Raw genomic sequence first — 57,671 nt, 5'->3', positions numbered from 1 at the left:
CCTGGCCGACGAAACGGGCTGGTCGGTAGCTGTTGACCCGGTCAACGACGCGGCAGTGGCCCAACTACTATCGCTGGTGGGCTTGATGCCTGCTGGTTTAAAGCCGACCGTACTGGTTCAGAATGCCGAGCAGGTCGGGTTGTATGTTCTCAAACTGCCCGACGTTGCCTTCGATCTGGTTGAGTTTGCCGAAAACCCACTTACGGTCGTGTACGATCAGGGAAAAAACATATCATTGCTGGTCTGGCAGCAGGAGCCAATGAGCGATACAGCTACTACAGGGGCTGGCGAAGTGGCGGTTCGGCGGGCCTTGAATACAGACATACAACGACTGATCGGTAGTTTTGGGCGGGGATTACTGACGTTACCCTTTGAATCACTGGCATTACCGCCCCAGGCCGAGTCGTTGATTACCGAACGCTTTGGAACGCTACCCGGCATGCCTAAACGTCCGCGTATAATGCGGCTAAAAGCCAATGGAGAGGTAAGTTTTATCAGAAAATAATTGATTGCCGCCAGGAATCGGTGATAGTAAACGGAAAGTGAACGGGTACCGAGCTGGCTGACGACTAGTAACTAACGAATGAATTTCAGCGAAACACTTCACAAACATCCGATTTTTGATACCATTGCGCAGCAGGCTAATGCGCTTGGGCTACGGGCCTACGTAATTGGCGGATTTGTGCGTGATCTGGTGATGAATCGACCTTCGAAAGACATCGATGTGGTGTGTATTGGAAGTGGTATTGCCCTGGCCGATGCCGTAGGAAAAGCCCTGGGAACGAATGTTTCGGTATTCCCGAACTTTGGGACGGCCATGTTGCGCGACTTGAAAGGGGAGCAGGAATGGGAGGTTGAGTTTGTCGGGGCCCGGAAAGAGTCGTACCGGAGCGATTCCCGCAAACCCATCGTGGAAGATGGTACGCTGGAAGACGATCAGAACCGCCGGGACTTTACAATCAACGCCATGGGAATCAGTCTCAATACGGCTGATTTTGGTGAACTGCTCGATCCGTTCGGTGGCCTGAAAGACATCAAACGAAAAACTATCCGTACTCCACTCAATCCTGATGTGACGTTTTCCGACGATCCTCTGCGGATGATGCGGGCCATCCGGTTTGCTTCCCAATTGAGCTTTGATATTGAACCGGATACGTTCGATGCCATTGTGCGAATGAATGAGCGAGTGAGTATTCTTTCCCGCGAACGCGTCACCGATGAGCTGAACAAAATTATACTGTCGCCTACGCCATCGTATGGCTTCAAACTGCTCTATCACGCCGGGATTCTGGAACGTATTTTTCCCGAGCTGGTAGCCCTGAAAGGGGTTGAAACGATTGAAGGCAAAGGGCATAAGGATAATTTTTACCATACCCTGCAAGTACTGGACAACATCGCGCATCGTTCCCAACCCAGGCCGACTCCAGCCGACCGGGAGAATGAGCTTTGGCTTCGCTGGGCGGCTTTGCTTCACGATATTGCCAAACCGGCAACCAAACGGTTCGACCCCAAAGCGGGCTGGACGTTTCACGGACACGAAGACCTGGGGGCCCGCTGGGTGCCCGGCATTTTCCGCACCATGAAACTGCCCCTCAACGAGCACATGCGGTTTGTTCAGAAGCTCGTGCGGCTACACCTTCGTCCTATTGCTCTTACCAAAGAGCAGATAACTGACTCGGCCCTGCGTCGGCTCCTGTTCGATGCCGGTGCCGATCTGGAAGGGCTAATGGCGTTGTGCCGGGCCGATATTACCTCGAAGAACTACGAGAAAGTGCAGAAGCACCTGCGGAATTTTGATAAGGTAGAACAGAAACTGCACGACCTTGAAGAACGGGATAAACTCCGTAATTTTCAGCCGGTTATTACGGGCGAGTTCATTATGGAAACATTTGGTCTCTCGCCCTCGAAAATCGTGGGCGACATCAAAACCGTTCTGCGGGAGGCTATACTGGATGGATTGATTCCCAATACTATCGAAGCCGCTTACCCATTTTTACTGGAAGAAGGCCGTAAACACGGTTTAACACCTAAAATAGTGAAGCATGCAGAGTGAATGTGAAGAACAACCCGTTACGCACGTTCTCCACGTTTACTTTATAGCCTTTGCTTAATTTACCTTATGGATAACAACAATACCAATTTTCGGCGCTTTTTTGGCGCAGCGCTCACCATTCTGGGAGTTGTCGTCGTTTTATTTGCGCTGGTCGCTTTTCTGTCAGAAGGGAAAGCTGTTTTGGGGCTGCATGTGTCGAAAGCCGAATCGGCTGCCCCCTTCATTGTCGGCATGATTTTTCTGGTCACTGGCGTAAATCTCGTCCGGGAGTCGTAACAGGTCACGGGTTAGTCGGGATAGTCGTGGCTAGCCGAGGATGTACCAAATCCCAAACCGTATTGTCGTCTGCCCACGCAACGTATTGAGTCTTTTTCTGTCTTTCATGCATTACCGCTCAAGTTAGGCTTTGTATGACAATCGAAAGCTCGCGTGCCGTTTGGGTTGATTATCTTCGGTCATTTATTACGCTTCTGGTTGTTGGACACCATGCGGCTTTGGCATACCCAACGTTTGCCTTTTTTGATCCTACTCATTACATCTATTCCACCGCTCCCGTTGTTGACAACGAGCGCTGGGTGATTATGGATCGATTGATTGGGTTCAACGATGTATTCTTTATGCCTCTGATGTTTTTTATCAGTGGACTGTTCGTATATCGAGGCCTTCGCCGGAAGGGGGTTAAGTGGTATCTGAAGGACCGATTCGTTCGGCTGGGTATTCCGTTTCTTGTGGCAGAGTTGCTGATTATTCCACTGGCGTATCTACCGTCTTATTATCTTTCTACGCAATCGACTGACTTAAGGGTGTTTATAGAGGATTACGTTTTTTGGCAGCAATGGCCTGTGGGGCCACCCTGGTTCATTTGGCAGCTATTGGCATTTGATTCAATAACAGCGCTGGTTTTCTGGCTTTTCCCGTCTTTTCTTTCGGCTATCGGAACCACCTTGATCCGCTATAGTCAGACTCCTTTTCGATTCGGGTTAACAATCTACATAAGTACTGCCATTGCCTTGATCCCACTGAGTTTATGGGTCGGGCAATTTACCTGGGTTGGCCAGTGGGGCCCATTTGATTTTCAGCTCAATCGACTGGTATTTTACCTGCTATTTTTTTGGATAGGGGTCGCCTTGGGCAGTACCGACTGGCAACCCCATTTGTTTAAGCAAGGCCGATTGTTCAGTGTCCATTGGGCTGTGTGGGTGGTGTTAAGTTTAGGTGCATACTGGCTGGTCATAGCCGTATCGACGACTGAGGAGAGCTGGGTAAAGCAGGGACAGATTACGGCTACGGAGGGCTACTTCCTGTATGATCTGGCCTTTGTTTCCAGTTGTTTGGCAAGTATGGCGGCTTGTCTGAGTGTTTTCCGGCAAGCTGTCCTGAAATCCAGCGTTGTCTGGACGAATCTATCTGGTAATGCCTATGGAATCTATATCCTGCATTACCCATTCGTAACAGGGCTACAATTTATTTTGTTAGGAAGCCCACTCCCGGTTCCGGTCAAATTCCTGATCGTCTTTTCAGGCGCCTTAGGGCTGAGTTGGGGTATCGTCAGTCTGTTTCGACGAAGCGCAGCAGTGGCTCAGATTGTATAAATACCATGCTGTTGTCACCTCGCTATAATTCGCTCTCTATCGGCCATAAAACGTTTTCAGAGAGGGCACAGACATCATTTTGATAGCTGGGCTGATACCAGCCATGGGTAAGGGTTGATGGGTTGCGGCAGACCATCCGGCTGAATTTGGAGGTACATAAGGTGTAAGTGGGTTGGCGAGCGTGATTTATAGGCATTAAAACCTGTGCGACCCATTTCAGCTAGTTTTTGGCCGCCTTGTACCCAATCGCCCGGACGAACATCGACCTGACTGTTGTGGGCATAATAAAACAGGCCATGCAGGATGGGGTCATACACCCAGATCCAATTGCCTCCCCGGTATTCGGAGCCAGGTTTCCATTGCGTTTCGATGCCGATAACAAGGCCGGATGTCACAGCCAGTATGTCGACCGGAGCACCCGTACGGTCGTCGATAACGTCCTGATTCCGATCAACGATGAAAATATCCTGGGCCGGATGGCTACCCCGAACGGTATAATCGAACAGATCGAAGCCTGTACCCCGATAGCCCTCCCCATGTTTACCGCCGATGGCGCTGGGAGAATAGCCCCGTATCGGAAAGTTGAAGTATAGGCCGGACCGACGCAGACTGTCTCGTTGTATGGAATCCTGCTGAAAACTTTCCTGACTATGAAACCGCTCCTGCAATCCATGCATGATCCGGCTGAACTGCATACGGGCTGAGTCGGGCGTTATGCTCTGTTCGCGGATTTGCGTATATAAGGTTTGGAACCGCTGACAATACGTATACAGGGATGGTTCGTCGGAATCACTGATTACCGTTTGCGACGAGGCCGCATTCAGACCCCCAATCAATAACGCTCCCACAATACCCAATACCCGCATGTACAGAGTTAGGTCAATCTTCACTACGCTAATGGTTCGATTAATTCGTCAAAATTACGCAAAGAAGCGGCATTGACGCATGAAATGGCAGGGAAACGAAAGGCTTTCTGAAAATAACGTTTTAACAGCGGAAAATCTGAAAATCATTTGGAAATAAATTTTATTGTCACGTTATTCGCCCAAATTTATAACAAACAATGCAAACAGGAACTGTAAAATTCTTTAATGAAACCAAAGGGTTTGGCTTCATTAAACCCGATGAAGGTGGCGAAGATATTTTTGTACATGCTACTGGCCTCATCGACCAAATCCGCGAAAACGACAAAGTGAAATTTAATGTCGAGCGTGGACGGAAAGGCTTAAACGCCGTTAATGTCGAAATAGCTTAATTGTAAGATATAAAGACAAGCCGTTGAAAAAAACATGCCTCAAGGCATGTTTTTTTTTGCCCTATCAGTTTCCAGCGCCATTTTTACGGGTTGAAATTTTCTGGTTATGGCCAAGTGTAGTCAGGCATAGTCAAGAAGTGTCAGGTTATGGTCAAGAGTGGTTATTACGATTACACCTGACTAAACTTGACCATTTTTGACTACACTTGACCATCTCCTGACAAGCTTCAACCACGCTTGACAACTTAGTATGACCCCAACTATTGACCAACGGGTAGCGGCCCGGCTCGGCCTGAATACCCGGTCGGTGGCTGCTACCATCGAATTACTCAACGGCGGAGCTACCGTCCCCTTTATTGCCCGATACCGCAAAGAAGCCACTGCCTCGCCCGATCGCGGCCCTCTTGATGAAGTGCAGATTGGACAAATTCGGGAAACGTATCAGAAATTGCTCGAACTCGACAAACGTCGGGAGGCTATTCTGAAAGCTATTGATGAGCAGGGTAAACTCACCCCCGAACTGCGTAAGAAAATTGAGGCTACCGATTCACTCGTTGACCTGGAAGATCTGTATTTGCCTTACAAACAAAAGCGGAAAACTCGGGCCGTACTGGCTATCGAACGTGGCCTGGAGCCACTGGCGAACGTGCTGATGGCGCAACGTGAATCGAATCTGGACCGGATTGCCCAGCGCTATTTATCGGACGCGGTACCAACTATCGATGATGCGCTACAGGGCGCACGCGACATTCTGGCCGAACGAATTAGCGAAGATGCTGATGCCCGGCAACGCATACGGAACCTATTCGACCGCGAAGCCATCATTCGGTCGGTGGTGAAAAAGGGTAAGGATGTGGAAGGGGTAAAATTTAAAGATTACTTCGATTTTGCCGAACCGCTCCGGCGTGTACCTTCCCATAGGCTACTGGCCCTGCGTAGGGGAGAGGCTGAAGGGTTTTTGAGTGTGAGTATAGGTCCCGACGAAGAAGCGGCTATCGAACGGCTCGAACGGCAGTTTGTCGCCGAACGGTCGGGAACACCAGCCTGTAAAGAGCAACTTTCGCTGGCCATACGTGACGGCTACAAACGGTTGCTCAAACCATCGCTTGAGACCGAATTTGCCAATAGTTCGAAAGAAAAGGCTGATGCGGAGGCCATCCGGATTTTTGCCGAAAACCTGCGCCAGCTATTGCTAAGTCCTCCACTCGGTCAGCAGCGGGTATTGGCCATTGATCCAGGCTATCGAACAGGCTGCAAAACGGTTTGTCTGGATGCTCAGGGGAATCTGCTGACCGATACAGTATTATACCTGGCTCAATCCGAAGCCCAGCGCCAGCAGGCTGCGCAGACCGTTCAGAAGTTAGTAGCTCAATACAAGATCGATGCGGTTGCTATTGGAAATGGGACAGCCGGCCGTGAAACGGAAGAATTTATCCAGAGCCTGAACCTGATCAAACAAGCAGGCGAACGCATTCCCATTTTCATGGTGAGCGAACAAGGGGCCTCCATCTATTCGGCTTCGGAAGTGGCCCGGAGCGAATTTCCAGACCAGGATGTCACGGTTCGTGGTGCTGTCAGTATCGGTCGTCGTCTGATGGACCCGCTGGCTGAACTCGTCAAGATCGACCCGAAATCTATTGGGGTAGGGCAGTATCAGCACGATGTGGATCAAACGGATTTAAAAACCAGTCTGGATACGGTGGTCGAAAGCTGCGTGAACCAGGTGGGAGTATCGCTCAATACGGCCAGTGCTTATCTGCTTCGGTATGTGTCGGGACTAGGGCCGCAACTAGCGAATAATATAGTTGCCTACCGGGCCGAACATGGGGCCTTCAGTTCACGCGATCAGTTGAAAAAAGTTGCCCGGCTTGGACCGAAAGTGTTTGAGCAGTGTGCCGGATTTTTGCGGATTGAAGGGGCTAAAAACCCGTTAGACAACAGCGCCGTTCACCCCGAGCGTTATGCCATTGTTGAACGCATGGCAACAGATGCGGGAAGTACGGTTACGGATTTGATCCGTCGGCCCGAGCTTCGCCAGCAGATCAAACCCGAGCGGTATGTGACCGATACAGCCGGGTTGCCAACGCTTCGCGATATTCTGGCGGAGTTGGCCAAACCCGGCCGCGACCCCCGTGAACAGTTGTCAGTATTTGAATATGACGCCCGCGTTCGGTCGGTCGATGATTTGCACGAAGGAATGGTGCTGCCTGGTGTCGTTACGAACATTACCGCCTTTGGCGCTTTTGTCGATATTGGTGTGAAGCAGGATGGTCTGGTACACGTTTCGCAGATGGCGAATCATTTTGTTTCGGACCCGAAAACGGTGGTGAAGGTGCACCAGAAAGTAAAAGTAAAGGTAATGGAAGTCGATAAAGCCCGTAAACGTATTGGATTATCGATGAAATTGTGATAGGTTGCATTGTTCCTATGTGCTTTTGCGTTACTTAAAGGCACTTATGATCCAAAATCCAACCCGTATGCAACAACGCTGGTTCCGGGCTATAATCGGTCCCGTTCTGCTGAGCGCCTGCCTGCTTTCCTTGCTTTCATCCTGCGAAGCCCTTCGTTCGTCGGGCCCATCGGTCAGTCGTCGGCCGTCATCCTCGAAACCTGTTGCCCGCCGTGCGCCAACAGGTAAAACGCCCGCACGCCCACCCGCTGTTCCGGCTAAACCTACAGGTAGAGTTGTCGATGCGCGAACGTATGAAAATCGGTACGTGCCCGAGGTGGTCAAGATTGCCCGGACTTATACGGGTACACCGTATCGATCGGGAGGCAACACGACCGACGGCATCGATTGCTCGGGGCTGGTCTTTGCCGTATTCAACACCGTTGGCTTGCGAATGCCCCGGATATCGTGGCAACAGTCGGAGGTAGGGCATGAAGTTGAAGTGGCCGAAATTCTGCCTGGCGATCTGATCTTCTTCGTTCCCGATAAGGGGCAGGCAGGATATGTATCGCATACGGGCATTGTGACGGAGGTAAATGGCGCGCAGGAAATCCGATTTATCCACGCGTCGTCCTCACGGGGGGTGCGCGAAGACAACCTTTTCAGTGATTACTTCAAAGGCCGTTTTGTGAAAGCCCTACGTCCGTTTTGAGCCAGCAAGCAGCCTTAAATTTTTATAACAAGTAGCCCCTGTCGAGAGCAAAAGCTTGTAGAAACTTCTCTGGGTATAGGTATTTGACCTCAATGGGGGTATTCTGTTGATGATTCAAACGAAGTTAACGGCAGTATCTGGTATAGCTCTAAAAAACGAAAACCGCTCCAGTGAGCGGTTTTTCTATAAAATGGGAGTGATGTCAGACGGTTGGCTGGGTGCTATTGATGAGTTCTTCCCAGTGAGCGCGATCTTTCTTTTTCAACTTCATCTCCAGGCTAAGGGCTTCGTTTCGAGTGGGGAACTGTTGCGTAAACTTCACTTCCCAGGGTTTTCCATCGGCTGTGGCCGGATTGGTTTTGGCATTATGCTGCCACAGTGTGATACGGAGGTCCTTGGTCTGACCAATGAAGTACTGGTCGGTGGTAGGGCTGTATATGATATAAACGGTATGCATACGGTTACTAGACTATTGTCAAAGCTACACATTTGATAACAGAAAACAAACATTAACCGTGTAGACGGGAAAGTATATTGAATGGAGTAAAAAAAATGGATGTGGGTGTTGGAGGAGTAGATTTTTTCATCATCTTTGCACCCACAAAACGGGGGATTAGCTCAGTTGGCTAGAGCGCTACAATGGCATTGTAGAGGCCATCGGTTCGAATCCGATATTCTCCACAAGGTTGTATAAATCTAAGATAAACGCCCACTACATTGCTGTAGTGGGCGTTTTGTGTTTAACTATTCCATAGCTTACTTGAAATTTTTCGCCAAAAAATGGAAAGACGCTGTTCTAAGGAATTGGAAGTTGTAGCTAAGGGTATATTGGTTAACTTGGAGGTATGAAAAAAGTAACCGGAATCGGCGGCATCTTCTTTAAATGCGATGATCCGCAGAAAATGAAAGACTGGTATGCTCAGAATCTGGGTTTACCTATGGACCAATATGGCACTATGTTCAAATGGCGCGATGCGGAAGACCCTGCTAAAGAAGGAACAACCGTTTGGGGCGCTTTTGATAAAAACACCACCTACTTTGAACCCTCCAAAAAGGAATTCATGATCAATTACCGCGTCGAAAATCTCGATGGACTGGTAGAGCAGCTTAAAAGCGAAGGGGTAACCATAGTGGATGAAATAGCCGTTTACGACTACGGCAAATTCGTCCATATCCTCGATCCCGAGGGCAATATCATTGAGCTTTGGGAGGATATAGGGTAGCAGGTTTACAGGTACCTAAGCCAGCCAAGCCGTTATAAATCGCTTACTGATTTTGATTGACCCAGGTGGTGCAGTTGCCCCCTGAGGAGGTTTTTTTAGTAAAGCCGTAATAAGTGGAGTATTTGAGTTGCCCTCCGCAGTTGGCCGCTACATTTACAATCAATCGTTGGTACTGGCTTACGAGACTGTCGGGCACAACAAAGGTGTTGGCAGCAATCATTTTTATTTTCTCGTCTTTAGACGTCCACCCCATGATTCGGCTGGTGTCTTTTAGCGCGTAAATATCCCAGGTAAAACTCAGCGGGGTATCGCCATAATTACCGGCTGTCAGTCGCAGGCCGTTGCCGGTATAGCATTCCGGGTCGGCAGTTACCTGCTGAGGCTGGCCACAGGGAGAGGTGGTCTGGTTGGTACAGCTTTCAGTAAGTCCGAAAAATGTGAGAAGACCCAGAGTAAGCAATAAGGACGTTTTCATAACAACGTTGATTAGGGTTTGCCTAAAGAGCAAGCTCACCGCTAAAAGGTTGGAATGGCAATAAAGCTACTTCATCGTTTAAACCGCACAAACACAAAAATCCCTGCTACTCGCACGAATAGCAGGGATTTCCAGAAGAAACAGAAACTATTTATTGACCAATCATTTCGGCATCGGCCAGGATGTAGTTCAGTTCATAAATATTGTCGGCGTTCAGTTTGAGGGTGCCTCGGAAGGTACGGCGCTCATCCGTTTTAAACTTCTTGTCCGATTTCTTGAATTTCAATGATACCACCGACTCGGGCCCAGCACCACCGCAGAAAAAGCAGGCGCTATAAGGGAAAGCCGAAAGCACATACACGTTCGTTTCCAGATCAACCGGCAGCACATAACCCGTCAGTTCGACCGTTTTGCCATTTAGCTTCTGGATGCTCTGGCCAAACGTTGGATAGAGCATATATACCGACTCTTCGGCATACCATTTCTTTTTGAAGGTAACATCGCGCAAGACTTCCCACGATAGCTTAACCGGCTCAGCAGCAACGGAAGCAACGGCTTTGGAGGAAGTTGGCTCGACGGGCAACTTAGCGGGCCGGAAAGCCGAGGCTACGAGCGATACGCATAGGAAAGCGATAACGATACGGTTCATGGCGTTGAAAGACTTTAACGATAGTAACTAATGGTAAAACTACAAAAAAGATTACTTTTATAAATCATTTTGACTTGATTACGCTGTCCAGTGGCCGATTTACTTCAAGATAACGCAAAAGACGGTTCGGTAATTCCCGTTCGTTTCACTCGTTTGTACATAACGATGTTTTTAATCCTGGCCGTTTTGCTGACTGTGGGGCAAGGGCTTTCGCAATGGCGTTTTGGCGTTATTGAGGATGAAATGGTGGTGGTTCGGCAAACGGCACTTCAGCGGCACCAGAGCCAGCAGATCGTGAAGCAGGTACTCCAGATAACCGACGCCAGCGAACAAGCCAGTTTTGAGGAGAATGTTGACGAACTACGGCAGTTATTTCCCGTTTTTGAACGATACCATCTGGAAACCCGTGAGGGCCGTGCGGGTGGCCGTGAAGTAAAAATGGTGTATTCTGATGCCATCAATCAACTTTATGCCGATATAAAGCCTCAGTTTGAAGCGTTTCAGCAAAGTGCGCATCGGATGATGAAGTTACAACATTTTGAAGAGGTGCGCCAGCCCGATGTGCAGGCTAATCTTCGGCTGATGCTGGCAAACGAAAAGCCATTTCTGGAGAAAATAGACCGGATCGTTGTGGTGTGTAACTCGCAACTGCGGGCCAAGCTGACCTTACTACGCACCATTGAGTTTTACTCTTATATTTTTACCCTGGTTACCTTAGTGGCCATTGGCTTACTAATTTTCAGACCGGCCACCCGAAAGCTAAAACAAACGTTTGACCAGTTGGTAGAAGCCGAAAGTCGAACTACGGCAGCTAATAAAAAATTAGTAAATGCTAATAAATCGCTAAAGGAAACCCGTCAGAAATTGTTTGAGGCTACCAAATTGCAATATCAGCAACAAATCGACGATCAGAAACTGAGGACATCGTACCTGATCGCCGGTCAGGAGGAGGAACGAAAACGACTTTCCCGCGAATTGCATGACGGACTAGGGCAAATGCTTACGGCTATTAAATTGCAGATCGAAGGACTGGAAGCGGCACTGGCCAGAATGATGGTAGGTGAACAGAATGGGGTAAGTCCATACGCTAAAAATCTGAAAACGTTAAAAAGCCTGGTGACTCAAACGATTCAGGAAACTCGTACCATTTCCAACAATTTGATGCCCAGTGTGTTAAGTGACTTTGGAATTGTGCCTGCCATTAAAATGTTGGCCGAACAGGATAGAAGTGAAACAATTGACGTTACATTTAAGACCAATCTGACGACAGATATGCCTCGTCTGGATAAGAATGTTGAGATCATGCTGTATCGGGTTACACAGGAGGCCGTCAGTAATGCAGTACGTCATGGCAAACCATCTCACGTACATATCGAACTAAAGGACCGTGGAAACTCTTTACAATTAGTAGTGAGTGACGATGGAAAGGGATTTGAGGTACCTTCTGTGAACCAGCCGAGTGGGTTGATGAAAACTGTGCACGAGGGGGAAAACACCCGAATGCCGAAATCTCGTCCACCGTCGCAGGGGCTACACAATATACTGGAACGCACTAAACTCGTCAACGGTAAACTTAAAATTAATTCAACACCCGGAAAAGGTACTAAACTACAGATTAGCATTCCCTACCAAACGCATTTTGCTCAACATGACACCTACTAAATTAATGCTGGTGGACGACCACTCAATCGTTCGTGATGGTATCCGACTGTTGTTGGAACAAGCCGAAGGTTTAGAAATTATCGACGAAGCGAACGATGGTGAAGAAACGCTCGATAAGCTGAAAGCAAACCAGCAAACTCCCGAAAAACTACCCGACCTGATTTTGATGGACATTTCGTTACCGGGTATGTCGGGTATTCAAACAGCACAGGTTATCAGTCGGTTATACAAAAATGTACGGGTACTGATGCTGTCTATGCATAACAATGAAGACTATATTCTGCGGTCGGTAGAAGCAGGAGCGTATGGTTATATTCTGAAAGATTCGTCGTCGGACGAAATGATCAAGGCAATCCGTACCATTGCCAGTGGCGAAAAATACTACAGCTCACCAGTCGCTTCGATTATACTAAGTGGCTACATGCAGCAGCTCAAAAAAGGCAGCAAGCAAAATCGGGCCGAACGCCAGTCGAAGCTTTCCAATAAGGAAAAAGAGATTCTACAGTTTCTGGTGGCTGGTATGAGCAGCCGTGAAATTGCTGAAAAACTGCAACTTAGTGTTCGGACGGTCGATAATCACCGAGCGAATATGATGCGTCGATTGCAGGTGCGAAATGCTGCTGAACTGGTCCGAATGGCCGTTGAAGATAAACTGATCTAATTTATTAAAGCGGTAGCATTGTGAACTCACCGCTTATTTTTTAGGTTTGCCCATCAAAACCGGCTCAATGCCGGTTTTAGATTCAATAACTACTATATTAATCAGGTAGAATTTGTCAACTAAAACCACCCTTTATTATGTCACTGCGTTTAGGCGATATTGCTCCCGACTTTGAGGCCGATACCACTCAGGGCCACATCCACTTTCATGAATGGCTTGGCAATGCATGGGGTATGCTGTTTTCGCACCCCGCCGATTTTACGCCTGTTTGTACCACCGAACTGGGCAAAACAGCATTGCTGAAAGATGAATTTGGTAAGCGTAACGTAAAGGTGATTGCTGTATCGGTCGACGACCTGGATTCGCATAACCGTTGGACGCCCGATATCAAAGACGTGACGGGAACGGAGGTTAATTTCCCAATCATTGCCGACCCTGATCGGAACGTAGCCACGCTCTACGACATGATTCACCCCAATGCCAGCGAGAAAGCAACAGTACGGTCGGTGTTTGTCATTGGGCCTGACAAGAAAATCAAGCTGACACTGACCTATCCAGCCTCTACTGGACGGAATTTTAATGAACTGCTTCGGGTCATCGACTCACTGCAACTGACTGCCGACTATCAGGTAGCTACCCCTGCTGACTGGAAAAACGGTGAGGATGTGATTGTGACTCCAGCCGTGCCAAACGACCAGCTGGAAGCCAAATTTCCGAAAGGGGTAACGTTTGTGAAGCCTTACCTTCGGACCACCCCACAGCCAAACGTGTAAGCGGACCATTCGAACACTTTAAAAACCTTATACCAAAACGGTCAGTTGCTGATTGGTAAAGAATCAAACAACTGAAACGTTATGGCTAAGCACAAGAATGAAAACCCTGAGCACACTGAAGGCCCTGTAGCAACGGCTATTGAGGAGCAAACCGCTAAACTGCCTTCTGATATTTTCTTATGGGCCTCGCTGGGTTCGATGGCTGTGTCGCTGGCCTTACAGGCAACGGGTGAGCGTCATAAGAGTTTGTTTGTTGGGCAGTGGGCGGCCCCTTTTTTGCTGCTAGGTTTATACAATAAGCTGGTAAAACTGGAAGGACATGATTAAGTCTTTGCCATTTTTTGTTAGAAAAGCTCGTTGCTACAGCAACGAGCTTTTCTGTTTTTCGTTAGGTTCAGGCAGAAAGGTGTAATTTCGATGTTTAAAGTAAAGCTAGTGGGGACTGTCAGTACGTTGGGCTTTTACAATACGTATGGAGTAAAGTGTCCATTGAATTAAACAATCGGATCGTTATTCGAATGAGAGTTCGTGTTTTATATAAGCTGATTTCAAAACGGTATGGGTTTTGGATCATTGCTTTCTGTATGGTTGTGGCAGGTATTTGGGTAGTTCGGGCAAGGCGGCCCAACGAAATGAACTGGCAATTTGTGCAGGCGTTTGGAATACGACTACCCATGCGTTTTACCGTTCATGGCATTGATGTGTCGCGGCATAATGACCGTATTAATTGGGCTAGCGTACAGAAGATGGAAGCGGAAGGCGTTCGCATTCAGTTTGTATTTATTAAAGCAACTGAAGGAGCTACCTTGTCTGATAAACATTTTAACAAAAATTGGCGGGAAGCGAAGAAGATTGCCTTGCACCGGGGAGCGTATCATTTCTACCATCCTACGCGTGATCCGATCAAACAGGCCAATAATTTTATTCGCCACGTCGAGCTTGAGCAGGGTGATTTTGCCCCTGTTGTTGATTTTGAAGTGATCAATGGTCAGACTGACGAAACCATTGTGAATGGACTAAGAACATGGCTCCAGACCGTTGAAGAGCATTATCAGGTTCGTCCGATAATTTATACCAATGGTAATCTGTATCGGCGGTACATTAAAGGGAATCTGGATGAATATCCGCTCTGGATAGCCGATTACTCGACGCAACACCTGCGGAGTTATGATGCCGATAAACTGTACCTCTGGCAACACAACCAGAATGGATGGGTAAAAGGCATTCGGGGCCAGGTCGATTTCAACGTGTTTGTCATGGACGAAGACCGGATGCGGGAAATTTGTCTATGACGAGAAGAGGATAGGTGCTTGTTAAGATTGCCAGATTTCCCAGGCTTTCTCGGCCTGTAGCTCCAGCATTCGTAACCCATTATGTACAGCAGCACCCTGTTCGAGGCCACGTTTCATAAATAAAGTCTCGGCCGGATTGTAGACTAGATCATACAGCAGATGCTGATGGGAAATTTGCGAATAGGGTAAAGCAGGGGCCTGATCAGTTTTAGGATACGTACCGATTGGTGACCCGTTGATCAGAAGATGATAAGCTGGTAAAACAGATTCTACTTCATCGTAGGTTAAGTAGCCGTCTGTTTTGGTACGAGACACAAATTGGTAAGGAATACCTAAATCTTGCAGGGCAACGGTCACCGCTTTGGAAGCTCCCCCTGTTCCCAGAACCAGGGCTTTCAAATCATCCGGTGAACGGCCAAGAGTCGTTAGCCAATCGGTTAATGATTGCCGAAAACCGTAGTAATCCGAATTATAACCTGTTTTTGTACCATCGGCTTCCAATTTAATGACATTGACGGCTCCAATTTTTTCGGCTGCTGCATCCAGTCGGTCCAGGTAAGGTAATACAGCCTGTTTGTGGGGAATTGTTACATTCAGCCCTCGAAGATTGGGCAACGTAAACAGTTTGGGTAAAGCCGTTACGTCTGGCATTTCGAACAAATCGTACTGACTGTTTGCAATGCCTTCACGACTAAATTTCTCCGAAAAATAGCGTTGCGAAAATGAGTGCGTCAGGGGAAAGCCAATAAGGCCGTAACGGTTCATAGTCTGGGGAAATGAGGATGCCAGGATTGCTATTGATCAGTCACAACAGAAAGTAAAGCATCCTCAGAATCGGAAGAAGCAATCTATTTAAGCCCGCGATACACGCTTTTTGAAAAATTCGATGATAATAGGTAAAATCGACAGGCCGACAATACCGAATACTACCAGTTCAAAATTTTTCTGAACGATCGGGAAGTTACCAAAAAAGTAACCCAGCAATGCAATACTCGTTACCCATAAAATTGCTCCGGCTATACAAAATCGAATGTAGGTACTGTAGTTCATGCTACCTGCTCCGGCTACAAAGGGGGCAATGGTGCGTACAATGGGGATAAACCGAGCAATGATTACTGTACGGCCACCGTACTTGGCATAAAACTTTTCGGTTTCGGCAATGTATTCTCGCTTAAAGAACAAAATCCGTTCCCTCGATTTAATCTGACTGCCCAGAAACTTTCCTACAAAATAATTGACGTTATCGCCTAGCAAGGCAGCTCCAATGAGCAAAGGGATAATCACCCATACACTCAGTTCGTTGGTAGGCCGGGCTGCTAATGCACCAGCCGCAAACAAGAGCGAATCGCCAGGGAGTAACGGCATAACGATCAGGCCAGTTTCCGTAAAAACAATCAGGAACAATATCGCATATAACAATACGCCATATTCGTTGGCCCACAGGTCGAGGTAACGATCCAGGTGAAGCAGGAAATCCAGTAACGACTTGATCAATTCCATAAAATAGGAGCGAGGAGCGAGGAGCGAGAAGAGTTGGTAAAGCGATATTTTCTTTACCAACTCTTCTCGCTCCTCGGACCGGACTGCTTAGTTCTTAGTTAAAAAATGCATAAACGTGTCACCCCGAAGACCTAACCGAATGGTTTCGAGAGGAATTACCTCATGGGGGGCAATATTGCCCAGATTGACATTGGCGCCCAATAATTTGACGAACCAGACCTGCTGTTCTTTCTGCGGAGCTTCCCACAAAATACTTTCGAACGGAATCTGCGTCAGAATTTCTTCAACCAGTCCCTGGCGAACCTCTCCACTTGAGCGGAACAAACCGACTGTACCGCCTTCACGGGCTTCGCCGATTACCTTCCAGGCACCTGCCTGTAGCTCAGCCTTCATCAACTGAATCCATTTGTAGGGAGGGATAATTTTAGCTTCATCCTTAGAGCCTACTTCCGACAGAACGGTGACTTGAGAGGCCAACTGACGTATGTACTCACATTTTTCGTCCTGGGTCATTTCGATGGAGCCATCCGATACCTCCGCGTATTCCATACCGTATTTGTCGAGAAGCTTACGGTATTCTTCGAATTGATTTCGAATGACAAAGGCTTCGAATAAGGTACCTCCAAAATAAACGGGTATGTTGGCCTCCTTGTAAATACTTAATTTTTCTTTCAGATTTGGCGTAACGAACGAGGTTGCCCAACCTAACTTCACAATATCGGCATAACCGGCAGAGGTCGATAAAAAATCCTCTACTTCTCGCAGGCTCAGCCCTTTATCCATGACCATAGTTAACCCACTCTGGCGGGGTTTGATCGTACGTTCAGGGATCTGCGTAAGCGTATAATTCATACAGGGTAATCGAGTAGGCGAATTGAAAATCGCCCAAAAGTAGTACAAGTCTTGGAAACCTCCCAAGAAAGTCCATAAATAATCGAATCAAATGGGCATATGGCTTAGTTAAGTGCTATTTTTGCCGGATATGGACAATTTATCAAATCCCCGACTGGATTTCCTCCACTCCCAGATCGGGTGTTCAATGAGTAATAGCCCATCTCCTTTCGGGCAGTGGTTGAATGGAACCCTTCGGGAAGTAGCTTACGGGCGTCTGGTAGCTGATTTTGAGATTCGTTCTGAAATGATCAATCCAGCTAAAGTGCTGCATGGGGGAGCGGCTGCCGCTATTCTGGATGACTTGGTTGGGGTGATGGTGTATGCTCTAGGACGTGAATATGCGTACACATCCGTCAATCTGACTGTTGATTTTCTGCACGCTGTCAGACTTGGAGAGGTAGTAACTGCAACGGCTGAAGTGGTTCGTGCCGGAAAAAATATCGTTCATTGTGAGGGGCGTATAGTGGCAACCGACGGGAAGATTGTTGCAAAATGCGCGACCAACCTGATTCAAACGTCGGTCAAATTGCCATAGTGAAGGACAGCCACTAGTCCATTTGTTGAAAATTTGCGTTACTATATGGTTACGATTGCCCTATTTGCCTGTCAAAGGGAAGAATTACTCAATGCTGATTAAAAGTAACAGACCGTATATCGGTAACCGCTATTACGTTAACAAAAGTACTCCATACGTCAGCCATGAAGTTTTCACTAAATTACCGTTCATATTTTGGGAGAAATTGAGGAATAAATAAGACAAATAAGGGAAAATGTAGTTTCTATCGGCAGGTGGGAAGTATTTGTTTTATAATCACCCGTTTATCACTATTATTGGTCACCGATAAAAAAGAAAAACATTTAAACACAATTGGGGCTAATTAGTAGTATTATAAGTCTGGACTTTATTCGAGTTTGGTTGCATAACAGATAGCGGAACGAGCTGTTCAAAATTTAGATTGATAGTGCCGACCAACTGAAAAAATATGTAATGGATGAATTGACTTTTGCAATTCAGTCTTAACATTGCAGAAAAAATAGAGATAGGGCCATTTTTAGGCTATATCGTCAAATGACTTGAGGAGCAAATTTGAGCGTTCGAATGAGCTTATAGACAAGATTTGGATCAGTGCTAGCAATATTTTATATATTATTTGAAGCATTGAGAAACATTTCGTCAAGAAATTAGTCATATGGAGGTACGGTGAGGCTATAGACGTTAGCTTTCTTATAGAAAGGTAAAAAAACGATGAAATCCACCACCACGTGGGTGTTACCGTTCCCTAAATTTCTATAGTCGTATTTGGAAGATTAAAAGTTTAATAAGAAACATTGCGTCAAATTAACTCAATAAATATGCGAACATTTATCCAACAACACCCTCTGCGGATGCTGGCTGGACTCGTGTTGCTAAGTTTTGCAATACCAACTGTTAGCCTTGCTCAACAGGCTACGACAAGTCCATCATCGACTACTTCCAGTGGAAGTTACGTGCGTGAGAATATCTATCGACTAGGAAAAGGAATTTACACTGACACCTTGCGTAGAAATGATTTCAAAGCACAGGCCAGTGATGTGGCTGAACTGGATGACTGCGATACGACGTTTCAAACGTTTATCCTGGTTAGGCGTTTATCGCCCTGGCGTGTAGGTTTATATGCTGGACCTAACTTTGCGTATTGTGGTACCTGGGAAAATACGTTCGGACCTACCAAACGTGACAATACGCTTTATAATGGTGCTGGATTTAATATTACAGCCAATGCTGATTATTTCCTCACCCCAGCTACCCGGCGTCTTCGCTTTGCGGTCGGAGCTGCCTTTGGGTACCAGAACTACATCACACGTAGTATTTACCGGGATTATTTGTACAGCCTGGCCGCAAGTCGTGGTTTTACGAACAATCAGGTAACGATCAACCAACGGGCTTCGGAGGATATGTTCCTGACCGTAGGGCCGGTTCTTACCTTTACTCTGGGACGGAGCCGCAAGAATCCAGATGCCACCTCTTTCATTGAGTTGGCTGCCCGTGGAGGTCTGTTCCGTACAGAAGCCGCTACCATTGCTGCCTATACCCCATCTACTTTGACATTACCAGCAGTTCCATCCTTCGTAGATGGAGGTGGCCTGATTCGGTCGGTAAATCCAAGCTCCCATTTGTATCACCTTGGAGCCCTTGGTTCGGCTGCCGTCTTCTTTCCGATTGGACGTAATAACTGGAATATCGGGGTTCAGGGTCAAGGCTTTATCACTCAGTTGAACTATTTGATTATCAACGGTATTGATGATCAATTGTATGAGTTCAAGCGGAAGCACGGTGGGTTTAGCGTTGGTTTGGCCGTTCGGAAAGGATTTGTGCAGAAGAAGCTTATTCCCAAAGCTCCTGTATCGTGCCCAACCTGCGAACAGGTACCTGAGCTAAATGTACGATTCAATGGCGCTTCGCTCAAAGGAGCTTCACTTGCTTATGTGGACAACACCAATGCTGCTCAGTCGGCTCCGGTTAACACAGCTGCTACGGCTCCGGTTATTAGCTGGCGTAGCACTACCCCCAATCCGAAGAACGAAACCTTCACGGCTCGTCTTTACTATCGCCCGGATTCAGTCGTAGCCGGCAACACCGATCAGGTTATTGCTCAGTTAGAAAACACGACCGACACGACGCTGACATTCCCCAGTGCTTATTTCTCGGGTGGACAGATGACCCCTGGCTTCTACTACGTAACCGTTCACAACAAGCAAACTGCTAAGTGTGGTACTTGTATGAGTGAAGTAGCCACCACCAGTTTTGCGAGTATAAAACCAGCCGTTGTTACACCAGAGTGTGAATACAACCACCGCCTTGAGCGTCTGGAAGTATTCTACCGGACCCCATACACCCGCGAAGTGGCTAATGTCTGTTACTGTAATGGTACCGTTACTTCGGTTGGAGACACCGTTACCCGTCTTCGCTATCGTGGTCTGAACCGTCTGCTGGCAACAGGTGCAGTTGATTTCGATACGAACACTGTAATTCTGAACCTGAACGAACTGCCAGGTGGTCTGGCTCAGCAACTGCAGGCTGAAAAAGCGAAAATCGAAAGCGGCAACGCGATTCGCTTCAAAGGCCGTCGGGTACGTCCGCAAGTTCAGTACTTCCGCGCTGTATTCACTGTTACGAAGAAGCCTTGCAATGGCCAGCCTGAGCAAACGGTGGGTAGCTTCAGCACCACGATCAGCGATAACAGCTACACAATCACTGATCTGAAGCCGCTGACCAATGAGCAAAAAACCAAGTTACTGGCTCCTCCAGCACCGAAGAAGCAGGTGCGTCGTCGGGGTGGTAACAGTGGACGCCGGTCAGATGTAATGTTCGGAGTTGAATAATTCGCTAATGCAATAAAAAAAACCGGGGGCCAACGCTCCCGGTTTTTTTTTGATTATAAATCGAAATCGCCATGCGTTATCTTTTAGCCATCTTATTGATTCATTGCGTAACCATGCTAAATGCACAACCAAATCCACCAGAAGCTGTCGCATCAGCCACAATGCAGACCTATTCATTTAGGCTGAGACCAGGTCAGGATCTCAAAAAAGAAGTGGAGGCCATTGTTCAACACCAACGAATTGAAGCCGGAGCTGTGATTACCTGTGTGGGAAGTCTTACCCGAGCGACACTCCGATTGGCCAATCAGGTAGAGCCTACAGTATGGCAGGGGCATTTTGAAATTGTTTCAATGGTGGGTACACTTTCAACAGGAGGGAGTCATATACATCTGTCCGTGTCGGACTCAACAGGCCGAACTATTGGAGGCCATTTACTGGAAGGCTGCACAATTTATACCACCGCCGAAATTGTTATTGGTGTAATGACTGATCTAACGTATGGACGGGAGGTCGATCCTACCTTCGGCTATCGTGAATTGGTTGTTCGGAAGAAACGAAGAAAATAATAGGTGGATACTGTATCATTCTAACTTACTAGTTATGCCTTACTCGTGTAGTAAGAAAAAAGTTGTCTGTTCACAATGCCCAGACAATTCAAAAATGTATTTTTTACTTAAAATTGTTCGTATTTAGATATTCTGAAAGAGGAGTAACAAGGCCAATACCGGGCGATCTGTAAAGGGAAACGAGTACCACTATTTAGCAACTATCTCATTTTTCGGGTAGGACTTTTTGGTAACTTTATTAGTGTATTACACTGAAATAGCTTGACACTAACCGTGTAGAGTTATGAAAGTGAGCAGTTTTATCAATCTCAAGAAAAAGTACAAAGCCAATGCCTTTCGGTGGCATGTGGTCGAACTGTACCGACTAGGGCTGATCAGTGAAGCCCAGATTTTGGCAGAATTAAAAATCTCGCGAAATTCCCTTCGCGTTTGGAATCGAGCCTACCAGCGTTATCGATTACGACGCTATTACCCCGAACCAAACTATTCAAGGCTGAAATTCCCTAAACTGCTGATGAAAAAGAAAACCGACGAAATCGCACTACTCAAACAGCAATTAGCCGACACCCAAAAACTGCTTCAACAGGAAAAACTTAAACGAGAAGCTTTGGAAACGGTGATTCAGATCGCCGAACAAGAATTGAAGATTCCGATCCGAAAAAAGTCTGGTCCCAAGCAGTGACTAAACTCAGTCTGGAACACCCTTTGGTGAGCGTACAGACTCTCTGCGGACTGTTTGGGAAGAGCCGTCAGGCTTGGTATGAAAGGCAGAAACAAAACGATAAATCCACCCTTCAGGAAGCCATGTTACTGGCTGAAGTTCGTCGCTTACGGGTGGATTTACCCTCGGTCGGGGTGGAAATATTGCATCATCAACTGGCGGGTTTTCGGGCCCAGCAGGATATTAAATTAGGGCGAGATAAATTTGCTAAACTACTGAGAGACAATGGGCTGCTAGTTAGGTGTAAGACTCGTCGGGCAAGAACTACCTGGTCTGATCATCCGTTTCGAAAGTACCCTAACTTAACAAAGGGAATGAAAGTAGATACCCCTAATCGCTTGTGGGTCAGCGATATTACCTATATTCCTCTACAGTATGGATTCGCTTACTTAAGCTTAATCACCGATGCTTATTCGCGAAAGATTGTAGGCTGGGCTTTGCATCGTTCTTTGCAAATGGACGGACCGCTGATGGCGTTAAAAATGGCTTTGAAAGAGAATAAAGTAGGTCGACACTTGATTCATCATTCTGACCGTGGTGTGCAATACTGTTGTCGAGAGTACATAGGTCTATTACGTCGTTATAAAGTGGTTATCAGCATGACTGAGCAGGGGGATCCCTATGAAAATGCGTTGGCCGAACAAGTGAATCGCACCATTAAGCAGGAGATGCTCTTGAACCGAAGCTTTGTCAATTATGAAGCGGCTGGAGAAGCGATCCAACGAGCCATTGAGAATTACAATCAGTTACTCCCTCACCGTAGTTGTAATTACCATACCCCTGAGCAGGCGCATCGGATGCAGGGAGTATTAAGCAAACAATAGCGCGTCAGCCAACAACAAGAAAAAAGGCGTAGGCAGGAGTCAGCAGTTTTTGCTTAAAACAAATCTTACCTTGACAAAATCAAGCCTAATTAGTAAATTGATGAGTCGTGCAACCCTATATTTAGCACTTGTTTTAGCCGCCTTATTACTACCGATTGTATGGATGATAGGCATACAGTTTATACCATTTTTGCGGATTGAATCATTGGTGCCAATTATAGGTGCTTTTGGATTGCTATGCGCAGGCCCTTTGCTGCTTCTCTATAGCTTGTATACTTATTTTGTAGATCTTCCTATCAAAGGGAAAAAAGTTTTAGCAATAGTAGGATTCATATCTGGCGTACTATGGCTGTCTTATCTCTTAAAAGCTTGTGTTGATGGTGAATTTGTTTAGAGGAGAAATCTAAATAAAGGGAGTTAAAGTATCTGACTAAAAATGAATAAAAACTGTCAAGCTATTTCAGTGTAATTCATTTAAATCGGGTAGTTATACGCTAAGGCCAATTGGTTTATTTTGATAGATTTGGCCTTCCTGAAATGACTCATCACTAGTTTATCTTATGAAACGATTTATTGCCCTTACGCTTCTAACAGGGGCTAGCCTAACAGCTACTGCCCAAATAAAAAACCAGTTAGCCAATACCGCTTGGCAAGGCTCTGTCGAGACCAGCAAAGTAGTAGAGGTAGTGCTTCAGTATGGTGCAGACACGATGAGAATGTATACCGTAGCAGATAAGCAGTTACTGGAAACGATGACCTATTCGATGAAAGGCGATTCACTTATTTGGCAAAAAGTAAGTGGGACTAGTCCCTGCGACACTCAAGCGATTGGGATTTATCAAGTAGTCATCAAAAACGCAGAGATGCAATTGAAACTGCTCAAAGATGATTGTCGATTGCGCTCGGGTTCGTTGCTGCCTAAGCCGTTCAAGAAAATAGCTTACAGTAGTAAGTAGGTGCTAATTCTAAGGGGAAATGACTGTATCTGGATGCGAGTAAGTGGTAGATGAATTTTGCACGAAACTTGGTTACCACCAGGATTGGCACAAGCATCAATATTAGTTTATTCTCTTTGCATAAAGATAGTTATAAAACCCGTCTGGCAATTATACAAAATACAAACGGTGGATTAATAGGCCACCGTTTGTATTTATTTACGTTATTGGTTCAACACCTTTAGGCTAATGGGCTGGCCTATGTGTTCGATGATTCGCTGGGCTACTCTGGGTGGAAATAGCTATTGGTTTTTCGAATTGCAACCATTTTTACTTTCATAGCCTAAATCCACGATTCAACCACGTCAATAGAAACCCCGTCTTACATTGTCAAAAAATCCTGTTGGCAAAATTTGGCTTGGGTCTTGACTCCGGTTTTCTCGCTCATACTTGTACTAACCAGGGTTTTCGGGCGAATTGTCCGACTAGGGTACTTATCTTTAAATCAATACTAATCTTGTAACGTTAAGCATAGCAAGGTGAGTATGGCAGGAATATGGTAGTTGTTTCGTTCGTGACTTGGCTAATACTGGACGTGCATGTGATTGAGCAGCATACCAACCCATGACCATTTCTGATATCCTCTATAGTTGTATAGGGTCGATTTACTCGTGAGAACAGAGTCTACCATAGGAAGAATTCGGAAATGACTATCTTTACGGAATGCATGAACGGTTCAGATATTGGCTTAAGCGCGTTGGCTGGCTGGGTTTTCTATTCTTTCTCATCAAAGGCCTTCTATGGCTCATTATTCCTTATCTGATAGCTAAGGGTATTCTCTCCAAATAAGTATCATTACACTTTTCTATTGATTTACCTTTGCCTATTTAAAAGTTAAATAAATAACTAATAGGTAAAAAATAGATTTACTCTGTAGTAGTTTATTGTACAATTAGGTATCGTTAGTGTGCCATATAATAACAGAAACAACCTTTTTACTGGTCTATTTTGTTAGTATGCGTACATTAAGTTCTAATCGACAATCGGAACGGATATCGGGCCATCTGCTACAGAAGCCATGTGCGATAGAAGAAGAAAGGAGAGCTGGCATTTGGTCCTGCACCTGGGGTTGATGGTACTAGGTCAGCTCCCATTAAGCGTATTCGCATCTCATATAATCGGTGGAGATGTGAGTATGAAACTGGTGGCGGGAACTCCCGGTTTATTTCATCTTCAATTAACTCAATATTGGGATGCTAACCAATCGGTGCCAGGAAACCAGGATGAATCGGTTACCTTACGGATTTATCGGAAACAAAACCCTATATTGATTGAAAAGGTAACCCTGCCTTTACAGGAAATTCTTCCGCTCACGTTTAATAATGTGGCCTGCGCTACGTTTCGTCAACTTAGTTTTTCTCAGGCCCAGTATTATACAACCCATCAATTTACCACTAGCCTGTATACGGATCCCGGCGGTTATTACATGGTTTGGGAGCGTTGTTGCCGTAACGACGCGTTGACTAATGTGAATACAGCCCTGCTGACCGGGGTGGCTATGGCTTTTTACCTGGAGTTTCCGCCTATGACCCGGTCAGGCGCAAGTTTTACGAACTCTTCGCCAGAGTTTAGATTTCCCAATGGCGATTATATCTGTATCAATAAACCATTTACCTTTGACGCAAGGGCTTCTGATGCCGATGGGGATCAACTTCGGTACTCATTAGTTACTCCCTTGAATGGCTATACAACCAGTACCGCGCCAAATAACTTTGATGATTCGCCTAAAGCCAGTTACCCAACAATAACCTGGGCACCTGGTTATAGTTTGTCCAATATTATTCCAGGTAACCCGGCGCTGACCATCAACGCATCAACGGGCCAATTGTCGCTGCGGGCTACGCAGGAAGGGCTATACCTGTTTACGGTGCAGTGTGAAGAGTTTCGACATGGAGAACGTATTGGAGTCGTCCGTCGGGATTTTCAGCTTCCGGTAATCGATTGCTCAAAAAATACACCACCAGCCGCCGTGGTTATGGCCAATGGGAAAGTAGCTTCCGATCTGGTTTGGTGTGGAAGTCAGCCACTGGTATTGTCTGTTGAGTCTAATCCGGCCTGGGCCTATCAATGGCAAAAAGATGGGAATAATATTCGGGGGGCAACGTCAGACACTCTACAGATACATGTGCCGGGCGTTTATACGGTGGTAAAGAGTCTGGCAAAGGCTTGTGCCAGCGATACCCTCTCTCAGGCTGTAAACATAACCTATGTAACAGCGCCGGCAGTTAAAATAGGAACCATTTCCCCTCAACCCTATTGTGTAGGCGACACGATCCGGCTGGAAGCTACGGGTCAATCAAATTATCAATACCAGTGGCAGCAGGATGGCAAAGAAATAAACGGGGCTAAGCAGGCCACAGTGCGCGTTTATCAGTCAGGTACCTACACCGTATTGGCTAAACCCACTGGAGCCGTTTGCGATGGAACGGATACAGTTCGTATTACGATCAACCCCAAGCCTGATGCCACCATCAAAGCCCCGAAACGGTCGTTTTGTGCTGACGATTCAATCGCACTGACCGTAAACCAGCAGACGGAATATCGATATAAGTGGCAGAAAAATGGGCTACAACTTTCTGATACGACAGCCGTTCTGACTGTTCAGCAACCAGGGGTTTTTCAGGTTACAGTAACCGCCCCAACAGGATGTACCGCGCTTTCGGCTCCGGTCAGCGTGAACAGATATGATCGGCCGAAGGTATTCTTTGATTCGATTCCACCCATCTGCGTCAATACCAGCGGCCTTATTACCCTACGAGGACAGCCTGCGGGGGGAGACTTCGATGGCCCTGGGGTTTCGGGGATTCATTTTGATCCGAAATCGGTTGGGGTAGGTTCATATCAGCTTACCTACACGGTCGTTTCGGATACGGTTTGCCAGACGCAGAAACGTCAGCAGGTAGAGGTAGTCGGCAGCCCAACTATATCGGGGCAGGAGCACTATTATTTGACTCGGGGAAGTGCTGTCCAGATGATAACTCAGGCCGACCAGCCGATCGAAACCTACCAATGGGAACCCCCTGTTTCTCTCGATCAGCCGACGGCTTCCAGCCCAATGGCTAGCCCTGCCGAAACAACGACCTATCAGCTAACAGCAACCAATGCAGCGGGATGTACGGCTATTTTTTCGGTTCTGGTAGACGTATCGACACCGCTTTATATTCCCACCGCTTTTTCGCCAAATGCTGATGGCAACAACGACGTATGGCTGCTTTCCAATATCAATTCGTTCCCGCAATGTGAGGTGTCTATTTTTAATCGATGGGGTGAACTGATTTTCTATTCAAAAGGGTATACACAGCCCTGGGATGGTACTTACAAACAGCAATTGGTGCAAACAGGTGTATATACTTATCAAATTAAAACCGGGAATGACCCATTTGCTCATATCTATCGGGGGCAACTGACCGTAATTCACTGAGCCGATACGCAATGACTACACTATAATTAATTTGCCAGTGTAATGGCTAAACTCTGTAAATCCTGGTTGATGGATCGTACGGACGATTGCAACTGGTTCAGCATATTAGCTCGGTTATGCAAGTCATCGGCCTGGTAATTTCCCCCCTCACCAAAATATAACTGTTCCTGCTCCGGAGACAGCGGACCGAGAACGTAGTTTTTCCAGCGTTCACGAATTGTGTAGTGTAGAGAAAACTGATGGGTATTACTAAATGATTTTTCATTCAAAATATACCAGATCATGGGCGGATACATGGATGATGAATCGGATTGTCGCCAGATGTCGGTCAAAAGGTTTCGCTGGTGGTGAAATGAAACGGTTCGGTTTGACGAAAAGGCGGCCAATCCGCCAAAACCAGCCCCTACGATCCCCCCGCTAATGCCAATAACTTTGCTGGTATTGTCGGAGGTAAGCAAGGTGGTGGCGACGGTAGTTGCGGCTCCAATGACAATTGACAGAATGGTTAATCGTCGGATGCGCTGGGTATCGCGTTGATCTAAATACGTAGCGATCTGATCGGCGCGTTCGCCTTCACAATCCAGCTCGGCCGCCAGACTGGCAATTTGTGTTGATGCCAACAAAAACCGATTGAGAATTTTTTGGCGTATACGGAGTAGGGTAACCTGGTTGTCGGCAATAGGGTGTTTCTCCAGTAAAATTAATTCCTGCAGAAGCGGCAAGACACCAATGGCATTGGCTAAAAGTAGATCGTGCTGTGAATAGCGTTGAGTCAGCAGTGTATCCGCTTGCAGAATGGTTTGAATAGTAGGCTTGGGCAAGTAGGCTGAATCATAGGCATACTGTATGGATGGTACGCAGTAACTAACCGTTGAGGCAGAAAGAGCATTAGGCCGGAATGAACGACAGGAAGCTAAGGTGAATAGGCTACACCAGCCAACAACCCATAAACAGATACGGAACGACATCAGAAAACGACAGGAAGAAGGTAGTCAACTCTAAAATAAATTAGCGTAGCGGGGCTGGATCTAGCCTGATCGACAGTCCGTTTCGGAGGGTGTTATGGACTTCCGCGATTTGGTCGGTATGCTGGATCAGCGCGTCGATTTCGGCGGCTGGGGCATCGGATTTGACACGGGCCTGGTACGTAAAATTAAATCCCGGTTCACCATCCGCACCAAATTCGCCCGACACAGTAACGTCGACGCCTTCGACAACGATGTTCCGTTTGCTGGCTTCCCGGTAAATATCATTGCAAAAGCAGGTAGCCAGCGAAAGCAGTAGCAGTTCGCCCCCGTTGATGGCGGAACCAAATCCCGATGCTTTGGTCGATATAGTCAATTCCTTCGTTGCGCCATTGGTTTGTACAATCACATCGTGCTGGTTGAATGCGCTATGTATACTGGCTGACATGTGCATGGTTCAAAACGTTTTATCAAAGGTTGAAGATGGCTTTGTTCGTAGGTTAGGGGGCGCTTTCCCGGAAAGAAATGGCATAGCTACCTGAAACTACGAACAATTCGCGTTTAGTTTCAAAAGATTTTGAGCGATCAGTTGCTTATCTGTCTGCGTTTTGGCCAAAGCCAGGGCCTGCTCAAAATTATGTCTGGCTTTGTGGGGGTCGATGTCTTTATAGAGTTCACCAAGTAGCGAGAAATAATACGGGTTGCCTGTCAGTTGAAGTTTTTCGGCTTCGCGGATGGCCTCCTCTTTACTGTTGGCTTTCGACAGCGCATAGGTACGGTTAAGGGCAGCAATAGGCGAGTAGGCAAGTTGCAGGAGTTTGTTATAAAGCTGTAGAATAGACTCCCATTTTTCCGTTGTGTCGGCTTTTAAGGTATGCCAGTACGCAATACTGGCTTCCAGATGATAAGGGGAAAGGGTATCTCCCCGCGAAGCCTGTTGAAGGTAATAGGCACCTTTGGCAATTAAGCTATAATCCCATTGCGTTTCGTCCTGATCCTGGTATAAGATCATCTCGCCCTGCGCATTCTTCCGGGCTGGGAACCTGGATGAATGAAAACACATCAACGCCAGTAAGGCATTGACAGGCGGAAGATCAGTACGCTTATTCTCCGTTAAGAGCTGAGTCAGCCGCATCGCTTCATGACAAAGGTCTTCCCGGAGTACCGACGACTGACTTTCAGAATAGTAGCCTTCGTTGAAAAGCAGATATAGCGTTGTCAGGACCGTTTGCAGTCGCTTTTCAATATCGGTCTCAGAAGGAAGTTCGATACGAACCTGTTCGAGCCGTAATTTTTCTTTGGCTCTAAACAGGCGTTTGTTGATGGTTTCTTTATTGGATAGGAACGCATTGGCGATTTCGTCAATTCCGAAACCGCAAAGAATGCGCAGGGCCAGGCCGATCTGGGATTCAACCGGGATAGACGGATGGCAGATGGCGAATAGCATCTGTAGTTGACTGTCCTGTATATTTTCGGCCGATAAATCCAGATCGGGTTGGTAACTCGGGTCGGCTGGAAACAAAGAACCCCCCTTTTCCTGAAAGGACTTCGTGCGGTTACGGTAGTTGGCCGCTTTGTGTTTGGCTACGGTATACAGCCAGGCGGTTGGATTTTCGGGAATACCTTTATACGTCCATGTGTTGAGGGCGGCCAGGAACGTATCGCTGGCGATGTCTTCAGCCGTTTCAATATGGCCAATACCGAAATGTTTACACAGAACCGTCGTTATTTTTCGGAATTCGGTTCGGAACAGATGGGGAATTACTTCCTGATGCATCGGATAGGGGTGTGGGTGGTTTATTTTCTCAACTAAAAATAGTTTGACGAACGTACGCCACCCACTACGCAACTGGACTTAACGACTGGCTACTCGTCGAACTTCGACACTATTACCCTCGCCCTGCAAAACGGGGCATCCTTTGGCAAATTCCACCGCTTCATCGACCGACTCGGCTCTGACGGTAATGAATCCGCCAATGGTTTCTTTGATGTCGCCAAAGGGACCATTGGTTACGATGTTGTTCGAGTGAACCACGCGAGCGTCGTCGAAAGGAAGCCCCGTACCCGAAACAAATTTGTTTTGAGCCGCTATACCTCCTATCCAGTCCATCGTTTGTTTCATCCAGATCTGCATCTGCTCGGGTGAGGCCAGCTTTTTTCCATCCTCATTGCGCATTACTAAAACATATTCTTCCATATGTGTTTGGTTTTACGGGTATAAAAAGGGTTAAACTACACCCATATGACAAATGAGAAATCAGAAATTGGACAGGCATGAACGGAAAATCAGGAAAAAGGGAGCCGATCAGGTTCGAGGTAGGTGCGTTTCGCCAGATCGGAATTGTAAATATCAATCTGGTAATGAGCACCAAGTAATGCTTTAAAATTGCTCTTAAGCCGGGGAAACTCGCCGATAAATTCATAAAATGTATCGGCCCTGGATTGGTTCATAAAGTGACTGACGACCCGTACGGCGGCTACTGTCAGTGTCTGGTTATATTTGTCCCGGGCTCCTAATGCATCCACGTATTGAATCAACGACTGGCAGATCGTATCTGCGGCCTTTTCGGTACCATACGTTTTGATGTATATCCAGGCTAGCCGTAAATGAGCTTCGTGGCTAAAGAGAGTGGGCGGTAAGGTACAGGCTTCCAACTGTTGTACAAAGGCGCTATCGCTGAGGTCAAAATGAGTTTCCATGTAAGAACGTATTGGTAAAGCCTAAACAACGGGGCACTTCTTCATAATCAATAGATTCCCTCTTGCTTTTTCGGTCGGGTTTTCCTTCTGGCCCACTTCCTGAAATCCGTGTTTCTGATAAAAACGGATGCCTTTTTCGTTGCTGGCCAGTACTTCCAGAATGATTTCGTTCAGGTTGCGTTTTTGCCGGATCGAATCAATGAAAGACATGCATTGTGTACCCAGGCGTTGCCCGACTACCTTTTGTAAAAAGTACATTTTGCTCAAAAACAACGCACTATGGGTAATGGTAAACTTAAAATAGCCTACAAGCTCATTGGCCGACTGGACTATATAAAACTCGGTATTCGGGTCGGCCATTTGGTTGGTAATAGCCGTCAAACTAAAGGATTGGTCAATATAGTTTGCGAATAATTCTTCATCTGACCAGGTGTGGGCAAAGGCCTGCGTATACGTTTCTTTGGCTAAAAAGCTCAACAACGCCACATCGTCAGCGTCTGCTTTATGAAATAGATGCATGATTAGAAAACAAAGTCTGTATAGTCTCTTTTTCAGACGCCTACAAAATATCCAGGTTGGTAAAATAAAACCAGTTTACGAATAAGGCAACCCCCCGGCGATTTAACTGGAGCGAATTTGTATCAGGACGGAGCTACTTTCAGAAACAATATGCGTGGCTATGGGTTAGAAAAGCAAGACATTGTCCGATACGAAAAACGAGGTTGTTATGGAAAATCAAGAGAAGGACGACATTATTCGGGCCAAACAGGCCATTTCGCCAGCAGGCTTAGCCAACCAGTCAATAGAGGGGACCAGTGGTCCGGGTAGTGAGATTGATCCCGAAGAATTAACCCCGGATGAACTGGAAGATGAGTACATGGATGGCGATAAACCAGCCGCTAACTTACGCATGAAACACCCCAATCGAAATCCCAATCCCAAACCAGATATTGACAAACCAGCATACAGCTAGGTCAGAAAGGGCAATTCGAAGAGCGAGTTGCCCTTTTTTTCGAAGGACCAGCCGCGTAAATCCATAACCAACGATTCGTTTCGTGCGTTATCTAGTATAGACCATTCATACCATTGAAGCATGGATAAGCAGAAGAAAATTATCATTGGCGCAGCAGTAGGGGCAGGGCTAATCATCCTCTTTTTTGTTGGACGATGGTGGAGCCATCGAAAGGCCGACCGCGAGCAGGCTGCGCGTGTTGAACAAAAGCGAATACAGGACGAAAAGACCGTCAAACAGGCCGCCCTATCCCTTCACCAGTTGTGCTTATATGCCGATTCGATTGGCATTGATACAAGCCGATACGGTACACCGAAAAAGCTTGATAAAGCCGAAATCGATGCTAACCTAACTCAGGTACTACTGGAAGCCCGGTATGGGAAAAAGCCCTCGCAACTGGCTTTCAATGGTTTGAAAGAAGCTGTCGACTCGAGCTGGGCAAAAAAGACTGAGGCTATCCAGGTCGGGTCGGTCAAAGCGTCGTTGCTGGCGTTTGAGCCGTATGCGAAGCTGGTTGGCCATTATAACCGATTGCGCAAACGAGTGAAGGGCAATCCGGCTGCATCGGATTCATTACGATTAATTCGACAGACACTTAATTTCTACCGATACGTCAATCGGTTCAATCCCGACCAATTTGTGGTCGTCAACATTCCAGCGGGCGAGCTAAACGTATTTGATCGGTCGGGAAAACGGCTGCTGCCCATGCAGGTCATCACCGGAAAGCCAGACCGCCGAACCCCGTGTATGACAACCTACATTCAGAATATTATCGCCTATCCCTACTGGAACGTACCACAGAATATTGCCCTGGAGGAGATTGTTCCGCATGTAAAGCGTGATGTTGCCTATTTGTACAACCAGAATTTTCAGGTACTGGACGAGCGCAACCGGGAAGTTGACCCCGAAGAAGTTGACTGGGATGGGATAACGGAAACCAATTTCCCCTATCGAATTCGGCAGGCTTCGGGGTGCGAGAACTCGCTGGGACTGTTGAAGTTCGACCTGGCTAACCCACTTGCGATCTATCTGCACGATACCAACAGCCGTGATTTGTTCAAGCTCACCAGCGACCGTTGGCGGAGTCATGGATGTGTGCGTGTACAAAAGCCTGTCGAACTCGCCAACCTGGTTTTAGGCGAACAAACGTTCGATAATGAGTTTATGAATAAATGCCTGATCGATCAGAAACCCCGCGTCCTGAAAATACCCAAGCCGTTTCCTGTGTTTATCACCTACAATATAGCCGATGTAGATGCAACAGGAAAGCTACGGTTCTACAAAGACATATATGGCTGGGCCAAATAAGCAGATTGAGCCAGATAGTCTGGGTTAGGAGCGTAAACAAACAGGCAGGACCCGCCTTTGACAGCCTGAATAATACCTTTCGAATCGGCGTAGGGGACGGCTGGGCAGCCCTGGCTGCGGCCTAAACGGCCCGTTTTGCGGATAATGTCTTCACAAACATAATCGGCTCCGTGAAGAACGATATTTCGGTTATATACATTGTCGTTAAAGCCCTTCTCCAGACCCTTCAGTTGCAACGACAGCCCATGTTTGCCCATGTAGGTGTTCAGGGTCTGGTAAAAGCCAAGACTCGACTGAAACGACGACTGTGTATTGGAGAATTGATTAGCCACCAGATCCCCGGAGTTTCGTCCGTGCGCAACGTAGGTATTGAAAAGCAGCTTTTTATTGAACAAATCGACCACATAGAGTCGTTTACGATTCGAGGGTTGGCTCAGATCAACAATGGTCAGCATGGATTTGGCTGTGTCTATTTTCTGCCAGCCGCGGAGAGCATATTCAAAAACGCTGCGTTGTAACCCAGTCTGGGCCAGATTAAGCTGGTCATAAATAGCAAGATGGCCGGTCGTATTCTTTTTAAATGTTGTGGCCGCTCCAGGGTTTACGGTTGCCTGATTGACGTTACGAGTGGGTTTGTATCCGGTGGTAGACAAATAAATTATGGCTAAACCTACCAGAAGCAAAAAAACATTCTTCATGCCGATAAATAAGTAATTGTTTATGGGTTTATGAGGATGCACAAACTTACAACAGCCTGACTACAGGTTTAATTCGCTCAAGATATTACTTTTTAGTTAAAAAATAACAAGTATGACTGCCTACGAACGCTCGGTTCGACAGGAATTGACCCGATGGCAACAAGCCATGCAAAAGCCTCCGTCTGCTTTTGGTAAGCTCTCAACGTCGTTGCAGCGCCGAATTAATCGTATCATTCCTGATCGTGTCCATGCCCTGATTACGGCTACTATTAAGCAGATGACACGAGCGGTTTTGTTTGGGGCTGGGTTCCTGAACCGTCCGCCTGTAGAAGGCCAAACCATCACCCAGCGTGATGCTGCCGTAGCCAAACGGATCGACTTTTATCGAAAAACCAGTGCCGCCGAGGGGGGCGTAACCGGAGCCGGTGGGTTTTGGCTCGGCCTGGCCGATTTCCCGATCCTGCTGGCGCTAAAAATGAAAATGTTATTTGAAATTGCCAGCCTGTATGGTTTTTCGGTGAGTGACTACCGCGAACGGGTCTTTATTCTTTATGTCTTTCAACTGGCCTTTTCGAGTCAGGAGCGTAGGCAGATGGTATATGAGTACCTGGCCAACTGGCCTGAACATAGTCGTCAGTTACCGGAAGATATCAATCAGTTTGACTGGCTAACTTTTCAACAGGAATACCGTGACTACATCGATCTCGCCAAAATGGCCCAACTAATTCCGGGTATCGGGGCTGCGGTAGGTATTGTAGTAAATTACCGGCTTGTCAATCAACTGGGTCGCACAGCAATGAATGCGTACCGAATGCGCCTGCTTGCGGGCGACACACTCGCCCTGCCGAAGGAGTAGCTCATTAATCAGGTTGCAGACGACCCACTCCCAGCGGACAGCCCTGACCGCTGAGGAACTGTTGGCTTTGGCAAATACACGAATGAATCGCCCTGTGGATTGGCTATGCCCTTTACCTGATGTGAGCCAATTAGCCCGTACGAGTTCTTCCTCCGGAGCTACCTTCACCTGAGTTGACTTCTGCCAATGTACGGAGGCAATAAAGTTGTCCAGCCTTTTTTGAGGGGAGATGATCGGATTACCTATGCTTTTAGATTCTCTAACTCCTCCGGGCTCAATTGCGCTAACACCTCCAGTGCATGTTCATACCCTTTCCGCACAATACTGTCGTACGAAGACCAGTTCATGATGCCGTACCGACTGACATTAGGGTTGAAATAGAGGTCTGTGTAGCGAACATTCTGGTTACGACGGGCGCTGCTATACAGCAAGGTGGCGTTGAGCATAATCGACATCAGCGACGGCAACCGATACTTCCGCTGCCGTTTAGGCCGGAATCGATCGCGGAGCAGCGCGGTAGGATTGGGTATCTGTTCGATATTTAGCTTGCGGGGTTTATCGATGCTAAGATCTACACCTATAACTTTTCCAACGCCAACGCGGCTCATCACATCCGCCGGAAAATTGTTGAACGTTCCACCATCGACCAGTAAGTCATCGCCTTCGATGATTGGGGGAAATACACCTGGAATGGCTGAGGTAGCCCGTAAGTATTTCTCCATGGGCCCTCGGGTATGCACTTCTTCGCGGGCCTGCGTGTAATTGCTCGATACCGTAAAGAACGTCAGCCAGCTATCTTCAATATAAGGGTTAGGATTGCCAGTAAAATCATGAATACAGGTCTGAATCATCTGCTCGATGCGTCGGCCACGGATGAGCGAAATAAATGGCAGTAGGTTATAATCTTTGGTGGGGTTAAACTGAGCGGCTTTTCGGAGGTGTTGCGTAGTAATCTCGATTGACTCGTCGAAGGAAAATGTTGCTGCGACAAGACCGCCAACGCTGGTTCCACCCAAAAAATCGACCGGAATGCCCCATTCCTGCAATGCCCGTAACACGCCAATATGCGCAAATCCCTTGGCCCCACCTCCAGCCAGTACAAAACCGATAGCGGTGCCACTCAGAATACGAGCCAGCCGGGCCATATCGCGGGCCAGACCCTTACGAATATGGTAATGGTTTTTGACCCTGGGACGTAACGACAGCCAGTTGGCAGTATGACGTGGGTGATCCGTATCGGCCGGATGCATTAAAATAAGTGTTTGTGGGGCACCGGTCTGGAATCCTGCATTCAGCAATTCCTGTTCAACATAGGTCAGATCAGGCTTTTGTCGGGCATCGGCCAGCAGCAGAATTTCATCGCCCTGCCGCAGGCATCGACGCGTCCATTCTGAAAGAGACTGACCTGGATAAATTGGATCGGTCACGTAAAGCATAAACTTGTATTGCGACTCCTGATCATCCAGCCACTGGGTGAGTTGCCGGTATGCATTGGGATGACTCTTATCGGTTTGGGCAAAATCAGGTTGGCCGAAATAGGCATTGACCTGATTGCTCGATGTGATAAAAGTTGATCCCTTCTGACTTAATAAGGGGTGCAGTTCCTCGATAAACTGACCCGCGCAACCTGTTGCCTGTTCGGGATCTTCGTGTAAAGCCAGAACGCAAATGTTGATCGGTTTTTTGGGTACCTCCCGTTCGCCCTGTGAGGTTCGGAGCCGATTGATGATGAGCTTCGTTACATTCATCGACACCGCCGGATAAGCCGCTATCACTTGTTCAAAAGCGTGTTTCGACAGTTTGACCAGCACACTATCCCGCAGGGCAATAATGGTGGCACCTCGAGGATCGCCGGTAAAAATGGCCATCTCACCAACTGTTTCGCCCCGGATAATCTCGCCGATTATCTGCTGACTGCCCTGGCTATCGGTCACGTAGGCCTGGAGTCGGCCACTGATCACAAAATAAAGTGAATCGCCGGTTTCATGTTGGCGGAACAGGATTTCTCCCCCACCAATCTCGACCCATTCCAGCAGTGGATCGATCAGGGTCAGCATGGTGGTATCGAAATCGCCAAAAATGCGATGTAAATTAGTCAGAAGCTGTTCTTTCTGATAGGTATTCACTTGAGGGTCAATCGTGAGTCTCATCGGCAATAATAACGTTGGTTAAGGAAATGACTCGTCAGGCCAGAACCAGCGTGGGCTGGTTCTCTACAAAATACATGCTCATGTCGGCCTTATTTTTAGTGGCAAAATCGCCCCGGTATTGACAGACGAACTGGTTCTGCACCCGGTCGAAGGTGGTGGCGGAGATATTGACCTGCCCCGGTTCGCTGGCCGATTCGAGCCGGGCGGCTGTATTGACCGTATCGCCCCAGATGTCGTAAGCGAATTTGGTCGACCCGACCACGCCAGCCACAACGGGTCCTGTATGAATTCCGATCCGAATCTGAAAAGCCAGTTTGCCCTCACGAGTCCGTTGTGCTTCTAGCTCCCGAATGAAATCCCGAATTTCGAGCGCGGCTGCCACAACATCATGCGCATGAGCGGGATGGGCGGCTGGCAAACCACCCGCGCACAGATAGGCGTCTCCAATGGTTTTTATCTTCTCAATACTGGGGTATTTTCCGATGATGTAGTCGAAATGCCGGAAGCAGTAATCAATTTCCTGTACGAGATCGGTTGGCGAAAGCTGCTCACTGATTTTGGTAAAATCACGAAAGTCAGTAAACATGATGGTTACCTCATCATGATGGCGCGTTCGGGTAATGCCTTTTATCTTCAGCTCATCCACTAATTCGCTGGGGAGGATATTTAAAAGTAGTTCATCGGAGCGTTGACGCGCTTTGTCGAGCTGGGTGTTCTTTTGGGTTAGTTGCTTATTGGCCCGTTGTTGGGTGGTAATGAGTCGCCAGAGCAGACCCGCCAGCAGCAGCAGCAGTACGGCCCCGATCAATAACCCATTGCGAACTGTCCGGGCCTGTTCGGCTTCGGCGGCTTTCAGGGCTTTTTCCTGCTCAAGAATTTTTATCTGATCCTGCTGATACCGTAGCTCCAGCTCGCGATGGGTGAGTACTGAATCTTTCTGGTTGATGAGCTGATTTTTCTGGCCGATCAGGGAGTTTTTACTGGTAAGGAGTTGCTCCTGTTTATTGATTTGCTGTTGGCGTTTGGTAAGCTGACTGTTTTGCCGACTTAACAGCTCCTGCTTTTGCTGCGCTTCGGTACTCAATTGGCTAACCACTTCCCGTGAGCTGGCCGCTTCTGCAGCATTGGTTCGGGCGGTTTCTTCGGCCTGCGATTTTTGGGTTTCGAGCCGATTGAGTTCCGCCATCAGGTCGACCGATCGGAGGAGTGCCTCGGCCCGTTTGCGAAATCGTCTTGCCTGTCCTTTATTCCCCAGAATGGTGTGTAGTTTCGAGATCTGAAGAGCTGCCAGACCACTAATTTTGGGAACTTTCAGCTTTTCGCCCAGTGTAAACGCCTGCTGCGCGTAAGTCATGGCACCAGTTGGATCGGCGTTCTCCACATCTTTAGCAATAAACAACAGGACTTCGGCTTTACGCGTGCTATCGGTTTGCCGGGCCAGTTCCCGCATCCAGTACGACGCTGTATGAGGAACATCCTGAGCCCGTATCGTTGAGGGTAGCCCGATCAATATCCACATAAAGGCAACACGAAATATTGGAAGCAGATGAGTCAGGAAGATGTGCCGGGTAAGCCCGGTTCTGGTCAGGTAGAGAAAAGAAGTTTCCATAAGCATTGTTGCCTCTATTTGGCTTATACAAATAAAGATTCATATATAAAGATTGGCTAACAATCCTGTAACATTCTTTACCACTCAGGTTTCACGACATAAAAAAAAGCCCTGAAAAGGGCTTAAACTGTGTGATAATTGGGTTATGTCAGACTTACTTTTTCTTAGCTGTCTGATAGCCCAGAAAGCCAGACGTTGCCGGGTCGTACCCTAATACCAGGCTGGTGATGTCGCTGATTAACCTCAATCCGGTAGTCGCATTCGTGAAATAAACAACGGCCTCTTTACGGCTACGGCTGCCGACTACATAACATTTAAACGCACCGTTGTCGCCCCAGTGCCAGAAATACACATCGTTGGGAGTGCGTTCCAGGCCGAAGCCAAGCCCCCAATACAAGCGGGTCGATAACGTATCGCCTGAGAACCGGGTAGGTAGTTGTGTTTGCTGGCTAAGCATCTGATCGATGGTAGCCGTCTTCAGACTCTTTGGTGTCAGGATGGCCTGAATGAATTTGGCGTAATCGTCGGCCGAGGTTTGTAGGGAATAGGCCATATTCGCCTGATCGGGTTTGTATTTTTCGCCAACATTTTCACCGCCATAATGAGGTAAGGCTACGTGTGAATCGAAAGCCGGTTTCCAGACGTAGCCACTATGGGTCATGGACAGAGGCTTAAGTACGTGTTCTTCCATAAACTCATTGATGGGTTTGCCCGTAATTTTTTCGACGACTTTTTGCAGGTACACAAACCCTTCGCCGGAATACCCGAATCGTTCGCCGGGCGTACGCAGCATGGCAAGCTCAGCGGAACGGCGGTTTTTACGCCAGTTCGGTAATCCACTTCGATGGCTGAGTACCAGGCGGGCCGTAATTTTTTTGTACCGTTCATCGGCAGCTACGTCCGAATAGGGCAAGTATTCATATAAAGGTTTGTCAAGGTCAAGCTTTCCCTGCTCCACCAGTTGCAGTACGGCGTAGGCGAAGGTAGGCTTGGTAAGCGAAGCCGCTTCGAAAATGGTTTCTGCTGTTACGGCCTGCGTTGAGTCGGAGCGGGTAAGTCCATACCCTTTGTGATACACCAGTTTATTCTGCCGAATAATAGCAATGGACATACCGGGTATACTGTCCCGTTTCATGAGTTGGGCTATGTAGGCGTCGAACTGAGCCGGATTTCGTTCTGGAGTTTTGGTTTGTCCACTTGCTACTACCGAAAGAAAGAGTAACAGAAGAGCGAACAGGTTTCGGGAGGGCGTAGTATAGCCTGGTATCATGTGTATATGAACGACGTTTACACAAAGATGCAATCCGTCTGAATGAGGTTGCACCCGGTAGTAACGGTTCTTAAAATGCATACGCTGTCTGCATCAATAAACTGATTTCGAAGGATTTATCGTGCGTGCTGGCGCCACCCAGTTGCCCAAAATTATAACTCCAGACGGGCTGTGCGGAAACCGTATACCGATCGGTCAGTTTATAGCGTACTCCGGCACCCAGCAGCCCAAGAAAGATAGGGCGAGGCTTGTCGAGCAGCCGTAGATACTGGGTCGATTCGCCCGTTCGCTTCACGACCACCCGCGACGTAATGGGTAAGTCGACCAGAAAACCCATCGAGAAAAAAGGAGCCAATCGGTTCGCTGACGAATAGTAATTCAACTGAATGGGAAACCGAATGACTCGCTTATGTATCGACACGGTGCCTTCGCCTGCTGTAGGCTGTCGTTCCTGCCGAATGGTAAGCTGCTGAAACCAGATGCCCGATGAGTAGGACCAGCCAGGGGCGTAATCCCGAATGACCGATACGCCAGCCGAAAAGCCAGTTGCCCAACGGCTACCGTTCAAATAAACAGGTTCTACGATCTGCCCATCGCTTTCCGGATAAAAATACCGGAATCTGTAAGTCGTGTGCGAGAAAGTGGGGGAGACTGTTGCCGAAACAGACAGTTTTCTCTGACCATAAGCCAGGGCGAAAGGAACAATCAGCAGGGAAAGTAAAAGGCATAACGTCCTGTCCATAATGAAACCGTCGGGTTCGGACTCGAAAGATACACCGACAACCGATTGCACGGGTTAACTTAGCCCCAAAATTACCAATCCCCATACACTCATGCTCTTTTTAGCCCTTAGCATCCTGCTTTCGGTGCTGCTGCTGCTGAACTTTCGGATATTTCCCCGCTATAAAGTCGACACGTTTCAGGCTATCGTGTTCAACTATCCGGTCTGTTTTCTGACAGGATGGCTTCTTTTGCCTGCCGGACAGTCGTTTACTATTGATTTTTCGCAGACCTGGACCTGGCTGGCCTTTGGTCTGGGTGTTGGCTTTATCCTGACATTCATGCTTTCGGGCGCGTCGACCCAGCGCATGGGCATTACGGCTACGTCGCTGGCCAATAACCTCTCGCTGGTCTTACCCGTATGTTTTAGTCTATTTGTGTTTAAAACGGGTGGTAAGGTGTTCGACAGCCTGAATTACCTGGGTCTGGTTTTGGCGGTAGTGGCGGTTGGATTAAGCACGTATAAGCCGGAAGCGGTAACCGACTCCTCTACAAAGCGAAGCCGATTGGGGGCAAACGTTCTGTTGCCGATCGGGGTATTCCTGTTTTATGGTGCTACGAACACCATGATTAACTACATGAATCTGCATTATATTCCCTCGACAGACAAGACCATTCAGGTAACCCTGACGATGGTGATTGGCGCGATTGTGGCTGGGATAGTGATGCTCCTGATTCGCCTGATACAGGGAAAAGAAACCATTCAGGTGCGAAACCTGATCGGAGCTTTTACGCTCGGCATTCCCAATTTTCTAAGTTTCTATACGCTCGTCATGGCTTTATCGGCTTTTGGTGGGAATGGAGCGTTTGTGTACCCGGTTTACAACATCGGCGTTATTCTGCTGGCTGCGCTCATGGCCGCGCTTTTTTTTAAAGAATCCTTATCGATTGCCAACAAAATGGGACTGGTTTTAGCGGTAATAGCCATCGGATTGATCTCGTGGCAGGAGTTGGCATCGCTCGTATAGAGCGGTATACGGAGGAGAGAAATTGGTAATACAACCCGGCGATTCGTTACGGGTGGCGGCCCAACGGATTGGCTATTTACCCAGCGTGGAGGTTAAATTCAGGAAATAAACGACTTTTGACCCAATAAACCCTTCGAAGCATGACATTGAAACTGATAGCCAGGTCGCTGACTGGATTGGCGGCTTTGGGAACCCTGCTCTTCATTGCACCCGGTTATTTGCCCGAGAAATCAACAACGGTTCAGGCACCTGCCCGGCCGAATATCATCTTTATCTTTTCGGACGATCATACGCATCAGGCCATTAGCGCGTACGGAAGTAAGCTGGCTAAAACGCCAAACATCGACCGGATAGCGAACGAAGGGGCTATTCTGCATACCAATATCGTTACCAATTCAATTTGTGGGCCCAGCCGGGCTACACTGCTCACGGGTCAGTTTAGCCATGTTAATGGCTACAAACTCAATGAGAAGGTATTCGATGTTCGGCAGTCGGTATTTCCTGAAGAGTTGCAGAAGAATGGGTATCAGACGGCCTGGGTCGGTAAGATGCACCTGGGGGCACTGCCGCATGGATTCGATTACCTGAACGTACTACCGGGGCATGGGCATTATTACAACTCCGACTTCGTGAATTCGAAAAATGAAACGGTTCGCTATCCGGGTTACGTGACCAATGTCATTACCAAACTGTCGCTCGACTGGCTCAAACAGCGGGACGAATCGAAACCGTTTTTTCTGGTTGTCGGTCACAAGGCAACGCACCGCGAATGGTTGCCCGATATTCCCGATCTGGGGGCATACGATAACCGGACATTCCCGATCCCACCGACTTTCTATGATGACTACAATGGGCGCTTGGCGGCTCAGGATCAGGATATGACCATCGACAAAACCATGCGGCTCAAAGAGGATCTGAAAGTGCACCTGGATTATGACAATAAAGGAGCCTTTAATGGCTATAATCGGTTTACACCCGAACAACGTAAGCCGTTTCAGGCCTACTATGATAAAATCAGTCAGGAGTTTGATGACAAGAAGCTGACCGGCAAGGCATTGGTGGAGTGGAAGTACCAGCGTTATCTGAAAGATTATTTGTCCGTTGCCAACTCATTGGACCGCAATATTGGCGAGTTGCTGGATTATCTGGATAAAACCGGACTGGCTAAAAATACGGTGGTCGTGTATGCATCCGATCAGGGTTTTTACATGGGCGAGCATGGCTGGTTCGACAAACGCTGGATTTATGAAGAGTCCCTGAAAACGCCTTTCGTCATCCGGTATCCGGGGGTGATCAAACCGCATACGCACATCCACCAACTGGTATCGAACATCGACTGGGCACCCACGATCCTCAACCTGACAGGCACCGCCATTCCGAGTTATATACAGGGCGAGTCGTTTTTGCCGTTGTTGAAAGGACAAAAGACCAATTGGCGCAAGGAAGCCTATTACCACTACTATGAGTTCCCGCAGCCGCACCACGTATCCCCACACTTTGGCATCCGTACTGAGCAATACACCCTGGCCCGGTTTTACGGACCAAAAGATTTCTGGGAACTGTACGACATTAAAAAAGACCCCCACAACCTGCATAATTTGTACGGCCAAAAAGGCTACGAAGCCATTATGGCCGATCTGAAAAAGAAACTTACGGAGCAGATAAAGAAGTATAAGGATGATGAGGCTCTTAAGCTGGTTGACAGTAAATCGTAAAATCACCTCACCGATACGTCGGACCGCCCTGCTTTCAGGGGTGGGGAGTAGCGGGTCACTTATTTCAGAGTTAGCGAATAAGAACAAGAAAGTGAAGCGCTTAGCCGTTCTCCTGTTTTCAGAGGAGGGGTTGGGGTGGGGTAGACTCCTCTTTTCGACTTTTCTAATTACGCTGATTGGCTGCTCGACCAATCAATCGGCTGAAGAAAAAGCGCAGGCTTCTGCCGATTCGGCCGCTGCCTGTATCGCTGATGGAATGCCTTCACGGGCAGCTGCTATCCGACAGACTACATCCGGGCCTGCATTGGGTACGGGTACTACGACGGGCATGGTCTGGGTGCCGGGTGGTAATTTTCTGATGGGGGCCGATGAGTTTGTCGATGCTCGGCCTGTTCATCCGGTCTCGGTAAAAGGGTTCTGGATGGACGAGCATGAGGTAACCAATGCTGAGTTTGCCCGATTCGTCGCGGCTACGGGTTATAAAACCATTGCCGAGCGGCCGCTCAACCCGGCTGATTACCCTGGGGTTCCGGCCGAACAACTCGTGCCCGGTTCCGCTGTGTTTACGCCACCTTCCCAAAAAGTATCGCTTGAGAATCCTTTACGCTGGTGGCAATATGTGAAAGGAGCTAGTTGGCTGCATCCCTACGGACCATCCAGTACCTTAAAAGGCCACGAGACCGAACCTGTTGTACATGTCAGCTATGAGGATGCACTGGCCTATGCCAACTGGGCCGGGAAACGGCTGCCAACCGAGGCCGAATGGGAATTTGCGGCTCAGGGTGGTAAAGGAAATCGAACCTATTATTGGGGTACAGAATTAAAACCGAATGGGAAATGGGTGGCGAATATTTATCAAGGGAGTTTCCCCGATCACAATACGTCCGAAGATGGATTTACGGGCGTTGCTCCCGTAAAATCCTTTGCCCCCAATCCGTATGGTTTGTACGATATGGATGGCAACGTGTGGGAGTGGTGTCAGGACTTTTACCGACCCGATTACTATGCGAAACTGGTGAAAGACAATCCTAAAGGCCCATCGGATAGTTACGATCCCGACGAGCCCGGAGCCGTGAAACGGGTGCAGCGCGGGGGCTCGTTTTTATGCAGTGATGAATACTGCATCCGTTACAAAGCCGGTAGCCGGGGAAAGGGGGAAGTCACCAGTGGAAGTAATAACCTCGGTTTTCGTTGTGTACGCGATAAATGAAAGGTGGAATGCGGATCGATATGATTTACCCGGATAAAACTCAGCTCAGGTCATAACAATCCTACCCATCCATGTTCGATCTTTCTGCCTAAATCCCGCTAAAAAGTCGTACCTTTGCGGTTCAATTGAACAGATAATCAGGCCATGCTATCGGTACAAAACGTCTCACTCCGCTATGGTAAGCGGGTGTTATTCGACGATGTTAATATAAAATTCACCTCCGGCAACTGCTATGGCGTTATTGGCGCTAACGGAGCTGGTAAATCAACGTTTTTGAAAATTCTGTCGGGTGAAATCGAGCCACAAACGGGTGGGGTTTCCATCACGCCCGGTGAGCGGATGTCGGTGCTGAAACAGAATCAGTCGGCATATGATGAGTTTCCGGTTCTGCAAACGGTGATTATGGGTAATCAACGCCTGTACGACATCATGCAGGAAAAGGACGTTCTCTACGCCAAGACCGACTTCACCGATGCCGATGGCGAAAAGGCTGCTGAACTCGAGGCTGAATTTGCTGAAATGAACGGTTGGGATGCTGAATCCGATGCGGCTACCTTGCTATCGGGATTAGGTATCAAAGAAAGTATGCACTATGCCCAGATGTCGGATCTGAATGGTTCGGAGAAAGTGCGGGTGCTGTTGGCTCAAGCGTTGTTTGGAAATCCTGACATTTTACTGCTTGACGAGCCAACCAACAACCTGGACGTGGAGTCGAGTATCTGGCTCGAAAACTTCCTGGCTAATTTCGACAATACCGTGATTGTTGTATCCCACGACCGGCACTTCCTGGATCAGGTGTGTACGCAAATTGTGGACATCGACTTTAGCAAGGTGAAGCTCTTTGCCGGAAACTATTCGTTCTGGTACGAATCGAGCCAACTGGCGCTGAAACAACGGCAGGATCAGAACAAGAAAACGGAAGATAAGCGGAAAGAACTGGAAGAGTTTATCCGGCGATTCTCAGCCAATGCCTCGAAATCCAAACAGGCGACCAGCCGGGCTAAACTGCTCGAAAAGCTTACCATCGAAGATATTCAACCCTCATCGCGAAAATACCCGTATGTAAACTTCAAATCCGAACGGGAACCGGGCGATCAGATTCTGACGGTTGAGAATCTGACCTATACGGCCGAAGATGGCACCAAACTCTTCGAAAATCTGTCGTTTACGGTCAATCGGAAAGATAAGATTTTCCTCTACAGCCGCGATGGCCTGGCCGTTTCGGCGCTGATGGATATTCTGGCGGGCGAGCGGAAAGCCGATTCCGGTACGTTTAAGTGGGGCGTTACGATCACCATGTCGTACTTCCCGACAGATGCAGAGAAAGATAAGTTTTTTCAGACGGATCTGAATCTGGTTGACTGGCTTCGCCAATACTCGACAGAAAAGGATGAGAGTTTTATCCGGGGCTTCCTGGGGCGTATGCTGTTCTCGGGCGAAGAGTCGCTGAAGAAAGCCAGCGTTTTGAGCGGGGGCGAAAAAGTACGGTGTATGCTATCGAAGATGATGCTGTCGGGAGCGAACGTACTGATGCTCGACGAGCCAACAAACCACCTTGATCTTGAATCCATCGAATCGCTCAACAACGGTCTGATCGATTTCAAAGGGCCTATTCTGTTTACTTCGCACGACCATCAGTTTGTCCAGACCATTGCCAACCGTATTATCGAAATTACCCCGGCTGGTATTATTGATAAACTGATGACCTACGATGAGTTTATTGCCGATGATCGCGTAAAAGCACAACGTGAAGGACTCTATGAAGCGGTAGCCTAAGATATTGGTATTCAGCGTAGAGGCAAATGCATGAAGTAAATCAAACACAGGTATCTATGGGAACGCCAGCTAAACCATTGCACGGCATGGACATTATTCGTCGGCTTTTGGAAGTAAAAAAACAAGCCCAGCAAGAAGCGGTCGAAAACTACCGCAACAAACCTGAGGTAAAGGCCGTTTATGATCGTTTGATTCAAAAGAATAAGCAAAGCCGTCTTGGAACGAAGTAGTGGATATGACTATGAACTGACTATAGAAGAACAGTATGTATATCGTTTTGTAACCAACAACGAAATACGATACGAGGTGAAATTTGTGCCTTCTTCCGACTATTTTGAGGCTTATCTGGATATGGAGGCTGAAATTTTTGAGATGGTTATATCTGTAGTCGATAACCCGTTTGGTGGGCGTATCCCAGCCGACGGACGAATAGCGACCACGATCTTTACAATCTTCGAACATTTCTTTCTTCCACAGCGGTATGCTCTAGTTTTCATTTGTGATTCATCCGATGGGCGTGAGCAGGCTAGGTTTCGTAAATTCAGCAATTGGTTTTATCAGCGAACCATTCATTCGACTGATTTAGCCAAGTTTGACCGTACCGCTATCGATCGTACCACAATTATCTATTTATCGCTAATTGTGAGCCGTCATCATCCGAATCTTATTCGGATTGTGGAGATGTTTATGCAGTTAGGCGAAGAAGAAAAATAGAGAACAGGATGATTTGATAGCCGATGATCGCGCAAAACGCAATGTTCCTAAGAATTGCTCATACAATTTCTGCAAAAAAGGCTGACTCACGAGTCAGCCTTTTTTGCAGAAATTGTATGACTACAATCGATCTTTCAACTCTTGACGGTTTGCCCTAACGGCCCGTATCCTCACTATATTTTTCCTGCTGCATCGCAAAATCCCGAGTTAGTTGGGCTCGATCCCGCGTAAGACGGGCTTTCTCAAGAAATTGCTCGGCAGCAGTCTCGTTCCCTCCTTCGGCAAAATGATTTCCCGAGTGCTCAAGAAGGATCACTGTTTCTTCCAGACTGCGAATGGCTTTCCAAAACGACTCCTCCACAACCTTTGTTGTCTCGGCCAGGAGCGAACTTGCTGTATAGGCATGACCCGTATGGCAGCGATACCGAATCAGTTTGCCTTCCTTAATGCTGATTAAAGCCCCATTGCATTCCGGGCAGGTCAACGGAGTGAAATCGCCCATATCCAGAATGCCCAGCTCGAAAGCACTATCCTGAGCTGCAATATTGACTTCAGTTTCCATCCGTTTTTCTTCTTCCTTCGAAAGAGCAGGTTTGGGTGATACCGTCTCGTGACTCAAACGGGTCAATAAGCCAGCCATATCGGCTACAGGAAGCGAGTAATCGACGTCAACATAATTCAGAACACTCGCAGGCATACTGGAATACATGGCGTTGTCAGGCTCCTGAATGATACACAGGCCCCCAAGCCGTTTGACCGACCACATGCCCGACGTACCATCATCGAGCATACCCGTAAGGACAATCCCGATTACCCGAGGGCCGTAGGTATAGGCTGCTGAACGAAATAAAGCATCGATGGATGGCCGGAAACGGTTTTCTTTGGGGCCTTTCTTAACAATAACCTGATCGTATTCAATCAGTAGATGATGATCGGGGGGCGCCACATAAATATGCCCAGGTTGAATAAGCTCGCCATCTATGGGGTGAGTAGCCTGTAATGAACCGGCATCCGTCAAAATAGCGGGTAAATAACTCGGTGAGTGGGGTGATACGTGCTGTACGACAAACACGGAAGGCTGGAAATCAGCTGGTAAGGCCGACACCAATTCTTTCAGCGCAACTACACCCCCTGCAGATGCGCCGATGACGATAATATCCCGTTTTGCCATATTTGTTGGGAACGTTTACCTTTATTAACGTTTAGTTAAAAAATACTCAGCAGAGAGTACTTAGCGAATACGCATATCTAGTTAACGATTGATATACTGCTTGGTTCAGAAGCGGTCTTCAAAATATGGCAAAGAGGCAATCTACTTCTGATACCACCCAGACTACTCCATTACCTGATGTTCCGATTGTTGCGATTGGTGCTTCGGCAGGCGGTCTGGAAGCGCTGGTGGAACTGTTAAAGAACCTATCGCCCACTACAGGACTTGCCTACGTATATATTCAGCATCTTGACCCTACGCAGGAAACTCATCTGTCCGATGTACTACGACGGTCCACAGACATGACCGTGCTGGAGGCAGAACACCTGATGCGGGTAGAGCCAAATCATCTGTACATTATTCCACCCGATCGGGATTTAGAAGTAGCGAACAGTACACTCACCTTACAGCCACGCCCCACCCGCTCATCGATTCATATGCCCGTCGACCAGTTTTTTCTATCACTCGCAGAGCGGCAGAAAGAAGGGGCCATTGCCGTGGTTCTGTCGGGAACGGCTTCTGATGGAACTCTTGGCTTGCGGGCAATCAAAGCAGCAGGTGGAATCACCTTTGCCCAGGACGACTCTGCCCGGTTCCTAAGTATGCCTCGGTCTGCCATTGCCGAAGGGGTTGTAGACCGCGTATTGCCCCCTGCCGAAATAGCCAAAGAACTGGAGCGGCTGAGTGGACAGATCGCGCTGTTTCAGCAAACGAGGATAACTGAAAATCAGGAGAATGAGAGTCCGGAAACGCTGAAAGAAGGGACAATAGAAGGCTCTAACGAGGATTTGAAAAGTGTTATTCAGCTATTACGTCGAGCTACAGGGGTCGATTTCAGCCACTATAAAATAACGACCATTCGCCGTCGGATAATTCGTCGGACATTGCTGTATAAACTTGACTCATTGCGAGCCTATGCTGACTATCTGCGCCAGCACCCCGACGAAGCTATGCTGCTCTACGATGATCTGCTGATCAACGTAACGACATTCTTTCGGGATGCAGATACTATGGATTACATCCAGAAAGTACTGCTGCCCCAACTGGTTCGAGAAAAAGCGTCTGCCGATCCCATTCGTATCTGGATACCAGCCTGTTCGACAGGGCAGGAAGCGTATTCGATTGCCATGCTGTTACTTGAGGTATTGGGCGAGCACTCGCTGAATCGAAATATTCAGCTATTTGCAACGGACCTGAGCGAATCGGCCGTTGCCAAAGCCCGGTTGGGAAGCTATACGCGTGGGGAAGTGATGGATGTATCGCCCCGGCGGCTTCAACGGTTTTTTACGAAAGTAGATGATCATTATCGGATCAATAAATCAGTTCGGGATCTGTGCGTATTTGCCCCGCATAACCTCCTCAAAGATCCGCCGTTTTCACGGCTGGACCTGATTAGCTGCCGAAATCTGCTGATCTATCTCGATACATCGCTCCAGCGTAAAGCCATAATAACGTTTCATTATGCCCTGAACCCTAATGGGTATCTGGTGTTGGGTAAGTCGGAAACAGTGGGTTCGTCGGCTCAGCTTTTTTCGCAGCTGGAAAAAAACTATAAGGTATTTACCCGCCGAAACGACGTCGACAGCCGGGCTACTTTTACCATGACGCCCCCCCAGCTTGATGGCGAAAACCAGGCTCGCCCGTTGAGTGTTCCGAAGATTGTAAGTCCATACAGTAGCGAAATCGGTATGCGTAATCTGCCTGCCGGGTCAACACCCAATTCGGTTTCGGATCTGGATAAACTGGTCGACAATCTGCTCCTGACCCAATATGTACCCGCAAGTGTGGTGGTTAATCAGGACATGGAGATCCTACAGTTCCGGGGTTCAACAGGGTTGTTTCTGGAACCCTCGCCCGGTAAAGCCAGCCTGAATCTGATCAGAATGGCTCGCCCAACGCTGGTATTTGAACTACGGAATGCGATTCATAAAGCGCATAAATCAAGTGAGTCCGTGCGGAAAAGTGGCCTTGAGTTCAAAGTGCGTAACAAAACACACTACGCGTCTATTGAAGCCATACCTCTGGAAACCGCAACGGGCGAGCGGCTGTTTCTGATTATTTTCGAAGAGATTGACCCGCCGACAACCCCAACCACCCAATCGACCAGCGCCCGCAACAAACGGATCAAAGAGCTGGAAACCGAACTGGCCAACCTGCGGGAGGATATGCGCTCGATTATTGAAGAGCAGGAAGCTAGTAATGAAGAACTCCAGTCGGCCAATGAGGAGATCATCAGTAGTAACGAAGAGCTTCAGAGTATCAATGAAGAGCTGGAAACCAGTAAAGAGGAAATCGAATCTACGAATGAAGAACTGCTGACCATCAATCAGGAACTGCAGGTACGAAACGATCAGTTGTCTGAGGCTCACCAGTTTGCGGAAGATATTTTTCGGACCATTCGTGAGGCTACGCTGATCCTCGATACCGAGCTGCGGGTAAAAAGCGCCAACCCCGCTTTTTATCGGTTGTTTCAGCTTACGGAAAGCATGACCGAACGGCGGCTTATCTATGAACTGGGTAATCGGCAGTGGGATATTCCTGAACTGCGGCTGATGCTCACGGATATTGTGACCTCTGGCGCCCAGTTTCAGGGATTCGAGCTAACCTATTCGTCGCCGGAAACGGGCGATAAAATTCTATCCCTCAACGCCCGTCGGGTCATTCGCCAGCAGGATTCCATTTTACTGGCGATCGATGATATTACGGAGCGCCGGAGATCGCAGCAATTACTGGCTGAACGGGAAGCCTGGTTTCATCAGATTGCCAACAACGCACCCACGCTCATCTGGGTAGCAGATGCCGAAGGACAGATTACGTTTCTGAACAAGGTCTGGCTCGACTATACCGGGCGTAGTATGAAAGATGTGCAGGAGCATGGCTGGGTTGAGAGCCTTCACCCCGACGATCAGGCTGTGTATCAGGTTTCCTACAACCGGAACGTGAAGGTTCGGCAAACATTTAGTTCCGAATATCGGCTCCAGCGACGCGATGGCGAATACCGTTGGATGATGGAAAATGCGCAGCCTCTGTTTTCAACGGATGGTACCTTCAATTGCTACATAGGCTCATCGGCCGATGTACATTTACAGCATGGGCTGAATCAGGAATTGGATCAGCGCGTGCAGAAACGCACCGAGGACCTGAATACGCGCACCCGGCAATTGAGCACGCTGGTCGAAAATACACCGGATAGTATTACACGCTGGGATAGTAACCTGCGCCTGTTGTTTGCCAACCATGCCTTTGCCGAGAAAACCGGGCAATCGATCGACAGTCTGCTGGGTAAAACCAAGGCTGAAATGGACTTGCCCGACGAGGTCGCCGGTCCTTACATGACCAAGCTCCAACAGACATTGGATACGGGTCGATCGCAGGAACACTACAACTCGTTTCAAACCCCCAAAGGGCTGGCTCAGTTTTATTCGCGAATGGTGCCCGAATTTGGACCCGATCACACGGTCGAAAGTGTGCTGGCCATTGCCCGCGACATTACCGAATTGCAGCAGGTAGAACGCGATCTGGCCAAAACGGCCCTGAACCTTCAGGCTGTATTAAATAGCTCACCAGCGGCTATCGGGTTTCTGAAGCCCGTTCGCAGGACCAACCAGGTAATAATCGATTTTAAGCTGGTCGTTTGCAATGCGGAGTTTGCGGCTGTGGCTGACCGAACCATTGAGGAGTTGACCGGAATATCCGTCTACGAATTATCCGATAAACTCTGGCAGGAGCAAACACTGCCCAATGTAAGGCGTGTACTGGAAACCGGAGCGTTGTTTCAGGAGGAACGCTACGACCCTCACACCGACCAATGGATGCTGATCACATTGCTGAAATATGATGATGGGGTTGTGCTGACCGGACAGAACATTAGTTTGCTGAAAAAGGCTGAACTGCAACAGGAACAGCTACTGGGCGAGTTGGAGAGATCGAACGAGAATGTACAGGTTCTGGAAAAACTTCGGCAGCAACTGCGCGAGAGGGGTGAACTCCTGAGGAGTGCATCTCACGATCTGCGGGGTAATTTTGGCATTATTCAGGGGGCCGCTTCCTTACTGGATTTTGCTAATTCGGACGAAGAACGGCAGCAAATGCTGGCCATGCTTCAGCGCAATCTGCAACAGGCTACCCAACTGCTTACCGAAATGCTGAATATGGCTCGGCTGGAGGCAGGTAAGGAAGAACGGCAAATTGCTACGTTCGATGTGGCAGCGTTACTCAACGAGTTGGCAGAAAGTGTACGTCCTCTGGCCGACGAACGACATTTGTGGCTCAGTGTGGAAGGTGATCAGGGATTGTTGGTGGAAAGTGATGCGGTAAAGGTTCGTCGTATTGCTCAGAATTTAGTCCTGAATGCTTTAAAATATACGCAGACTGGCGGTGTGAGCATTGGTTGGGAAGCCGAGACCGACCACTGGTGGCTAACCATTGCTGATACAGGTCCTGGATTACCCGAGTCGGCACAGGCAAAAACGGGCGAGGGCATTGGCCTGGTTATTGTCCGGCAGTTGTGTGAGTTACTGGATGGGCAGATGCATATAGATAGCCAGTTGGATAAAGGCACACGGTTTAGGTTACGGTTTCCTAAAACCTACTAAAGGGTCATTATCGTCTAATAGAAAAGGAGGAGGTATCGATTTTGTGAGGGCGTCAACCTTTTAAAAGAACTAAAAATATAGTTACGAATTGTACGGATGTGTGTATGGGAAAGAAAAGTAATCTACTGTATATTGTCGATGATGGGCAGGATTACAGATTTTTGGTAGAGCAAACGTTTAAACGGTTTATTCCACAATATAATGTTCAGTTTTTTGCCAGTGGGGACGAATTGGTAGCCCATATTACCCATGAAATGGCCATGCTGGAGCCGAACTCAGGCTCTTTACGACCCGATCTGATTTTGCTGGATATGCATATGCCCGGCCAAAATGGTCTCCAAACCTTAACAGAACTACGCAGACATTCCGTTTGGCGTAGTGTGCCTGTGGTTATGATGAGTAATGCCAGCTCACAAAGTGAACGAGATGCTTGTTATGAAGCAGGGGCCAATTCGTTTCTGATCAAACCGGTTGGGATGGAGCAACTTCGAGAAATGTTAGCTACCATTTGTCATTACTGGCTACGCATGAATCAACTGCCTTCTGCCTGATACGTTCTGATAGCTAGACTTCAGGGTCAACAGAACTGCCACTGACTCCAGGCTGGCGTCGCTCCAATTGGTCTGCCAGACCGTTATCTTATTTTTTGCAGGCCGATCGGACACATCGATGGGTAAAAAAGTTAACCATGCCATCAACCCGATTTCGACGAAATGGCAAAATCAGATGAACTTATTTACTGGCAGCCCTTTACGAAAGCAGGTCAAACATCGCAATGGGTCAGCGGTCTGAAAGATCATCTAAATCAAGCTACTCAGCTAGACGATGGACCGTGGCAATTTGAACGGGGCAGTTTGCAAATCTGCCTGACTCCCAACTCATTCTGGATTGTATACCACTTTGCAACGGATGGCAAATTGGCTATACGAGCCTGTTTTGATCCGCAAACCGTTCAGTCGGTCAAACGGGAACACCAAACCGAAACGAGAGTCGAATACCGGGTCGACGGATCGCTGGGTCTGTTTCGGGTGGTCATCGAGCGGTGTGCCGATAAACCCATGCTTCTGCGGTATACGACTTCCCTGAAACCTCATCAGGACTTTATGGTGCAGGCTTTTCCACGTGATGTGTACCTGCTCAATGAAGATAGCGATCCAACCTCCACCGAGGGAATGGTGTATGTGACGCAGAGTGGCCCAACGGCTGGGCTCACGTATTTATCGGTGACAAAACCCATTGAAGGTACGTTGTTGTACTTCCAGAATCTGACTGCTCTGAACGACTACTGCCAGCAAACGCATACGGACCCTTCTGGAACGGTGGACGCTCAATGGCCTGAGGTTGGTTTTTCCCTACCGGCTGCTGAACAACCCTTGCGCGCTAACAAAGAGGTCGTGATTTCGGATGCCTTTTTGTACCTCAACGAAGGTGTTCCCGGCAACGAATTTGAGGCTGCTGACATGTTCCTGGAGGCTATCCCGCATATTTATCGACAACTCCCCAAGCCCGAACCCGTTTATTTCGACTGGCCCAAAGCGGCTAAGCAGACCATACAGACACTGGCTGTTTCGCCCGAATGTGGTCGCCGAATCAGGAATCATTTTTACCTGAACGCCTATGTAAGCGCGACCCAAAAGCCACCTGAAAGTATGGTTCAACTGGCCATTCTGGTGCCTCTCTGGGAATACCAGGAATGGCTGCAAAAACCAGTCCCGCTGGTTGAACGGCTGCAAAAAGCCATTCCTAGTTTTTTCGATGCAAAGAAATCGACGTTTACGCGCTGGCTACCCGGAGAATCGTTTAAAAAAGATCGGCTCAGCGAAGAAGAAGATCCTGATAAGATTGACTCCTGGTATCTGCTGCATAGTCTGATGAATCTGGGGCGTCTGGCCGAAAAAGGGAACACAGTGGCTAAAGACCTGCTATTCCGTTCGCTGGAGTTCGTGATTCGGGCGGCTCATCACTTTGGGTACAACTGGCCCGTTTTTTACGATAGTCGAACACTGGCTGTAATCAAGGCCGAAACCAGCAAAGGGAAAGGGGGCGAGTTAGACGCGGCTGGTTTGTTTACGCACGTCATGGTTCAGGTGTATGAACTGAGTAAAGACCCCCGCTATCTTCAGGAAGCTGAGTTATCGGCGGTGCGACTACGGGGTAAGGGCTTTGAACTGCTTTATCAGTCGAATATCACCATCATGAGTGCTCTGACACTGGTTAAACTCTGGCGACTTACGGGCAAACGTTTGTATTTCGACCTGAGCCGATTAAGCATAGCCAATGTGATTGCCCGGATGTGGATCTGGGAGTGTAGCTTCGGGTTTGGGCAGTTTCGAAGTACATTTATGGGGGTGGCTCCCCTGAAAGATGCGCCCTATCTGGCTGCTTACGAAGAGGCTGAGATCATGGCTACTATGTTCAACTACCTGAAAGAGCTTGGTAATGAGGTTGTTCCGGCTGCGCGGTTGCTATTTTCCGAATTTATTAAATACCTGTTACATCGCGGGCGATACTATTTTCCTGCTGAGCTTCCTCCCGATATGCTCTGTCCGCAACCGCGTGAGGGCCGTACTATTCCCGATCTGCCAATACCTGTGGAAGATGTCTCAACCGGATGGAAGCAGGTGGGAGCCGTTGGGCAAGAGGTATATGGGGGCGCATTAGCCTATATCCTCACAACGTATACATATAAACGTTTTGAGGGCGCTCCCGTCATTGTCTATTGCGATTATCCGATTTACCAGGCTGATTATCAGTTGACAGATAAGTATCATGGATACGCTGTTTTTTGCCCGAGTGGCTTGCCTGACTATACCTGTCGCGTGCGAATACTAGCTAAAGGACGTAGTTTACCCACGATACACTTATTTGATGAAGACTCAGATATACCTGAGCCGTTCGTCGCGATCAGCAAGGATAAAACCTATCAGGAGTTTAGCATTCCGGGCAATCTGCGGTTTCGGTTGGAGTGGGGGCCAGGGCATAAGCCGAGTCAAAAAAAACGCAAAAGCCAGAAGGCGCTTCCCTCATAGGACAAATTAGAAACGTTGAACCGATTCAATAATTAGATAAGGCCAATACAATTTGGATAAACTCGGCTAACGAAAGTGGCTGGCGAACAGGATTTTCGGCTTGATAGTGATTCCAGGAAAACGTAATCAGGGAATAGATAGGGTCGTTCAGGAAGGGGCGTTGATCATCGGGGTGATGTTCGATCAGAAGTAGCCGTTGGGGGTTAAACTGATAGTGGGTAACTAATTCACTGGCCAGACTACTTACTTCCGTAAAAGGGCTTGCATGCTGATCGGGCCAGGAAACGATCACGATCTGTAATCTCCTGTCCATACGAATCAGACAGGAATACGTTTGATGGTTGGTAGCCCGAAAAACCACTACACTCTCTTCCATAGCGTATAGGTCAGAATGATGCTGGAAAATTGAAAATAGCCAAATGCCAATGACAAATGGCTATTTAGACTGCATCTGGATCAGAGATGCATTTCCAACTTGAATGTTCTGTAAACGCGTTACAAATACCCCTGAAACCATGAAAAGGGGAAGTGCAAAATTAGATTCCTGTTTGTAAACTATACATATCCAACCGATTAGAAATGAATTAGAGTCGATTAGAATTGCATTAGAAACTCAGCCTTAGTGTAGTTATGAACCCACTTACCCACAAGCTTTCGGTATCAGGTAGGCTGGTGAGTGTTTGATCAAGGGCCGGAGCTTATGCGGATTTTAAACGTATACGTCTATTTCAGAAGTGATTCTGAATTATAGCTGCCCCTAAGTAGAAGACTGGATTACAGACGCAGGCTCAGGTACTCTGGTGGCGTTACGCCCAGACATATTTGTTGCGCTTCAGTAAGCGCCTGGGCATAGGCAATATGAAGTACACGGGCGGGTGGGTCGATCGTTAAATCTGCATCCCAAAGACCTGCCCGGTGCCAATGATCAGGATGATCCCAGTCGGGACGGTCAATAATCGGGTACAGACAGATACCCCATAATGGCACATCTGCCTGCAAAACGGCAGCACATTCCTCGGCAATCATGGTTATCCATTGGGGGCGATGTTCGCCCGGATGACTGGTTTCGGTAAGCACAATCGGCCTCTTATAACGGTGATAGGCTTTCATAAGGAGCTTACGGAGTGGCAACCAGCGTGGGTCAGGTATGGGATCGCCCCAGGGCAAATAGTCGGTAAAACCAAGTATCCATTGATTGTTGTAGTAATAATTGAAACCTAGTATATCCAGATAGTCGGGTGAGCCACCCAGATCGGGAGCCAGATACCCCGCCAGCATATCAACAGCCTGGAATTGGGCCTCATCCGCAACAGCGGCTTCAATAATCTGTTCGTCAGTAGCGTCGATCGGAGGGACGATCTGAACCAGCGGTTCGGTCGTCAGAATCCGAACGGTAAGGTCAATTTCACGCATGGCAGCTACGGCTTCAATATACGCGCGCATCAGCCCCCGTTTTACTTCCCAGCCCTGGTTGGTGCAATAAGGCGACGTACCCCGTGCATCGCCCCCAAGCCAGGAGATAAAACTGACCTCGTTGATCGGCGTCACGATCAGGTCGTCGTCGGGATAGAGGTCGCGGTAAAACTGGACAAACGCCCGGCTCATGGCCGCAAAGCGACGGGCAAATAAAGGATGCAGGGGCGATAGATCGTCTGGATAGCCAAAATGACATAGATCCCAGACTTGTTGGATACCCAGTTTGTGACCCGTATCCAACAACTTTCTTACGGTACTCCAATCGTATTGATACGCTCGTTTTTCGACCTGACTCCAGCGGATTCCTTCGCGAACGGTTCGGATACGAAAGGGTAAAAGCTGGCGATAATCGGCCTCAACCAAGTCCAGATGTCCGGTTTGGGTTAGTAGATCGACGCGATGTCCGAAACAATTCAACTGATCTGTGCACTCAAAGCCTGCCCACCAGAAAGACTGGAATGGGGTGTGGCATCGTGATGACTCCATACATACAATGCTGGGCAATTCCAGTTGTGTTTGTATGCAAAAGAGCCTTTGTCGGGAAAATGTTTACAGACTGCCGACCGGGCAGTGAGTTGGCGGACCGTCTGCTAACAATTCCAATGAGAAA

General features: G+C 47.9%; 54 protein-coding genes and 1 tRNA gene (1 of these 55 running past the window's edge). 34 read left to right on the top strand and 21 right to left on the bottom strand.

Features of this window, described 5'->3' with window-relative positions:
- From B153_RS0105180 to B153_RS0105165, 4 genes are all read left to right on the top strand, one after another.
- Nucleotides 1-505, top strand: the 3' portion of a protein-coding gene (locus tag B153_RS0105180) for an L-threonylcarbamoyladenylate synthase (protein ID WP_020595615.1). 59 nt of this gene lie to the left of the window's left edge; 505 of the gene's 564 nt are visible here — the last part of the coding sequence; the start codon falls outside the window, past its left edge; the stop codon is at nt 503-505.
- A gap of 78 nt (nt 506-583) precedes the next feature.
- On the top strand, nt 584-2,053 hold the full coding sequence (locus B153_RS0105175) for a CCA tRNA nucleotidyltransferase (protein ID WP_020595614.1): 1,470 nt from the start codon (nt 584-586) through the stop codon (nt 2,051-2,053).
- Nucleotides 2,054-2,119: 66 nt separating this feature from the next.
- Nucleotides 2,120-2,329, top strand: coding sequence for a hypothetical protein (locus B153_RS0105170; RefSeq protein ID WP_020595613.1), 210 nt, complete (start codon nt 2,120-2,122; stop codon nt 2,327-2,329).
- A 134-nt stretch (nt 2,330-2,463) separates the two neighbouring features.
- Nucleotides 2,464-3,645, top strand: coding sequence for an acyltransferase family protein (locus B153_RS0105165; protein ID WP_020595612.1), 1,182 nt, complete (start codon nt 2,464-2,466; stop codon nt 3,643-3,645).
- A 74-nt stretch (nt 3,646-3,719) separates the two neighbouring features.
- Here the strand turns inward: B153_RS0105165 and B153_RS0105160 are convergent, their stop codons facing one another.
- Entirely contained in the window at nt 3,720-4,511 is a 792-nt protein-coding gene (locus tag B153_RS0105160; RefSeq protein WP_020595611.1) for a M23 family metallopeptidase, read from the bottom strand.
- A gap of 197 nt (nt 4,512-4,708) precedes the next feature.
- Here B153_RS0105160 and B153_RS0105155 point away from each other — a divergent pair, with 197 nt between their 5' ends.
- The 3 genes from B153_RS0105155 to B153_RS0105145 all read left to right on the top strand — a co-directional run bounded on the left by B153_RS0105155 (nt 4,709) and on the right by B153_RS0105145 (nt 8,001).
- Nucleotides 4,709-4,900: a cold-shock protein gene (locus B153_RS0105155; protein ID WP_020595610.1), complete on the top strand. Its 192-nt coding sequence runs from the start codon at nt 4,709-4,711 to the stop codon at nt 4,898-4,900.
- Nucleotides 4,901-5,150: 250 nt separating this feature from the next.
- Nucleotides 5,151-7,310: a Tex family protein gene (locus B153_RS0105150; protein ID WP_020595609.1), complete on the top strand. Its 2,160-nt coding sequence runs from the start codon at nt 5,151-5,153 to the stop codon at nt 7,308-7,310.
- 67 nt (nt 7,311-7,377) lie between these two features.
- Nucleotides 7,378-8,001, top strand: a complete 624-nt coding sequence (locus B153_RS0105145) for a C40 family peptidase (RefSeq protein WP_020595608.1) — start codon at nt 7,378-7,380, stop codon at nt 7,999-8,001.
- A gap of 202 nt (nt 8,002-8,203) precedes the next feature.
- On the opposite strand, the gene B153_RS0105140 is transcribed toward B153_RS0105145, so the two are convergent.
- Entirely contained in the window at nt 8,204-8,458 is a 255-nt protein-coding gene (locus tag B153_RS0105140) for a GIY-YIG nuclease family protein (protein WP_020595607.1), read from the bottom strand.
- Nucleotides 8,459-8,608: 150 nt separating this feature from the next.
- Here B153_RS0105140 and B153_RS0105135 point away from each other — a divergent pair.
- Nucleotides 8,609-8,682, top strand: a tRNA-Ala gene (locus tag B153_RS0105135).
- Nucleotides 8,683-8,846: 164 nt separating this feature from the next.
- Nucleotides 8,847-9,224: a VOC family protein gene (locus B153_RS0105130; protein WP_020595606.1), complete on the top strand. Its 378-nt coding sequence runs from the start codon at nt 8,847-8,849 to the stop codon at nt 9,222-9,224.
- 43 nt (nt 9,225-9,267) lie between these two features.
- Here B153_RS0105130 and B153_RS0105125 read toward each other — a convergent pair whose 3' ends face one another.
- Nucleotides 9,268-9,699: a hypothetical protein gene (locus tag B153_RS0105125; RefSeq protein WP_020595605.1), complete on the bottom strand. Its 432-nt coding sequence runs from the start codon at nt 9,697-9,699 to the stop codon at nt 9,268-9,270.
- Between the two features lie 151 nt (nt 9,700-9,850).
- Nucleotides 9,851-10,348: a hypothetical protein gene (locus B153_RS0105120; protein ID WP_020595604.1), complete on the bottom strand. Its 498-nt coding sequence runs from the start codon at nt 10,346-10,348 to the stop codon at nt 9,851-9,853.
- Nucleotides 10,349-10,513: 165 nt separating this feature from the next.
- Here B153_RS0105120 and B153_RS0105115 point away from each other — a divergent pair, with 165 nt between their 5' ends.
- From B153_RS0105115 to B153_RS0105095, 5 genes are all read left to right on the top strand, one after another.
- Nucleotides 10,514-12,010, top strand: coding sequence for a sensor histidine kinase (locus tag B153_RS0105115; protein WP_245564832.1), 1,497 nt, complete (start codon nt 10,514-10,516; stop codon nt 12,008-12,010).
- Nucleotides 11,997-12,671 carry a response regulator transcription factor gene (locus B153_RS0105110; RefSeq protein WP_483852529.1) on the top strand — a complete coding sequence of 225 codons (675 nt, stop codon included), beginning with the start codon at nt 11,997-11,999 and terminating at the stop codon, nt 12,669-12,671. Before B153_RS0105115 ends, B153_RS0105110 begins: the two co-directional genes overlap by 14 nt.
- A 137-nt stretch (nt 12,672-12,808) precedes the next feature.
- Nucleotides 12,809-13,444 (top strand): peroxiredoxin, encoded by a 636-nt coding sequence (locus tag B153_RS0105105; RefSeq protein WP_020595601.1) that lies wholly within the window; start codon nt 12,809-12,811, stop codon nt 13,442-13,444.
- Between the two features lie 81 nt (nt 13,445-13,525).
- Nucleotides 13,526-13,771, top strand: coding sequence for a hypothetical protein (locus B153_RS0105100; RefSeq protein ID WP_020595600.1), 246 nt, complete (start codon nt 13,526-13,528; stop codon nt 13,769-13,771).
- A 191-nt stretch (nt 13,772-13,962) separates the two neighbouring features.
- Nucleotides 13,963-14,736, top strand: a complete 774-nt coding sequence (locus tag B153_RS0105095; RefSeq protein WP_020595599.1) for a glycoside hydrolase family 25 protein — start codon at nt 13,963-13,965, stop codon at nt 14,734-14,736.
- 21 nt (nt 14,737-14,757) lie between these two features.
- Here the strand turns inward: B153_RS0105095 and B153_RS0105090 are convergent, their stop codons facing one another.
- The 3 genes from B153_RS0105090 to B153_RS0105080 all read right to left on the bottom strand — a co-directional run bounded on the left by B153_RS0105090 (nt 14,758) and on the right by B153_RS0105080 (nt 17,088).
- Entirely contained in the window at nt 14,758-15,501 is a 744-nt protein-coding gene (locus tag B153_RS0105090) for a shikimate dehydrogenase family protein (protein ID WP_020595598.1), read from the bottom strand.
- A gap of 87 nt (nt 15,502-15,588) precedes the next feature.
- Complete coding sequence (locus B153_RS0105085) at nt 15,589-16,236, bottom strand: DedA family protein (protein ID WP_020595597.1); 648 nt, start codon at nt 16,234-16,236, stop codon at nt 15,589-15,591.
- A gap of 87 nt (nt 16,237-16,323) precedes the next feature.
- Nucleotides 16,324-17,088, bottom strand: coding sequence for a phosphosulfolactate synthase (locus B153_RS0105080; RefSeq protein ID WP_020595596.1), 765 nt, complete (start codon nt 17,086-17,088; stop codon nt 16,324-16,326).
- 130 nt (nt 17,089-17,218) lie between these two features.
- Between B153_RS0105080 and B153_RS0105075 the strand changes: the two genes are divergently transcribed.
- The 8 genes from B153_RS0105075 to B153_RS0105040 all read left to right on the top strand — a co-directional run bounded on the left by B153_RS0105075 (nt 17,219) and on the right by B153_RS0105040 (nt 27,020).
- Nucleotides 17,219-17,665: a PaaI family thioesterase gene (locus tag B153_RS0105075; RefSeq protein WP_026261918.1), complete on the top strand. Its 447-nt coding sequence runs from the start codon at nt 17,219-17,221 to the stop codon at nt 17,663-17,665.
- A gap of 851 nt (nt 17,666-18,516) precedes the next feature.
- The gene (locus B153_RS0105070) at nt 18,517-20,493 is read left to right on the top strand and encodes a hypothetical protein (protein ID WP_026261917.1); all 1,977 of its coding nucleotides are present in this window, start codon (nt 18,517-18,519) and stop codon (nt 20,491-20,493) included.
- Nucleotides 20,494-20,564: 71 nt separating this feature from the next.
- Nucleotides 20,565-21,059: a PPC domain-containing DNA-binding protein gene (locus tag B153_RS0105065; protein WP_211221654.1), complete on the top strand. Its 495-nt coding sequence runs from the start codon at nt 20,565-20,567 to the stop codon at nt 21,057-21,059.
- Nucleotides 21,060-21,342: 283 nt separating this feature from the next.
- Complete coding sequence (locus B153_RS0105060; protein WP_020595592.1) at nt 21,343-21,741, top strand: hypothetical protein; 399 nt, start codon at nt 21,343-21,345, stop codon at nt 21,739-21,741.
- Nucleotides 21,738-22,604, top strand: coding sequence for an IS3 family transposase (locus tag B153_RS34655; protein ID WP_020595591.1), 867 nt, complete (start codon nt 21,738-21,740; stop codon nt 22,602-22,604). Before B153_RS0105060 ends, B153_RS34655 begins: the two co-directional genes overlap by 4 nt.
- 70 nt (nt 22,605-22,674) lie before the next feature.
- On the top strand, nt 22,675-22,998 hold the full coding sequence (locus B153_RS0105050) for a hypothetical protein (protein WP_157634574.1): 324 nt from the start codon (nt 22,675-22,677) through the stop codon (nt 22,996-22,998).
- Between the two features lie 166 nt (nt 22,999-23,164).
- On the top strand, nt 23,165-23,560 hold the full coding sequence (locus tag B153_RS0105045; protein WP_020595589.1) for a hypothetical protein: 396 nt from the start codon (nt 23,165-23,167) through the stop codon (nt 23,558-23,560).
- Between the two features lie 1,174 nt (nt 23,561-24,734).
- Nucleotides 24,735-27,020: a T9SS type B sorting domain-containing protein gene (locus tag B153_RS0105040; protein WP_020595588.1), complete on the top strand. Its 2,286-nt coding sequence runs from the start codon at nt 24,735-24,737 to the stop codon at nt 27,018-27,020.
- Between the two features lie 26 nt (nt 27,021-27,046).
- Here the strand turns inward: B153_RS0105040 and B153_RS0105035 are convergent, their stop codons facing one another.
- The 6 genes from B153_RS0105035 to B153_RS0105010 all read right to left on the bottom strand — a co-directional run bounded on the left by B153_RS0105035 (nt 27,047) and on the right by B153_RS0105010 (nt 31,204).
- Complete coding sequence (locus B153_RS0105035) at nt 27,047-27,988, bottom strand: hypothetical protein (protein ID WP_211221653.1); 942 nt, start codon at nt 27,986-27,988, stop codon at nt 27,047-27,049.
- Nucleotides 27,989-28,028: 40 nt separating this feature from the next.
- Nucleotides 28,029-28,433 (bottom strand): OsmC family protein, encoded by a 405-nt coding sequence (locus B153_RS0105030; protein ID WP_020595586.1) that lies wholly within the window; start codon nt 28,431-28,433, stop codon nt 28,029-28,031.
- A gap of 96 nt (nt 28,434-28,529) precedes the next feature.
- Entirely contained in the window at nt 28,530-29,762 is a 1,233-nt protein-coding gene (locus B153_RS0105025; RefSeq protein ID WP_020595585.1) for an RNA polymerase sigma factor, read from the bottom strand.
- Between the two features lie 78 nt (nt 29,763-29,840).
- Nucleotides 29,841-30,182: a YciI family protein gene (locus tag B153_RS0105020; protein WP_020595584.1), complete on the bottom strand. Its 342-nt coding sequence runs from the start codon at nt 30,180-30,182 to the stop codon at nt 29,841-29,843.
- Between the two features lie 89 nt (nt 30,183-30,271).
- On the bottom strand, nt 30,272-30,685 hold the full coding sequence (locus tag B153_RS0105015) for a hypothetical protein (protein ID WP_020595583.1): 414 nt from the start codon (nt 30,683-30,685) through the stop codon (nt 30,272-30,274).
- 21 nt (nt 30,686-30,706) lie between these two features.
- A complete protein-coding gene (locus B153_RS0105010; protein WP_020595582.1) occupies nt 30,707-31,204 on the bottom strand; it encodes a GNAT family N-acetyltransferase in 498 nt (165 codons plus the stop codon).
- Nucleotides 31,205-31,412: 208 nt separating this feature from the next.
- On the opposite strand from B153_RS0105010, the gene B153_RS0105005 reads away from it, so the two are divergent.
- On the top strand, nt 31,413-31,658 hold the full coding sequence (locus B153_RS0105005; RefSeq protein ID WP_020595581.1) for a hypothetical protein: 246 nt from the start codon (nt 31,413-31,415) through the stop codon (nt 31,656-31,658).
- Nucleotides 31,659-31,778: 120 nt separating this feature from the next.
- Nucleotides 31,779-33,005: a L,D-transpeptidase family protein gene (locus tag B153_RS0105000; RefSeq protein ID WP_020595579.1), complete on the top strand. Its 1,227-nt coding sequence runs from the start codon at nt 31,779-31,781 to the stop codon at nt 33,003-33,005.
- Here B153_RS0105000 and B153_RS0104995 read toward each other — a convergent pair.
- Entirely contained in the window at nt 32,975-33,703 is a 729-nt protein-coding gene (locus B153_RS0104995; protein ID WP_020595578.1) for a murein L,D-transpeptidase catalytic domain family protein, read from the bottom strand. The genes B153_RS0105000 and B153_RS0104995 overlap by 31 nt on opposite strands.
- Nucleotides 33,704-33,815: 112 nt before the next feature.
- Here B153_RS0104995 and B153_RS0104990 point away from each other — a divergent pair, with 112 nt between their 5' ends.
- Nucleotides 33,816-34,559, top strand: a complete 744-nt coding sequence (locus B153_RS0104990) for an EcsC family protein (RefSeq protein WP_020595577.1) — start codon at nt 33,816-33,818, stop codon at nt 34,557-34,559.
- A 242-nt stretch (nt 34,560-34,801) separates the two neighbouring features.
- Here the strand turns inward: B153_RS0104990 and B153_RS0104985 are convergent, their stop codons facing one another.
- The 4 genes from B153_RS0104985 to B153_RS0104970 all read right to left on the bottom strand — a co-directional run bounded on the left by B153_RS0104985 (nt 34,802) and on the right by B153_RS0104970 (nt 40,330).
- Nucleotides 34,802-36,709, bottom strand: coding sequence for a patatin-like phospholipase family protein (locus tag B153_RS0104985; protein WP_020595576.1), 1,908 nt, complete (start codon nt 36,707-36,709; stop codon nt 34,802-34,804).
- Between the two features lie 34 nt (nt 36,710-36,743).
- A complete protein-coding gene (locus B153_RS0104980) occupies nt 36,744-38,318 on the bottom strand; it encodes an adenylate/guanylate cyclase domain-containing protein (protein WP_020595575.1) in 1,575 nt (524 codons plus the stop codon).
- A 154-nt stretch (nt 38,319-38,472) separates the two neighbouring features.
- Nucleotides 38,473-39,588 (bottom strand): serine hydrolase domain-containing protein, encoded by a 1,116-nt coding sequence (locus B153_RS0104975; RefSeq protein ID WP_020595574.1) that lies wholly within the window; start codon nt 39,586-39,588, stop codon nt 38,473-38,475.
- A gap of 70 nt (nt 39,589-39,658) precedes the next feature.
- Nucleotides 39,659-40,330, bottom strand: a complete 672-nt coding sequence (locus tag B153_RS0104970; protein ID WP_026261915.1) for a hypothetical protein — start codon at nt 40,328-40,330, stop codon at nt 39,659-39,661.
- A gap of 91 nt (nt 40,331-40,421) precedes the next feature.
- Here B153_RS0104970 and B153_RS0104965 point away from each other — a divergent pair, with 91 nt between their 5' ends.
- From B153_RS0104965 to B153_RS34650, 6 genes are all read left to right on the top strand, one after another.
- Nucleotides 40,422-41,336 carry a hypothetical protein gene (locus tag B153_RS0104965; RefSeq protein WP_020595572.1) on the top strand — a complete coding sequence of 305 codons (915 nt, stop codon included), beginning with the start codon at nt 40,422-40,424 and terminating at the stop codon, nt 41,334-41,336.
- 140 nt (nt 41,337-41,476) lie between these two features.
- Nucleotides 41,477-43,051: a sulfatase family protein gene (locus tag B153_RS0104960; protein WP_020595571.1), complete on the top strand. Its 1,575-nt coding sequence runs from the start codon at nt 41,477-41,479 to the stop codon at nt 43,049-43,051.
- Between the two features lie 91 nt (nt 43,052-43,142).
- Nucleotides 43,143-44,261, top strand: a complete 1,119-nt coding sequence (locus B153_RS0104955) for a formylglycine-generating enzyme family protein (protein ID WP_020595570.1) — start codon at nt 43,143-43,145, stop codon at nt 44,259-44,261.
- A gap of 144 nt (nt 44,262-44,405) precedes the next feature.
- On the top strand, nt 44,406-46,037 hold the full coding sequence (locus B153_RS0104950) for an ABC-F family ATP-binding cassette domain-containing protein (protein WP_020595569.1): 1,632 nt from the start codon (nt 44,406-44,408) through the stop codon (nt 46,035-46,037).
- A 26-nt stretch (nt 46,038-46,063) separates the two neighbouring features.
- Nucleotides 46,064-46,267 carry a hypothetical protein gene (locus tag B153_RS37980; protein ID WP_211221657.1) on the top strand — a complete coding sequence of 68 codons (204 nt, stop codon included), beginning with the start codon at nt 46,064-46,066 and terminating at the stop codon, nt 46,265-46,267.
- Nucleotides 46,254-46,751, top strand: coding sequence for a DUF6169 family protein (locus B153_RS34650; protein WP_020595567.1), 498 nt, complete (start codon nt 46,254-46,256; stop codon nt 46,749-46,751). The genes B153_RS37980 and B153_RS34650 overlap by 14 nt, the downstream gene beginning before the upstream one ends.
- 154 nt (nt 46,752-46,905) lie before the next feature.
- Here the strand turns inward: B153_RS34650 and B153_RS0104935 are convergent, their stop codons facing one another.
- On the bottom strand, nt 46,906-47,922 hold the full coding sequence (locus B153_RS0104935) for a chemotaxis protein CheB (RefSeq protein ID WP_020595566.1): 1,017 nt from the start codon (nt 47,920-47,922) through the stop codon (nt 46,906-46,908).
- Between the two features lie 125 nt (nt 47,923-48,047).
- On the opposite strand from B153_RS0104935, the gene B153_RS0104930 reads away from it, so the two are divergent.
- From B153_RS0104930 to B153_RS0104920, 3 genes are all read left to right on the top strand, one after another.
- The gene (locus B153_RS0104930; protein WP_020595565.1) at nt 48,048-52,556 is read left to right on the top strand and encodes a chemotaxis protein CheB; all 4,509 of its coding nucleotides are present in this window, start codon (nt 48,048-48,050) and stop codon (nt 52,554-52,556) included.
- A gap of 104 nt (nt 52,557-52,660) precedes the next feature.
- Complete coding sequence (locus tag B153_RS0104925) at nt 52,661-53,107, top strand: response regulator (protein ID WP_020595564.1); 447 nt, start codon at nt 52,661-52,663, stop codon at nt 53,105-53,107.
- Nucleotides 53,108-53,269: 162 nt separating this feature from the next.
- Complete coding sequence (locus tag B153_RS0104920; RefSeq protein WP_020595563.1) at nt 53,270-55,585, top strand: hypothetical protein; 2,316 nt, start codon at nt 53,270-53,272, stop codon at nt 55,583-55,585.
- Between the two features lie 25 nt (nt 55,586-55,610).
- On the opposite strand, the gene B153_RS0104915 is transcribed toward B153_RS0104920, so the two are convergent.
- Together B153_RS0104915 and B153_RS34645 are read right to left on the bottom strand one after the other, a co-directional pair.
- Entirely contained in the window at nt 55,611-55,961 is a 351-nt protein-coding gene (locus tag B153_RS0104915; RefSeq protein ID WP_020595562.1) for a hypothetical protein, read from the bottom strand.
- Nucleotides 55,962-56,359: 398 nt separating this feature from the next.
- Nucleotides 56,360-57,547, bottom strand: a complete 1,188-nt coding sequence (locus tag B153_RS34645) for a hypothetical protein (protein ID WP_040760803.1) — start codon at nt 57,545-57,547, stop codon at nt 56,360-56,362.
- Nucleotides 57,548-57,671: the final 124 nt, after the last annotated feature.

The sequence above is a fragment of the Spirosoma panaciterrae DSM 21099 genome, from assembly GCF_000374025.1.
In the GTDB taxonomy this organism is placed as follows: domain Bacteria; phylum Bacteroidota; class Bacteroidia; order Cytophagales; family Spirosomataceae; genus Spirosoma; species Spirosoma panaciterrae.
The sequence above is the reverse complement of the archived record's forward strand: the minus strand, read 5'-3'. Positions and strand labels throughout refer to the sequence as shown.

What these genes read in the sequence shown, in the direction of transcription:
- B153_RS0105175 (WP_020595614.1), top strand. Translation starts at nt 584, where the DNA reads ATGAATTTCAGCGAAACACTTCACAAACATCCGATTTTTGATACCATT.
- B153_RS0105170 (WP_020595613.1), top strand. Translation starts at nt 2,120, where the DNA reads ATGGATAACAACAATACCAATTTTCGGCGCTTTTTTGGCGCAGCGCTC.
- B153_RS0105165 (WP_020595612.1), top strand. Translation starts at nt 2,464, where the DNA reads ATGACAATCGAAAGCTCGCGTGCCGTTTGGGTTGATTATCTTCGGTCA.
- B153_RS0105160 (WP_020595611.1), bottom strand. Translation starts at nt 4,511, where the DNA reads ATGCGGGTATTGGGTATTGTGGGAGCGTTATTGATTGGGGGTCTGAAT.
- B153_RS0105155 (WP_020595610.1), top strand. Translation starts at nt 4,709, where the DNA reads ATGCAAACAGGAACTGTAAAATTCTTTAATGAAACCAAAGGGTTTGGC.
- B153_RS0105150 (WP_020595609.1), top strand. Translation starts at nt 5,151, where the DNA reads ATGACCCCAACTATTGACCAACGGGTAGCGGCCCGGCTCGGCCTGAAT.
- B153_RS0105145 (WP_020595608.1), top strand. Translation starts at nt 7,378, where the DNA reads ATGCAACAACGCTGGTTCCGGGCTATAATCGGTCCCGTTCTGCTGAGC.
- B153_RS0105140 (WP_020595607.1), bottom strand. Translation starts at nt 8,458, where the DNA reads ATGCATACCGTTTATATCATATACAGCCCTACCACCGACCAGTACTTC.
- B153_RS0105130 (WP_020595606.1), top strand. Translation starts at nt 8,847, where the DNA reads ATGAAAAAAGTAACCGGAATCGGCGGCATCTTCTTTAAATGCGATGAT.
- B153_RS0105125 (WP_020595605.1), bottom strand. Translation starts at nt 9,699, where the DNA reads ATGAAAACGTCCTTATTGCTTACTCTGGGTCTTCTCACATTTTTCGGA.
- B153_RS0105120 (WP_020595604.1), bottom strand. Translation starts at nt 10,348, where the DNA reads ATGAACCGTATCGTTATCGCTTTCCTATGCGTATCGCTCGTAGCCTCG.
- B153_RS0105115 (WP_245564832.1), top strand. Translation starts at nt 10,514, where the DNA reads ATGTTTTTAATCCTGGCCGTTTTGCTGACTGTGGGGCAAGGGCTTTCG.
- B153_RS0105110 (WP_483852529.1), top strand. Translation starts at nt 11,997, where the DNA reads ATGACACCTACTAAATTAATGCTGGTGGACGACCACTCAATCGTTCGT.
- B153_RS0105105 (WP_020595601.1), top strand. Translation starts at nt 12,809, where the DNA reads ATGTCACTGCGTTTAGGCGATATTGCTCCCGACTTTGAGGCCGATACC.
- B153_RS0105100 (WP_020595600.1), top strand. Translation starts at nt 13,526, where the DNA reads ATGGCTAAGCACAAGAATGAAAACCCTGAGCACACTGAAGGCCCTGTA.
- B153_RS0105095 (WP_020595599.1), top strand. Translation starts at nt 13,963, where the DNA reads ATGAGAGTTCGTGTTTTATATAAGCTGATTTCAAAACGGTATGGGTTT.
- B153_RS0105090 (WP_020595598.1), bottom strand. Translation starts at nt 15,501, where the DNA reads ATGAACCGTTACGGCCTTATTGGCTTTCCCCTGACGCACTCATTTTCG.
- B153_RS0105085 (WP_020595597.1), bottom strand. Translation starts at nt 16,236, where the DNA reads ATGGAATTGATCAAGTCGTTACTGGATTTCCTGCTTCACCTGGATCGT.
- B153_RS0105080 (WP_020595596.1), bottom strand. Translation starts at nt 17,088, where the DNA reads ATGAATTATACGCTTACGCAGATCCCTGAACGTACGATCAAACCCCGC.
- B153_RS0105075 (WP_026261918.1), top strand. Translation starts at nt 17,219, where the DNA reads ATGGACAATTTATCAAATCCCCGACTGGATTTCCTCCACTCCCAGATC.
- B153_RS0105070 (WP_026261917.1), top strand. Translation starts at nt 18,517, where the DNA reads ATGCTGGCTGGACTCGTGTTGCTAAGTTTTGCAATACCAACTGTTAGC.
- B153_RS0105065 (WP_211221654.1), top strand. Translation starts at nt 20,565, where the DNA reads ATGCGTTATCTTTTAGCCATCTTATTGATTCATTGCGTAACCATGCTA.
- B153_RS0105060 (WP_020595592.1), top strand. Translation starts at nt 21,343, where the DNA reads ATGAAAGTGAGCAGTTTTATCAATCTCAAGAAAAAGTACAAAGCCAAT.
- B153_RS0105045 (WP_020595589.1), top strand. Translation starts at nt 23,165, where the DNA reads ATGAAACGATTTATTGCCCTTACGCTTCTAACAGGGGCTAGCCTAACA.
- B153_RS0105040 (WP_020595588.1), top strand. Translation starts at nt 24,735, where the DNA reads ATGAAACTGGTGGCGGGAACTCCCGGTTTATTTCATCTTCAATTAACT.
- B153_RS0105035 (WP_211221653.1), bottom strand. Translation starts at nt 27,988, where the DNA reads ATGTCGTTCCGTATCTGTTTATGGGTTGTTGGCTGGTGTAGCCTATTC.
- B153_RS0105030 (WP_020595586.1), bottom strand. Translation starts at nt 28,433, where the DNA reads ATGTCAGCCAGTATACATAGCGCATTCAACCAGCACGATGTGATTGTA.
- B153_RS0105025 (WP_020595585.1), bottom strand. Translation starts at nt 29,762, where the DNA reads ATGCATCAGGAAGTAATTCCCCATCTGTTCCGAACCGAATTCCGAAAA.
- B153_RS0105020 (WP_020595584.1), bottom strand. Translation starts at nt 30,182, where the DNA reads ATGGAAGAATATGTTTTAGTAATGCGCAATGAGGATGGAAAAAAGCTG.
- B153_RS0105015 (WP_020595583.1), bottom strand. Translation starts at nt 30,685, where the DNA reads ATGGAAACTCATTTTGACCTCAGCGATAGCGCCTTTGTACAACAGTTG.
- B153_RS0105010 (WP_020595582.1), bottom strand. Translation starts at nt 31,204, where the DNA reads ATGCATCTATTTCATAAAGCAGACGCTGACGATGTGGCGTTGTTGAGC.
- B153_RS0105005 (WP_020595581.1), top strand. Translation starts at nt 31,413, where the DNA reads ATGGAAAATCAAGAGAAGGACGACATTATTCGGGCCAAACAGGCCATT.
- B153_RS0105000 (WP_020595579.1), top strand. Translation starts at nt 31,779, where the DNA reads ATGGATAAGCAGAAGAAAATTATCATTGGCGCAGCAGTAGGGGCAGGG.
- B153_RS0104995 (WP_020595578.1), bottom strand. Translation starts at nt 33,703, where the DNA reads ATGAAGAATGTTTTTTTGCTTCTGGTAGGTTTAGCCATAATTTATTTG.
- B153_RS0104990 (WP_020595577.1), top strand. Translation starts at nt 33,816, where the DNA reads ATGACTGCCTACGAACGCTCGGTTCGACAGGAATTGACCCGATGGCAA.
- B153_RS0104985 (WP_020595576.1), bottom strand. Translation starts at nt 36,709, where the DNA reads ATGAGACTCACGATTGACCCTCAAGTGAATACCTATCAGAAAGAACAG.
- B153_RS0104980 (WP_020595575.1), bottom strand. Translation starts at nt 38,318, where the DNA reads ATGGAAACTTCTTTTCTCTACCTGACCAGAACCGGGCTTACCCGGCAC.
- B153_RS0104975 (WP_020595574.1), bottom strand. Translation starts at nt 39,588, where the DNA reads ATGATACCAGGCTATACTACGCCCTCCCGAAACCTGTTCGCTCTTCTG.
- B153_RS0104970 (WP_026261915.1), bottom strand. Translation starts at nt 40,330, where the DNA reads ATGGACAGGACGTTATGCCTTTTACTTTCCCTGCTGATTGTTCCTTTC.
- B153_RS0104965 (WP_020595572.1), top strand. Translation starts at nt 40,422, where the DNA reads ATGCTCTTTTTAGCCCTTAGCATCCTGCTTTCGGTGCTGCTGCTGCTG.
- B153_RS0104960 (WP_020595571.1), top strand. Translation starts at nt 41,477, where the DNA reads ATGACATTGAAACTGATAGCCAGGTCGCTGACTGGATTGGCGGCTTTG.
- B153_RS0104950 (WP_020595569.1), top strand. Translation starts at nt 44,406, where the DNA reads ATGCTATCGGTACAAAACGTCTCACTCCGCTATGGTAAGCGGGTGTTA.
- B153_RS37980 (WP_211221657.1), top strand. Translation starts at nt 46,064, where the DNA reads ATGCATGAAGTAAATCAAACACAGGTATCTATGGGAACGCCAGCTAAA.
- B153_RS0104935 (WP_020595566.1), bottom strand. Translation starts at nt 47,922, where the DNA reads ATGGCAAAACGGGATATTATCGTCATCGGCGCATCTGCAGGGGGTGTA.
- B153_RS0104930 (WP_020595565.1), top strand. Translation starts at nt 48,048, where the DNA reads ATGGCAAAGAGGCAATCTACTTCTGATACCACCCAGACTACTCCATTA.
- B153_RS0104925 (WP_020595564.1), top strand. Translation starts at nt 52,661, where the DNA reads ATGGGAAAGAAAAGTAATCTACTGTATATTGTCGATGATGGGCAGGAT.
- B153_RS0104920 (WP_020595563.1), top strand. Translation starts at nt 53,270, where the DNA reads ATGGCAAAATCAGATGAACTTATTTACTGGCAGCCCTTTACGAAAGCA.
- B153_RS0104915 (WP_020595562.1), bottom strand. Translation starts at nt 55,961, where the DNA reads ATGGAAGAGAGTGTAGTGGTTTTTCGGGCTACCAACCATCAAACGTAT.
- B153_RS34645 (WP_040760803.1), bottom strand. Translation starts at nt 57,547, where the DNA reads ATGGAGTCATCACGATGCCACACCCCATTCCAGTCTTTCTGGTGGGCA.